The organism is Actinocatenispora sera, assembly GCF_018324685.1.
In the GTDB taxonomy this organism is placed as follows: Bacteria; Actinomycetota; Actinomycetes; order Mycobacteriales; family Micromonosporaceae; genus Actinocatenispora; species Actinocatenispora sera.
The window spans coordinates 227,844-285,514 of sequence record NZ_AP023354.1; the positions used below are offsets into that span (position 1 = coordinate 227,844).

Annotated in this window: 50 protein-coding genes and 1 tRNA gene (2 of these 51 cut by a window edge); 26 read left to right on the forward strand and 25 right to left on the reverse strand. The window is 73.0% G+C overall.

The window, feature by feature from the left end; genetic code table 11:
* Together mfd and Asera_RS01025 are read right to left on the reverse strand one after the other, a co-directional pair.
* On the reverse strand, positions 1-1,818 hold the beginning of the coding sequence (gene mfd / locus Asera_RS01020; RefSeq protein WP_030444848.1) for a transcription-repair coupling factor. It extends 1,833 nt beyond the left edge of the window; the window shows 1,818 of its 3,651 coding nt (coding positions 1-1,818); it begins with the start codon at positions 1,816-1,818; the stop codon falls past the left edge of the window.
* Between the two features lie 179 nt (positions 1,819-1,997).
* The gene (locus Asera_RS01025) at positions 1,998-2,867 is read right to left on the reverse strand and encodes a TetR/AcrR family transcriptional regulator (protein WP_084130975.1); all 870 of its coding nucleotides are present in this window, start codon (positions 2,865-2,867) and stop codon (positions 1,998-2,000) included.
* A gap of 65 nt (positions 2,868-2,932) precedes the next feature.
* On the opposite strand from Asera_RS01025, the gene Asera_RS01030 reads away from it, so the two are divergent.
* Complete coding sequence (locus tag Asera_RS01030; protein WP_212804475.1) at positions 2,933-4,882, forward strand: AMP-binding protein; 1,950 nt, start codon at positions 2,933-2,935, stop codon at positions 4,880-4,882.
* A 187-nt stretch (positions 4,883-5,069) separates the two neighbouring features.
* On the forward strand, positions 5,070-6,299 hold the full coding sequence (locus Asera_RS01035) for a hypothetical protein (protein WP_212804477.1): 1,230 nt from the start codon (positions 5,070-5,072) through the stop codon (positions 6,297-6,299).
* On the opposite strand, the gene Asera_RS01040 is transcribed toward Asera_RS01035, so the two are convergent.
* Complete coding sequence (locus tag Asera_RS01040) at positions 6,257-6,448, reverse strand: hypothetical protein (RefSeq protein ID WP_030444844.1); 192 nt, start codon at positions 6,446-6,448, stop codon at positions 6,257-6,259. The genes Asera_RS01035 and Asera_RS01040 overlap by 43 nt on opposite strands.
* A 243-nt stretch (positions 6,449-6,691) precedes the next feature.
* Between Asera_RS01040 and Asera_RS01045 the strand changes: the two genes are divergently transcribed.
* The gene (locus tag Asera_RS01045; protein WP_030444843.1) at positions 6,692-6,916 is read left to right on the forward strand and encodes a GntR family transcriptional regulator; all 225 of its coding nucleotides are present in this window, start codon (positions 6,692-6,694) and stop codon (positions 6,914-6,916) included.
* A 38-nt stretch (positions 6,917-6,954) separates the two neighbouring features.
* Entirely contained in the window at positions 6,955-7,179 is a 225-nt protein-coding gene (locus Asera_RS01050) for a GntR family transcriptional regulator (RefSeq protein ID WP_030444842.1), read from the forward strand.
* A gap of 104 nt (positions 7,180-7,283) precedes the next feature.
* Here Asera_RS01050 and Asera_RS01055 read toward each other — a convergent pair whose 3' ends face one another.
* The 4 genes from Asera_RS01055 to Asera_RS01070 form a co-directional block, all read right to left on the reverse strand.
* Positions 7,284-8,042 (reverse strand): ABC transporter permease, encoded by a 759-nt coding sequence (locus tag Asera_RS01055; RefSeq protein ID WP_244843679.1) that lies wholly within the window; start codon positions 8,040-8,042, stop codon positions 7,284-7,286.
* On the reverse strand, positions 8,039-9,028 hold the full coding sequence (locus Asera_RS01060; protein WP_030444840.1) for an ABC transporter ATP-binding protein: 990 nt from the start codon (positions 9,026-9,028) through the stop codon (positions 8,039-8,041). The genes Asera_RS01055 and Asera_RS01060 overlap by 4 nt, the downstream gene beginning before the upstream one ends.
* 76 nt (positions 9,029-9,104) lie before the next feature.
* Positions 9,105-9,968: an ABC transporter permease gene (locus Asera_RS01065; protein ID WP_030444839.1), complete on the reverse strand. Its 864-nt coding sequence runs from the start codon at positions 9,966-9,968 to the stop codon at positions 9,105-9,107.
* Positions 9,961-10,920 carry an ABC transporter ATP-binding protein gene (locus Asera_RS01070; RefSeq protein WP_051801830.1) on the reverse strand — a complete coding sequence of 320 codons (960 nt, stop codon included), beginning with the start codon at positions 10,918-10,920 and terminating at the stop codon, positions 9,961-9,963. The genes Asera_RS01065 and Asera_RS01070 overlap by 8 nt, the downstream gene beginning before the upstream one ends.
* Before the next feature lie 144 nt (positions 10,921-11,064).
* Between Asera_RS01070 and Asera_RS01075 the strand changes: the two genes are divergently transcribed.
* Together Asera_RS01075 and Asera_RS01080 are read left to right on the forward strand one after the other, a co-directional pair.
* Complete coding sequence (locus Asera_RS01075; protein ID WP_030444837.1) at positions 11,065-12,834, forward strand: HSP90 family protein; 1,770 nt, start codon at positions 11,065-11,067, stop codon at positions 12,832-12,834.
* Complete coding sequence (locus tag Asera_RS01080) at positions 12,831-15,968, forward strand: tetratricopeptide repeat protein (protein ID WP_157034650.1); 3,138 nt, start codon at positions 12,831-12,833, stop codon at positions 15,966-15,968. Before Asera_RS01075 ends, Asera_RS01080 begins: the two co-directional genes overlap by 4 nt.
* Positions 15,969-16,168: 200 nt before the next feature.
* On the opposite strand, the gene Asera_RS01085 is transcribed toward Asera_RS01080, so the two are convergent.
* Positions 16,169-16,618, reverse strand: a complete 450-nt coding sequence (locus tag Asera_RS01085; protein WP_030444835.1) for a MarR family winged helix-turn-helix transcriptional regulator — start codon at positions 16,616-16,618, stop codon at positions 16,169-16,171.
* A gap of 77 nt (positions 16,619-16,695) precedes the next feature.
* Between Asera_RS01085 and wrbA the strand changes: the two genes are divergently transcribed.
* The 5 genes from wrbA to Asera_RS01110 all read left to right on the forward strand — a co-directional run bounded on the left by wrbA (position 16,696) and on the right by Asera_RS01110 (position 24,496).
* Complete coding sequence (gene wrbA / locus Asera_RS01090; protein ID WP_030444834.1) at positions 16,696-17,337, forward strand: NAD(P)H:quinone oxidoreductase; 642 nt, start codon at positions 16,696-16,698, stop codon at positions 17,335-17,337.
* 23 nt (positions 17,338-17,360) lie between these two features.
* Positions 17,361-18,785 carry an MFS transporter gene (locus Asera_RS01095; protein WP_030444833.1) on the forward strand — a complete coding sequence of 475 codons (1,425 nt, stop codon included), beginning with the start codon at positions 17,361-17,363 and terminating at the stop codon, positions 18,783-18,785.
* Between the two features lie 234 nt (positions 18,786-19,019).
* Positions 19,020-21,764, forward strand: a complete 2,745-nt coding sequence (ppc, locus tag Asera_RS01100) for a phosphoenolpyruvate carboxylase (RefSeq protein ID WP_030444832.1) — start codon at positions 19,020-19,022, stop codon at positions 21,762-21,764.
* Positions 21,765-22,061: 297 nt separating this feature from the next.
* Complete coding sequence (gene cysC, locus Asera_RS01105; RefSeq protein WP_030444831.1) at positions 22,062-23,573, forward strand: adenylyl-sulfate kinase; 1,512 nt, start codon at positions 22,062-22,064, stop codon at positions 23,571-23,573.
* On the forward strand, positions 23,570-24,496 hold the full coding sequence (locus Asera_RS01110; RefSeq protein ID WP_157034649.1) for a sulfite exporter TauE/SafE family protein: 927 nt from the start codon (positions 23,570-23,572) through the stop codon (positions 24,494-24,496). Before cysC ends, Asera_RS01110 begins: the two co-directional genes overlap by 4 nt.
* 36 nt (positions 24,497-24,532) lie before the next feature.
* Here Asera_RS01110 and Asera_RS01115 read toward each other — a convergent pair whose 3' ends face one another.
* On the reverse strand, positions 24,533-25,759 hold the full coding sequence (locus Asera_RS01115) for a glycoside hydrolase family 26 protein (RefSeq protein WP_212804479.1): 1,227 nt from the start codon (positions 25,757-25,759) through the stop codon (positions 24,533-24,535).
* Positions 25,760-26,220: 461 nt separating this feature from the next.
* Between Asera_RS01115 and Asera_RS01120 the strand changes: the two genes are divergently transcribed.
* From Asera_RS01120 to Asera_RS01150, 7 genes are all read left to right on the forward strand, one after another.
* The gene (locus Asera_RS01120) at positions 26,221-27,747 is read left to right on the forward strand and encodes a Wzz/FepE/Etk N-terminal domain-containing protein (protein WP_051801824.1); all 1,527 of its coding nucleotides are present in this window, start codon (positions 26,221-26,223) and stop codon (positions 27,745-27,747) included.
* Positions 27,748-27,752: 5 nt separating this feature from the next.
* Positions 27,753-29,213, forward strand: a complete 1,461-nt coding sequence (locus Asera_RS01125) for a hypothetical protein (protein WP_051801823.1) — start codon at positions 27,753-27,755, stop codon at positions 29,211-29,213.
* Complete coding sequence (locus Asera_RS01130; RefSeq protein ID WP_051801821.1) at positions 29,210-30,466, forward strand: hypothetical protein; 1,257 nt, start codon at positions 29,210-29,212, stop codon at positions 30,464-30,466. The genes Asera_RS01125 and Asera_RS01130 overlap by 4 nt, the downstream gene beginning before the upstream one ends.
* Position 30,467: 1 nt before the next feature.
* Positions 30,468-31,340, forward strand: a complete 873-nt coding sequence (locus Asera_RS01135; protein WP_030444825.1) for a sulfotransferase domain-containing protein — start codon at positions 30,468-30,470, stop codon at positions 31,338-31,340.
* A gap of 1 nt (position 31,341) precedes the next feature.
* On the forward strand, positions 31,342-32,904 hold the full coding sequence (locus Asera_RS01140) for a lipopolysaccharide biosynthesis protein (protein ID WP_157034648.1): 1,563 nt from the start codon (positions 31,342-31,344) through the stop codon (positions 32,902-32,904).
* A complete protein-coding gene (locus Asera_RS01145) occupies positions 32,894-33,628 on the forward strand; it encodes a methyltransferase domain-containing protein (RefSeq protein WP_030444823.1) in 735 nt (244 codons plus the stop codon). The genes Asera_RS01140 and Asera_RS01145 overlap by 11 nt, the downstream gene beginning before the upstream one ends.
* A gap of 216 nt (positions 33,629-33,844) precedes the next feature.
* Positions 33,845-34,639 carry an SGNH/GDSL hydrolase family protein gene (locus Asera_RS01150; RefSeq protein ID WP_030444822.1) on the forward strand — a complete coding sequence of 265 codons (795 nt, stop codon included), beginning with the start codon at positions 33,845-33,847 and terminating at the stop codon, positions 34,637-34,639.
* Between the two features lie 227 nt (positions 34,640-34,866).
* Here the strand turns inward: Asera_RS01150 and Asera_RS01155 are convergent, their stop codons facing one another.
* Positions 34,867-35,430 carry a TetR/AcrR family transcriptional regulator gene (locus Asera_RS01155; protein ID WP_030444821.1) on the reverse strand — a complete coding sequence of 188 codons (564 nt, stop codon included), beginning with the start codon at positions 35,428-35,430 and terminating at the stop codon, positions 34,867-34,869.
* A 111-nt stretch (positions 35,431-35,541) separates the two neighbouring features.
* Between Asera_RS01155 and Asera_RS01160 the strand changes: the two genes are divergently transcribed.
* Both Asera_RS01160 and Asera_RS01165 read left to right on the forward strand, forming a co-directional pair.
* The gene (locus Asera_RS01160; protein ID WP_030444820.1) at positions 35,542-36,411 is read left to right on the forward strand and encodes an SDR family NAD(P)-dependent oxidoreductase; all 870 of its coding nucleotides are present in this window, start codon (positions 35,542-35,544) and stop codon (positions 36,409-36,411) included.
* A 209-nt stretch (positions 36,412-36,620) separates the two neighbouring features.
* Positions 36,621-38,015 carry a glycoside hydrolase family 16 protein gene (locus Asera_RS01165; protein WP_030444819.1) on the forward strand — a complete coding sequence of 465 codons (1,395 nt, stop codon included), beginning with the start codon at positions 36,621-36,623 and terminating at the stop codon, positions 38,013-38,015.
* A 145-nt stretch (positions 38,016-38,160) separates the two neighbouring features.
* Here the strand turns inward: Asera_RS01165 and Asera_RS01170 are convergent, their stop codons facing one another.
* Positions 38,161-38,985, reverse strand: a complete 825-nt coding sequence (locus Asera_RS01170) for a WecB/TagA/CpsF family glycosyltransferase (RefSeq protein WP_084130974.1) — start codon at positions 38,983-38,985, stop codon at positions 38,161-38,163.
* A 156-nt stretch (positions 38,986-39,141) separates the two neighbouring features.
* Here Asera_RS01170 and Asera_RS01175 point away from each other — a divergent pair, with 156 nt between their 5' ends.
* Complete coding sequence (locus Asera_RS01175) at positions 39,142-40,104, forward strand: sulfotransferase family protein (protein ID WP_030444817.1); 963 nt, start codon at positions 39,142-39,144, stop codon at positions 40,102-40,104.
* A gap of 83 nt (positions 40,105-40,187) precedes the next feature.
* Positions 40,188-41,084, forward strand: a complete 897-nt coding sequence (locus Asera_RS01180) for a glycosyltransferase family 2 protein (RefSeq protein WP_035295575.1) — start codon at positions 40,188-40,190, stop codon at positions 41,082-41,084.
* Positions 41,085-41,159: 75 nt separating this feature from the next.
* Here the strand turns inward: Asera_RS01180 and Asera_RS01185 are convergent, their stop codons facing one another.
* Positions 41,160-42,005 (reverse strand): NmrA/HSCARG family protein, encoded by an 846-nt coding sequence (locus tag Asera_RS01185; RefSeq protein WP_030444815.1) that lies wholly within the window; start codon positions 42,003-42,005, stop codon positions 41,160-41,162.
* Positions 42,006-42,114: 109 nt separating this feature from the next.
* Between Asera_RS01185 and Asera_RS01190 the strand changes: the two genes are divergently transcribed.
* Together Asera_RS01190 and Asera_RS01195 are read left to right on the forward strand one after the other, a co-directional pair.
* The gene (locus Asera_RS01190; protein ID WP_035295572.1) at positions 42,115-42,567 is read left to right on the forward strand and encodes a MarR family winged helix-turn-helix transcriptional regulator; all 453 of its coding nucleotides are present in this window, start codon (positions 42,115-42,117) and stop codon (positions 42,565-42,567) included.
* A 90-nt stretch (positions 42,568-42,657) separates the two neighbouring features.
* A complete protein-coding gene (locus tag Asera_RS01195; RefSeq protein WP_211255487.1) occupies positions 42,658-43,497 on the forward strand; it encodes a TNT domain-containing protein in 840 nt (279 codons plus the stop codon).
* Between the two features lie 79 nt (positions 43,498-43,576).
* On the opposite strand, the gene Asera_RS01200 is transcribed toward Asera_RS01195, so the two are convergent.
* Positions 43,577-44,566: a zinc-binding dehydrogenase gene (locus Asera_RS01200; RefSeq protein ID WP_030444812.1), complete on the reverse strand. Its 990-nt coding sequence runs from the start codon at positions 44,564-44,566 to the stop codon at positions 43,577-43,579.
* A gap of 93 nt (positions 44,567-44,659) precedes the next feature.
* On the opposite strand from Asera_RS01200, the gene Asera_RS01205 reads away from it, so the two are divergent.
* Positions 44,660-45,328 (forward strand): TetR/AcrR family transcriptional regulator, encoded by a 669-nt coding sequence (locus Asera_RS01205; RefSeq protein ID WP_244843680.1) that lies wholly within the window; start codon positions 44,660-44,662, stop codon positions 45,326-45,328.
* A 133-nt stretch (positions 45,329-45,461) separates the two neighbouring features.
* Here the strand turns inward: Asera_RS01205 and Asera_RS01210 are convergent, their stop codons facing one another.
* From Asera_RS01210 to Asera_RS01255, 10 genes are all read right to left on the reverse strand, one after another.
* Positions 45,462-46,757, reverse strand: a complete 1,296-nt coding sequence (locus tag Asera_RS01210; protein WP_030444810.1) for a sulfate adenylyltransferase subunit 1 — start codon at positions 46,755-46,757, stop codon at positions 45,462-45,464.
* 15 nt (positions 46,758-46,772) lie between these two features.
* Positions 46,773-47,681: a sulfate adenylyltransferase subunit CysD gene (cysD, locus tag Asera_RS01215; RefSeq protein WP_030444809.1), complete on the reverse strand. Its 909-nt coding sequence runs from the start codon at positions 47,679-47,681 to the stop codon at positions 46,773-46,775.
* 174 nt (positions 47,682-47,855) lie between these two features.
* Complete coding sequence (locus Asera_RS01220; protein ID WP_051801810.1) at positions 47,856-48,707, reverse strand: 3'(2'),5'-bisphosphate nucleotidase CysQ; 852 nt, start codon at positions 48,705-48,707, stop codon at positions 47,856-47,858.
* Between the two features lie 31 nt (positions 48,708-48,738).
* Complete coding sequence (locus Asera_RS01225) at positions 48,739-50,235, reverse strand: sugar transferase (protein WP_084130971.1); 1,497 nt, start codon at positions 50,233-50,235, stop codon at positions 48,739-48,741.
* 92 nt (positions 50,236-50,327) lie between these two features.
* Entirely contained in the window at positions 50,328-50,912 is a 585-nt protein-coding gene (gene pth, locus Asera_RS01230) for an aminoacyl-tRNA hydrolase (RefSeq protein WP_030444806.1), read from the reverse strand.
* Positions 50,913-51,017: 105 nt separating this feature from the next.
* On the reverse strand, positions 51,018-51,653 hold the full coding sequence (locus Asera_RS01235; RefSeq protein ID WP_030444805.1) for a 50S ribosomal protein L25/general stress protein Ctc: 636 nt from the start codon (positions 51,651-51,653) through the stop codon (positions 51,018-51,020).
* 381 nt (positions 51,654-52,034) lie between these two features.
* Entirely contained in the window at positions 52,035-53,018 is a 984-nt protein-coding gene (locus Asera_RS01240) for a ribose-phosphate diphosphokinase (protein ID WP_030444804.1), read from the reverse strand.
* A 27-nt stretch (positions 53,019-53,045) separates the two neighbouring features.
* The gene (gene glmU / locus Asera_RS01245) at positions 53,046-54,659 is read right to left on the reverse strand and encodes a bifunctional UDP-N-acetylglucosamine diphosphorylase/glucosamine-1-phosphate N-acetyltransferase GlmU (RefSeq protein WP_342344408.1); all 1,614 of its coding nucleotides are present in this window, start codon (positions 54,657-54,659) and stop codon (positions 53,046-53,048) included.
* A gap of 130 nt (positions 54,660-54,789) precedes the next feature.
* A tRNA-Gln gene (locus tag Asera_RS01250) sits at positions 54,790-54,861 on the reverse strand.
* A 41-nt stretch (positions 54,862-54,902) separates the two neighbouring features.
* A complete protein-coding gene (locus tag Asera_RS01255; RefSeq protein WP_051801805.1) occupies positions 54,903-55,838 on the reverse strand; it encodes a helix-turn-helix domain-containing protein in 936 nt (311 codons plus the stop codon).
* A 101-nt stretch (positions 55,839-55,939) separates the two neighbouring features.
* Between Asera_RS01255 and Asera_RS01260 the strand changes: the two genes are divergently transcribed.
* Positions 55,940-56,590, forward strand: a complete 651-nt coding sequence (locus tag Asera_RS01260) for a TetR/AcrR family transcriptional regulator (RefSeq protein WP_051801803.1) — start codon at positions 55,940-55,942, stop codon at positions 56,588-56,590.
* Positions 56,591-56,673: 83 nt separating this feature from the next.
* Here Asera_RS01260 and Asera_RS01265 read toward each other — a convergent pair whose 3' ends face one another.
* Entirely contained in the window at positions 56,674-57,126 is a 453-nt protein-coding gene (locus tag Asera_RS01265; protein ID WP_035295567.1) for a DUF4383 domain-containing protein, read from the reverse strand.
* Positions 57,127-57,371: 245 nt separating this feature from the next.
* On the reverse strand, positions 57,372-57,671 hold the 3' portion of the coding sequence (locus Asera_RS01270; protein WP_157034646.1) for a hypothetical protein. It continues 111 nt past the right edge of the window; 300 of the gene's 411 nt are visible here — the last part of the coding sequence; the start codon falls outside the window, past its right edge; its stop codon occupies positions 57,372-57,374.

Here is a 57,671-nt window from a genome sequence, read left to right on the forward strand (position 1 = left end):
CAGCGTCGGGTGCTCGCCGCCGACGTAGCGGGTGAGCTGGTCGAGCTGGTCGGTCGGCACGAACAGCTGGTCACCGGGCTGGTTGCGCTTGCTCGGCGCGTACTCCAGCACCAGGTATTCGCGCTCGGCGCCGTTGATCGTGCGGCGCACCATGTCCAGGTACTTCGCGATGCCGTGCTGCTCGTGCACCACGTAGTCGCCGGGCTTGAGCTCCAGCGGATCGATCGCGTTCTTCCGCCGGCGGCTCGGCATCCGGCGCATGTCCTTGGTGGACGCGCCCTTGCCGCCGGTGATGTCGTTACCGGTGATCACCACGATCTTGCCGGTCTCGTCGACGAAGCCGCGGTCCAGCCCGCCGCAGCCGACCAGGATCGACTGCGGTTCCGGCGGCTCGGCGATCGCCTCGACCAGCATGGCGCCCTGGTCGGCCTCGTGCAGCAGCTCGACCGTGCGCTGCGCCGGCCCGTGGCCCTCGAACACCAGCGCGACCGCGTACCCGTCGGCGGCCCAGCGGCGCACGTCGCCGAGCAACGCGGCACCGTCCCCGTGGTACAGCGGGGCGGGCTGCGCGCCGAGCGCGACCGCGTCGTCCGGCACCACGTCGTCCACGGCGGACGCCAGTTCGGGGTCGATCTCGGCGAGTTCGGCCTCGATCGAGGAGGGCGCCGACTCCGCCTCCACGGTGCCGAACGGGCTGAGGCTCCACCACGGCATGCCCAGCTCGTCGGCACGCCCGCGCACGTCGGCAAGGGAGTGGAAGGCGGCCGCGCCGAGGTCGATCGGCTCGGCGCCACCGGCCGCCGCGGCGGCCCAGCTGGCGGCGAGGAACTCCGCCGAGGTGGACACCAGATCGTGTGCCCGCGAGCGGATCCGCTCCGGATCGCAGGCGAGCACGACCGTACCGGTCGGCATGCCGTCGACCAGCAGCTCCAGGTTGTCGCCGCCGACCAGCGCCGGGGTCAGCGACTCCATGCCCTCCACCGGGATGCCCTCGGCGAGCTTCTCGCACATCTCCGCCAGGCCCGGGTGGTCGGCGGCCAGCGCCGCCGCTCGTGCCCGTACCTCCGGGGTGAGCAGCAGCTCGCGGCACGGCGGCGCGAGCACGACCGGCTTCTCCCCGGTCGGCTCGAACGAGCGCTGGTCGGCCACCGCGAACGGGCGGATCTCGTCCACCTCGTCGCCCCAGAACTCGACCCGCAGCGGGTGCTCCTCGGTCGGCGGGAACACGTCGAGAATCCCGCCGCGCACCGCGAACTCGCCGCGCCCGCCGACCATGTCGACCCGGCTGTACGCCAGGTCGGTCAGCCGCCGCGCGACCTGCTCCAGGTCCGCGGTGTCGCCGGAGGCGAGCCGCACCGGTTCCAGGTCGCCGAGCCCGCGCAACTGCGGCTGCAGCACGCTGCGCACCGCCGAGCAGACCACCCGGACCGGACCCTGCGCCGGCTCGCCGGCGACCGGGTGCGCCAGCCGGCGCAGGATGGACAGCCGCCGGGCCACCGTGTCCGAGCGCGGCGAGAGCCGCTCGTGCGGCAGCGTCTCCCAGGCCGGGTAGGACACGACCTCGTCCGGCGGCAACAGCGAGCGCAGCGCCTCGGCCAGGTCGTCGGCCTCCCGCTCGGTGGCGGTGACCGCGAGCACCGGGCGGCCGGCGCCGGCCGCCGCGTCGGCGGCGATCGCGGCGACCACGAACGGCCGCAGCGCCGGCGGTGCGGTCAGGTCCAACCGCTGCGCGGCCGCGCCGCCTTCGCGGGCGGTGTCGCGGGCGCGAGCGAGCGCCGGGTCGGCGAGGGCAGCGGTCAGCAGGCCGGCGAGCTTCATGTACGAGTCAACTCCAGGCACGCAGAATGGCCCCCGGGATCGCAGGCCCAGGGGTTGTGCGGCAAGCCTACGCCGGCCCACCGACAACCCGCTCCGCTCGCCGGCCGCCGCCGCTCCTCGCCGGCCGGACGCGGTGCCATACCGGCGGAAAGCGCTATCTCAGTCGGATACCACCACGGTCAACGGGGATCGGCAGTGGTGCGGAGGACGTCGATGCCGGCGAGCAGCCGCGCCAGCGCGAAGTCGAACCGGGCCGCGAGGTCCGGCGCGGTCAGCTCGCCGGCCAGCGCGACGACATGCGGGTACCGGTCGGGCGGCATCGCGCGCAGCCGGCCGGCGAGCCGGTCCAGGTACTCGCGGGGCGCCATCCCGGCGGCGACCTCGGCGGACAGCCGGTTCTGCTCCGCGGCGACGAAGCCGAACAGCCAGGTCACGTACGTGTACGTGGCGAACGCGGCGTCGTGGTCGGACAACCCGGCGCCGCGCAGCACCGCCAGCAGCGCCTCGATGTTGCGCAGCGCGTTCGGCCCGGTGGTGAACCGGCCGGCGATCAGCCGGGCGGAGTCGCGCCGGGCGAGCAGGTGCCGGCGCAGCGCGGCGGCCATCGCGGTCAGCGCGGCGCGCCAGTCGTCCTGCGCGTACCGGGTCAGGTCGATTCCGGCGAACAGTTCGTCGGCGAGCGCGTCGAGCAGTTCGTCCTTGTTCCGCACGTACCGGTAGAGCGACGCGGCACGCACCCCGAGCTCGGCCGCGAGGCCGCGCATGGTCACCGCGTCGAGTCCGTCGCGGACCATCAGCCGCACCCCGGCGTCGAGGACGACCCGCTCGGTCAGCGCCGGCTCGTCCTTGCGCGGCCGACCGCGCCGCCTCGCTCCGGCCCCGCCGCCGGGCACCCCCTCGGCCGGCGTCGCGTCGGCGGGCGTCCCGGGCCCGTGGGCGGGCGTCCCGTCGGAGCGGGCCCCGTCACTCGACGTGCCGTGCGCCGCTGCCGCGTCGGCGGGCCTTCCGTGGGCCGGTGTCCCGTGGGGCGGCGTCCGGTCGGTTGGCATGGCCCGCACGGTACCGGGCTATGCTGGTCGAGATTAAATGAACAGCGTTAGTTTTTGGAGGAACGATGCCCGCCCGGTACGTGACCGACCTGTTCGACGCGCTGCACGCGCACGGTGCGGCCACCGCGCTCGTCGCGGCCGGCCGCAGCTGGAGCTTCGCCGAACTGCGCGCCGACACGTACCGGACCGCACGGGCGCTGCGTGGCCTCGGCGTCGGGCGCGGCGACGGGCTGGTGCTGCTCGCGGCCAACACCCCGGACGCGCTGCTCGTTCGGCTCGCGGCGTACCTGCTGGGGTCGCGATTCACCCACGTGCACCTGGGGCCGACCACCCAGTCGGTGCCGCACATCGTCGCGGACGCCGACCCGACGCTCGTCGTCACCGCAGCCGCCGGCCTCGCGCTGCTCGACGGCAGCGGCCCGGCTGTCAGCGGCCCGGCGACCGGCCAGCCCGTGCCCGACAACCCGGCGACCGACGCCGCAGGAATCGACAGCCCGCTGACCGACGGTGCAGGGATCGAGGACCAGGTGACCGACGGCGCAGAGACGGTGACCGACGGCGCGGGAATCGAGGGCCCGCTGACCGACGGCGCAGGGATCGAGGACCAGGTGACCGACGGCGCAGAGTCGGTGACCGACGGCGCGGGAATCGAGGGCCCGCTGACCGACGGCGCAGGGATCGAGGACCAGGTGACCGACGGCGCAGAGTCGGTGACCGACGGCGCGGGAATCGAGGGCCCGGTGACCGACGGCGCAGGGATCGACAGCCTGCTGACCGACGGCCCGGTGATCAGCGGCGCGCGGATCGGCGGCGTGGCGCGGGGCGGCGACGTGCCGGTGGGCGCGGGGGCGTTCGGGGTGCGGGCGGTGACGGTCGAGCGGTTGGCGGGGTTGGCGGCCGGGGAGTCGGACGAGCCGCTGCCGGTCGCCGCGGCCGAGGACGACATCGCGCGGATCACGTACACCGGCGGTACCACCGGGCTGCCGAAGGGCGTGCCGACCACGTACGCCGCGCTGCACGCCGCGGCGCGGTCCGCGCTGGCCGGTGCCGCCGCCGCCCGGGACGAACTCGCGGCCCGTACCGGCAGTGCGCGGTTCCTGGCCGTGACGCCGATCGCCCACGTCGCCGGGGACATGGCGCTGATGATGCTGATGCTCGGTATCACCGTGGAGACGTACGACTTCGAGCCCGGCGCGATGCTCGCCTCGCTCGCCGCGCTGCGCGGTGGCGCGGTCCTCACGTACCTTTATCCGGCTCTGCTGGGCCAACTCCTGGACCATCCGGACCGCCGGCGCACCGACACCAGTGCGCTGTCGTTCGTGGTGTACGGCAGCGCGCCGATCGCGCCGGCCCGGCTGCGGGCCGCCATCGACGCGTTCGGCCCGGTCTTCCAGCAGGGGTACGCGTCGACCGAGGCGCCGGCGATCACCGCCCTCACCGTCGCCGACCACGTCCGCGGCCTGAACGACCGGCCCGAGCTGCTCGCTTCGGCCGGCCGGGTGCTGCCCGGCGTCGAGGTGACGATCCGGGACGCCGCCGGCGCCGTGCTGCCCGCCGGCGAGATCGCCGAGGTCTGCGTGCGCTCCGACTCGGTCATGCCGGGCTACTGGCGCCGCCCGGCCGAGACCGCCGCGGTGCTGCGGGACGGCTGGCTGCACACCGGCGATCTGGGCCGGTTCGACGACGACGGGTACCTGTACCTGGTCGGCCGGGCCCGCGAGATGATCATCGTCGGCGGCTGGAACTGTTACGCCGCACCGATCGAGGCGGCGTTGACCGAGCATCCGTTGGTACGAGCCGCATCCGTGGTCGGTGCACCGGACGGGACGACCGGCGAGGCGGTCGTCGCCTACCTGATCGCGGACGCACCGGTACCGGCGGACGAGCTGCGCGCGGTGGTGACCGCGCGGCTGCCGGAGATCAACGTACCGAGCCGGGTCGAGTACCTCGACGCGCTGCCGCTCACCCCGCTCGGCAAGCCCGACAAGAACGCCCTGCGCGCCCGGTCGCACTGAGCCGCACCGCTCCGCGGACGCACTGGACCGCACCACTCCCCAGTCGAGCGGAGCGGCACCGCTCCCCGGTCAAGCTGAGCCGCACCGCTCCCCGGTCGCGCCGAGCCGCACCGTTCCCTCGGCCGGGGGAGCCGGGCCGGTCTCGGTGGGGAGTCGCCGGACGGCGCATCGCCGGAACAGTACGGGCATGGCATCGACACCGCAGCACGACGCACACCGGCACCCCGACGTGGGCCGCCGCGCAGGGACTCCCGGTACCGCGGCGCCACCCGGTCGCGCAGCGCCGACCGACACCGAACCCCGCCCCGGTGGGCGCGCGTCCCGGGTCGTCGCCACCCGGCTGGCGCCGGCCGGGGCCGCCGCGATCGCGCTGGTACTGGCCGTGCTCGGGACCGGTTGGCTGGTCCGCGGCGACCGGAACCCGCTGGACCAGCCGACCGAACGGTTCGGCACCGCGCTGACCGACTTCCCGCCCGGGGCCGCCAACGCGGTGTTTCTCGGCAGTTGCCTCGCGGTGTGCGCCGCCGCCGTCTGGCTCGCGGCCAGCCCCCCGGCGCTCCGAGGCCAACGCCGGCCGGTCACCGTGGCCGTTGCCGCGGTGGGGATCGCGGCCGTACTCACGGTGCTGGACACCTCGATCCTCACCGTGCTCGGCTACCTGCCCGCCACGTTGATCGGTACCATGCTGCGGTCCGAGCTCAACGTGACGCTGCTCGCCTCGGTACCGCTGCTGCTCCAGGTGGCGCTGGCCGGGGCCGGGGTCGGTCTTGCGATCGGCCTCGCCGCGCGGATCCGGGGCCGCGGTGGCGCTCCGGCCCGGGTGCGGGCGAGTTGCCGGCGGTGGACGCACCTGGCGATGGAGGCGCCGCTGGTCTACGCCCTGACCCGGGTCCTGATGTTCTTCCGGGTACCGGGCTTCGACCTGGCACCGTTCGGCTCGCCGATCCTGTGGGCCGGGCTCGGACTCGCGGTCTCCGCCTCGCTCGGCGCGCTGCTCACCTGGGGACTGATCCGCCCCTGGGGCGAGGTGTTTCCCCGCTGGATGCCCGGCCTGCGGGGCCGCCGGGTACCGGTGCTGCTCGCGGTGCTGCCCGGCCTGCTCGTGGCCGGCCTCGTCGCCACCACGTCGAAGTCGGTGGTACTGAGCCTGGCGACCAACCCGGACGCGCTGGCGAACCTGCGGGAGTGGCCACTGGTGATGCTGCCCTCGCTGCTCTGGCCGCTGTGGTCGGTGGCCCTCGCCGTCGCCACCCTCCGCTACCGCCAACGCCGCCACCTGACCGGGCCCTGCCTACCGGTCGCGGTGGGCGTGGGCGGCGCCGAGCACGAACGCCAGTACCAGACTGAACAGCCAACCCAGCGCGATCGGCACGCTCACGGCATCCGCCGCACCAGCAGCCCCGACAGCCGCGCGTAGAACGTCGTCACCTGCGGGTCGTCCCCGATTTTGTCGACTGGCACCACCCGCAGGTAGACCGCCCCGTTCACCAGCGCCGGCATCCGCGACACCACCATCCCCCACCAACAGCCGTGCCCGTGCACCCCGGCCGCCGGCGAGATGAACACCTGATCACCCGCCCGGATATCGTCCGCGGACAACACGTATGTCGCAGTTGGTTTACGCTTCCCCACAGCCGGTACCTCCAATACCGGTCAGACCCCCGGTTTGCTCTAGCCAGCAGCCGGGGGTCGCTCCGTATCGACGCCTTCACGGTACGGCACATGTCAACTGATGTCTACTGTTGTCATGTGAGTTGAAATGATGTTGCGGGAGGCCAAACGATGCCTGGCAACTTCTACCGTGCAGGTGTGGCTGTCGACCCGGAATCGCCAGAGCTGATCTACGCGCAGGTCGCGCGCATCCTTCGGGACCGCGTGCAGGACGGGACGTACACGAACCGGCTGCCCGGCGAGCTCGACCTCGCCAACGAGCTTGGCGTCAGTCGCCCGAGTCTGCGCCGCGGCGTCGCCATCCTGGTGGACGAAGGTGTGCTCGTCGTCGTCCGCGGCAAGGGCATGTACGTCAACAGGTGATCGCGCCGGGTGTTGCGGTCGCCGTCGAAGATGGACCGATGACGGTCGATCCGGACAGCACCGAGTTGGTGTGGGAGCAGGTGTTGCGGATCCTGCGGGAGCGCATCGCCGACGGGACCTACCCGGTACGGCTGCCCGGCGAGCTGGCGCTGGCACAGGAGCTCGGCGTGGCCCGGCAGACGCTCCGCCGCGCGATCGCGGTCCTGGTCGACGAGGGTGTCGTCACCGTCGTGCGGAACAAGGGCGTCTACGTCAAGAAGTGACCGCGCCGGCGGTCCGCACGAGCCCCGCCCGACGGCGCAAGCAGGTACCGACACGCGAAGAGGGGCGCCACCATTGCGGTGGCGCCCCTCTTCGCGTCGGTTGGTCAGCTGGTTTCGCCGGCCATGGAGAAGGAGCGGAGCCGGTCGACGGCGAGGGCCAGGGCCCCGACCGTGAGGACGGCGGACATCACGATCGCCAGGATCAGCGACATCGGGCCGTGCACCAGCGAACTGCCGGAGAACGTGGCGGCGAACTCGGAGACGTACTTCTGCACCGAGAGGACCTTGGTGCCGTCCAGCACGTTGCCGAGCAGCCCCTCCCACAACAGGATGTACGCGAGGCCGACCAGCACCGCGCGCCGGATCACCAGGCTCGTCAACACGAACAGCGCCGAGTAGACGAAGGCGCCGATCAGGCCGGCGATGCCGAACCCGATGCCGACCGACACCGACGCGACGATGGTGCCGGCGATCAGCAGCGACACGCCGGCCACCAGGCCGGAGACCACCGCCGCGACCAGGTACTTCGTCAGCACGATCTCGCGCCGGGCGACCGGCTTGGCGAGGATGTGCACGATCGTGCCGTCGTCGATCTCCGAGCCGAGCACGCTGGTCCCGATGATCAGCGCGGTCAGCGGCAGGATCACCGCGACACCGAGGCCGGTCACCACCACCTGCAACGCGTCCCTGGTGGTCACGTCGCCGGTGCGGACCAGCAGCGACAGCGCGATCAGCACCAGCGGCAGCGGGATCAGCAGCAGCGACCGGCGCCGACCGAGCAGGCCGCGCAGCGTGATGCCGGCGATCGTCGGGTTGAACAGGCGCGGCCCGCTGGCCGGCGCCACCGTCGTGCGTGCGCTCACTTGGCACCTACCAGGTAGGAGAAGACGCTTTCCAGAGACTCGTCGGCCGGAACCACCGCGGACAACCGGATGCCGCGTTCCTTGGCGATTCGCGGCAGTGCGCGGGTGAACCGGCCGTAGTCGCTGGCCCGGACCTTGATGCCGCCCTCGGGCACGCCGCGGGCGGCGTAGCCGCCGGTCAGCTCGACACCGGCGACCGAGTCCTCGGCCATCAGCGCGACCGCGAGGGCCCGGTCGTCGGAACTGGCCAGCACGAACTCGTGCGGCCGGCTCGTCATCAGCCGCCGGATCTTCCGGTAGTCACCGGACGCGGCGAGCCGGCCGGCCACGATCACCTGGACGGTGCCGGACAGCTGCTCGACCTCCTCCAGGATGTGCGAGGAGAACAGCACGGTGCGGCCGGCGGAGGCCATCCGGTGCAGCAGGTCCATCATGTGCATCCGCTGCCGCGGATCCATTCCGTTGAACGGCTCGTCCAGCAGCAGCACCTGCGGGTCGTGCACCAGCGCGGCGGCGACGCGGGCACGCTGCCGCATGCCCTTGGAGTACGTCTCGATCCGGCGGTCCGCCGCGTCGACCAGGTCGACCATCTCCAGCGCCCGCTGGGTCGCGGCGGACACGTCGGGCAGCCGCTGCAGCTTCGCCGAGGCGTGGATGAACTCGCGCGCGGTCAGGAACCCGTGCACGTTCTCCCGCTCGGTGACCAGGCCGAGGAAGCGGTACACGTCGGGGTTGCGCCAGGCCGGCTGCCCCGCGATGTGGACGGTGCCGCGGGACGGCGCGAGCATGCCGGCCATCATGTGCAGCAGCGTGGTCTTGCCGGCGCCGTTGGGGCCGAGCAGGCCGGTCACCCCGGGGCCGAGCCGCATAGAGACGTCGTTGATCGCGACGACGTTGCCGTACCACTTGGAGACGGTGGACAGTTCCAGGGTGGCGGCATCGGTCGGGGCGACCGGCTTCGTCGCCGGTTCAGTGCCGATACTCATCGACCTTCCTCCTTCGTCGGAAGCCCGATGAGGCACGATGGGCGGTCCTCATGGTTCACTCGCTGACGCTCGCTCATCAGGACGCCACCTTCCGGTACCGGGTGATCAGCAGTGCGGTGCACAGGCCGACGAGGACGACGGCGGCGGCCGCGTAGATCGGGCCGTACGGACCGATGTCGAGCTCGGAGCCCGAGAACAGCCAGGCGCGCAGGCCGGCCAGGATGCCGGTGATGCTGGTCAGACCGGCCAGCTCGCGGGTCGCGCCGGTACCGACGACGCTCAGCACCCCGTTGATCGGCGAGGTGACAAGGAACAGCGCCACCACCGCGCCGGCCGCGATCGCCCGCCGCGAGGACAGCGACGCCACCAGCAACGCGACCGCCGACAGCACCAGCGCGAAGATCGCCGAGACGACCAGGCCCGGTACCAGAGCGGTGAACTGGCTCCAGACGCCGCTCGCCGAGCCGGCGGAGAACGCGCCGCCGAGGAACATCACCAGCTCCGGCACCGCGAGGGTCAGGAACACGCCGGTGACGAGCGCGGCGAGCTTCGCCAGCACGTAGTCGTCCCGGCCGATCGGGCGGGAGAAGTACAGCGGGAGCACCTTGTTGCGCAGGTCGCGGGAGGCCAGCTCGGGTGCGGCGGTCGCGACGAACAGCATCAGCAGGAAGCTCAGCGTGCCGGGGAAGTTCGCGTAGTCCAGCGGCGGGATCGCCACGTTGAACCGCGCCTTGACCGCCGCCACCACCACCACGATCACCAGCAGGATGCCGGCCAGCGAGAACGGGAAGATCTTCGACTTCGGCCCACGCCCCAGCCCGAACACCGTGCGCAGGCTGTACGCGTAGAGCGAGCGCACCGAGTAGCTGCGACCCAGCCGCGGACCGGTGTACCGCTGGTAGCCGATGTCGTGGATGGTGCCGGTCGCCGACTCACTCATCGCCGCTCCTCCCCTCGTCCGTACCGGCAGATGCGGGCGCCGCGGCGTGTGCGGCCGGTGAGCCGAACAGCTCGGCGACCCGGTGCCGCCGCTCCTCCAGCCGGTGCAGCGGAAGGCCGAGATCGACGATCACGTCGCGCACCAGGTCGTACGTCGCCGGCGACTCGACCGGCGTCATCAGCGCCGCGCCGTCGTGACCGATCCGCACCCCTCGAGCGGACAGGGCCGCGGCCAGCTCGTCGGTGCCCTCGTCGACCTCGACGGCGAGCACCGCGGTGCGCGCGGTCATGCTGGACACCCGGTCGGCCCGCAGCAGCCGGCCGGCCTCGATCGCGACCAGCCCGTCGGCGATCTGCTCGACCTCGCCGAGCAGGTGCGAGCACACCACCACGGAGATGCCGAACTCGGTGCCGATCCGGTGCACCAGGTCGAGCATGGCGTCCCGGCCGGCCGGGTCAAGGCCGTTGGTCGGCTCGTCGAGCAGCAGCAGCTCGGGGTCGTGCACCAGCGACTGGGCCAGCTTGACCCGCTGCTTCATCCCGGTGGAGTAGCCGCCGATCTGGCGGTACCGCTCCTCGTAGAGCCCGACGTGCCGCAGCACCTCGGACGCGCGCTCCCGGGCGGCCGCGCGCGGCAGCCCGGACATGCGCCCCATGTGGGTGACGAACTCGGCTGCCGACACGTCCGGCGGCAGGCTGTCGTTCTCCGGCATGTACCCGACCCGGGCGCGCACCTGCTCGCCCTGACGGGTCGGGTCCAGGCCCAGCACCCGTAGCTGCCCGCCGGTGGGCGCGAGCAGCCCCAACATCGTCTTGATCAGCGTCGACTTGCCCGCGCCGTTCGCGCCGACCAGTCCAGTGATGCCCGGCTCGATCTGCACGGTGAGATCGGCGAGGGCGGTGACCGCCGTGCCGTATCTCTTCGTGAGCGCCTGGGTCGTGATGATGGCCACGTATCGAACCGTACGTGTCCGGCGGGCGGGTGTCGTCCGGCGAGCGTCGTACATCGACCCTGACTTTCGACATAAGGGGAACCCCGAGGGCCCCGCGTTGTCGCTCCCGGTGGCTACCCTGCTTCGGCGAGACAGGGGAGGAACGTGGACCGGACTTTCCAGGTCGACCTGCGTGGCGTGGTCGATCTGCTCAGCAATCACCTTTATGCCAGCCCTCGGGTGTATCTGCGGGAGTTGCTGCAGAATGCCGTCGACGCGCTGACCGCCCGGACCGGCGGGCCGCCGCCGGCGGTGTCGGTGCGCACCGGTGCCGGCACCCTGTCGGTGTCCGACAACGGGATCGGGCTGACCGAGGCGCAGGTGCACGAGCTGCTCGCCACGATCGGCCGCAGCGGCAAGCGGGACGAGCTGGGCTTCGCCCGGCAGGAGTTCCTCGGCCAGTTCGGCATCGGCCTGCTGTCGGCGTTCCTGGTCGCCGACGAGGTGCGGGTGGTGACCCGCTCGGCCGCCGGCGGCCCGGCGCTGGGCTGGGTCGGCCGCGCCGACGGCACCTACCGGGTCGAGCCGGCCGACCGGGACGAGCCCGGCAGCACCGTCACGCTCACCGCGCGGCACGGCTGCGGGCAGTGGTTCGCCCCGACGACCGTGACCGAGCTGGCCCGGCTGTACGGGTCGATGCTGCCGGTCCCGGTGACCGTCGACGGCACGCCGGTCACCGACGCCGGCCCGCCCTGGCGCGACGACGACCGGCCGGCCGGCACCCGCCGCGCCGACCTCGTCGGGTACGCGCAGGACGTGCTCGGGTTCACCCCGTTCGACGTGATCGAGCTGTCCGTGCCGGCGGCCGGGCTGACCGGCGTGGCCTACGTGCTGCCGTTCTCCGCGAACCCGGCCGAGCGCACCCGCCACCGGGTCTACCTGAAGCGGATGCTTTTGGCCGAGTCGGTCGACGGGCTGCTGCCGGAGTGGGCGTTCTTCGTGCGCTGCGTGGTCGACGCGACCGAGCTGCGACCCACCGCGAGCCGCGAGGCGCTGTACGCCGACGACGCGCTCGCCGCCACCCAGGAGGCGATCGGCGCGCAGCTGCGCGGCTGGCTGGTGCGGCTGGCCGACACCGACCCCGACCGGTTGGCCCGCTTCCTCGCCGTGCACCACCTCGGCGTCAAGGCGCTCGCGGTGCACGACGACGAGATGTTGCGACTGGTCGCGCAGTGGTGGCCGATGGAGACCAACGTCGGCCGGATCACCCTCGCCGAGTTCGCGGCGCGGTACGGGCAGGTGCGGTACACCCAGACCGCGGACGAGTTCCGGGCGCTCGCGGCGGTGGCTGCCGCGCAGGACGTGCCGGTGCTCAACGGCGGGTACACCTACGACGCGGAGATCGTGGCCCGGTTCGGTGCGCTGCCCGGCGGGCCGGCGGTGCGCCGGCTGGACCCGAGCGAGCTCGCCACCCGGTTCGACCCGCTGCCGGCCGAGGTGGAGCTGCCGCTGCAGGAGTTCCGCCGGACCGCCCAGCGCGCGGTGGACGAGCTGGGCTGCGAGGTGGTGCTGCGCAGCTTCGAGCCGGCCACCGTCCCCGCGCTGTACCTGGTGGATCGCTCCGCCGCGCACGCCGCCGAGCTGCAAGCGACCAGGGCGCAGGCCGACGAGGTGTGGGCGGGCGTGCTGGACGCGTTCGTGAAGCCGGCCCAGCAGCGCCCGCAGCTGGTCCTCAACCACCGCAACGACCTGGTCCGGCGGGTGTGCGGGCTGCGCGACGAGCGGCTGGCGCACACCGCGACCCAGGCGCTGTACGGGCAGGCGCTGCTGCTCGGCCACCACCCGGTGCGGCCCGCGGACGTGGTGCTGATCAACCGGTCCTTCCTCGGCCTGCTGGACGCGGCCGTGCCACCCGAGCGCGACGAGAGGGCATGACGATGGCACACGGCGAAGACGAGGCGTGGGCCGCACTGTCCACGGCGTGGGACCTGCCGTACGGCCCGCCGCAGGTCGCCGCGATCGAGGCGGTGGTGGCCGAAGCGGACGCAGCCGAGTGGAACGACCTGCAGTTCGCGGCCCGCGCGCTCGCGGTCTCGGCCTACCAGTACGCCGGCGAGACCAGCAAGATGTTCGTGCCGTTCGCCTGGTGCCTCGCCGCGCTCGACCGGGGCGCGGCCGACGACCGGTTCGTGCACCAGGTGATGTGGTCGTTCAAGCACATCGTGGCGCACCTGCCGCTGTTCCCGGAGGTGCCGCTGGCGCGCACCGAGGCCGTGCTCGACGACATGGAGCGCCGCTACCGTGCCGGCGGGCACAGCATGCACGCCGTGCACCAGTACCGGTGGCTCGTCGCCCGCCACCTGGGCGACACGGCGGCCGCGGCCGAACAGTACCGGCTGTGGTGTGCCGCGCCGCGCGACGACCTGTCCGACTGCGCCGGCTGCGAGCCGACCGCGCGGATCGAGCACCTTGCGGACATCGGCGCCGACGAGGAGGCGATCGAGCTGTCGGTGCCGGTGCTCGCCGGCAACCTGACCTGCATCGAGCAGCCGCAGATGATCCTCACCGCGCTGCTGCTGCCGTACCTGCGCACCGGCCGGTACGAGCAGGCCGCCGACGCGCACCGCCGCGCCTACCGGTCACTGCGTTCGTCCCACTCCGACCTCGCGTCGATCGCGCAACACGTCGAGTTCTGCGCCCGTACCGGCAACGAGCCGCGCGGGTTGGAGCTGGTGCAGCGGCACCTGGGCTGGCTCGCCGCGCCGCCCGACCCGTACGCGGAGATGCGGTTCGCCGGCGCCACCGCGCTGCTGCTGCGCCGGCTGGCCGCGTCCGGGCACGGCGACACCGAGCTCGACCGGCCGCCGCTGACCGCCGACGAGACCACCGCGGACGGTGCCGCCCGGACCACGACGGTGGCGGCGCTGGGTGCCGAGCTGGCGGCGCGGGCGACGGCGATCGCGGCCCGGTTCGACGAGCGCAACGGCACCGGCCAGCAGGGCGCCGAGATCGCCGCGCTGCTGACCGCCGAGCCGCTGGTCGACCGGCTGCCGCTGGCGCGGGCCGGCTGGGGCAGCGCGGCGCCGGCCCCGGCGGTACCGGTCGAGCCGGTCGCGATGCCACCGCTGCCGACCGAGCCCGCGGCGCTGGCCGACGCGGCCGAGCGGTACGGGTCCCAGTTCGACGAGGCGGCGGAGCGGGCGGCCTGGGCCCGGTTCGACGAGGTGTGCCCGAGCCCGGTCGGTGCGCTTGCCGGCCGGCGGCTGATGTCCCGCGGGCTGGCCGAGTCGGACACCGACGTCGCGTCCGCCGAGGGGCACTGGCGCGCCGCGGCCGACCTGTTTCCGGACTCGCCGGTGCGCCGGCACACCGCGCTGAGCCTGGCCGGGCTGGCGCGCTGCCGGCAGGACGACCCGGAAACCGGGCTGGCCGAGCTGACCGCCGCGCGCGACGCGCTGGCCGAGTTGGCCGCCGCGGCACCGGCCGAGGAGGCGTCCGCCCAAGAGGCGCCCGCCGGGAAGGCGCCGGTCGAGGACGCGCCGGTCGAGGCGGCGCCGGTTGGAGACGCTCCGGTCGGGGAGGATCCGGTCGGGGAGGATCCGGTGGCCGCGGCCCGGACGGCGCAGGAACGGCTGGCGATGGGGCTGGACGCGGCCGGCCGGCAGCCGGCGGCGGTCGCGGCCGCACGGCAGGCCCTCGATCGTCCGGCCGACGACCGGCACACCGGCCGCACCCACGCGCTGCTGGCGTTCATGCACGCCAACTCGGGCGAAGCGGCGAGCGCGCTGTCCCACGCCGCCGAGGCGATCCGGCTGCTGGCCGGCCGCCCGGCCGAGATGGTGACGCAGGTACGGCTGCTCACCGGCCGACTGCATGCGCAGGCCGGCGACTTCGCCGCCGCGATCGGCGAGTTCCGGGCCGCCGCGGTCGGCGCCGAGGCGAACACCCGGGCCGAGGCTCTCCGGCTGTACGGGCACGCCACGCTCGACGCCGACCGGCCGGACGAGGCGATCGAGCCGCTCACCGAGGCCATCGGCCTGTGGTCCGGCCTCGGCCAACTGCGGCCGGTCGCGCACCTGCGCGCGGCGCTGGCCGACGCGCTGGGCCGGACCGGCCGGTACGACGAGGCGGCGAGTGTCGGGGAGGACGCGCTCGACGGGTTGACCGACCCGGACGACCTGCCGGTCCGGATCGACACGCTGTTGCTGCTGGGCGTCGCGTACCGGGAACTGCACGCCACCGAGGCGGCCATCGAAGCGCTCGACGAGGTCGCGCGGCACTGCGGCGCGGCCGACAACGCCGCCGGCGTCGGTGAGGCGAACGCGCGCATCGCCGAGATCCTGGACGGTGTCGACCGGGACGCCGAGGCGGCCCAGCGCTGGGCGGACGGCGCCGCCGCCTTCCGCACCGCCCGGCTCGCCGCGTCCGGTGACGCCGCCGAGCCCAGCGAGACCGGTGACGCCACCGAACTCAGCGGTGCCGGCGCGGCCAACGACGGGGGTGGGCCCGACTCGGCGGACGCGGCTGGCGCGGCCGACGACGGGGGCAGGACCGGCGCAGCCGGCGCGGCCGGCGACGGCGCCGGGGGCGGGCCCGACGCGGCGGAGCGGGTGGCGCGGTTGGCGGTGGACGAGCTGCGGGCGGCACGCAACGCGGCGCTGTCCTGGCAGTGGGCCGACCAACCGGAGCGGGCGCTCGCCGCGCTGCCGGCCGCGGACGCGGCGGCGCAGGTCGCGGGTACCGAAACGCCGCGGGCCTGCTGGGAGGTGGCCGTGCTCGGGTACGACGCGGGCCGCATCCTCGCCAACGCGGAGCGGCTCGACGAGGCGCTGGCGCGAACCGGCAGGGCCACGACGCTGTTCGCCGGGTTGCGGGCGGGCGGTGACCTCGATCCGGCGCCGACCCCGGTGGAGATCGCGGTACGCACGCTGCACGCCCGGCTGCTGATCGGGCTGGACCGGCGGGCCGACGCCCGCAGCACGCTGACCGCGCTGCTGGACGAGCTGCCGCCGGCGGCCGAGGAGCACCGGGCCGACATCACCGCACTGCTCGCCGACACCGAACGCTGAGCCCCGGTACGGCGCGGGTCGGCGGCAACGCCCCGACCCGCGCGGCACCGAACACCCGCCCGGCGCCGAGCACCCACCGGCGCCGGCCATCTGTCACGGCACCGGACACCCGCACGACGCCGGGCAGCTGGCACGGCACCGGACACCGCCCGGCACCCGGGCCCCCGCGGCGCCGGTCAGCTGTCACGGCGCCGGCGGGGTCACTGTGCGGCTGGTCGGTCGGCGCGTTGGACGTTGCCGGCCAGGGTGTTCAGCAACGCGGGCAGCTGCGTCACGCTGGTCTCGGCGACGCCGGCCACCGTCTCCTCGGCGAGATCGCGCCAGAGCCGCCGGATCTGCTCGACCAGGGCGGCACCGCTGTCGGTGAGTTCGACGACGCTGGCGCGCTTGTCGCCCCGGGCGGGTCGACGGCGAACGTAGCCGGACGCCTCCAGCTTGCGACTCATCTGCGTCACGCTGGGTGGCTCGCAGCCGAGCGCGGCGCCGAGCGCCGCCTGGATCATCGGCCCGCTCCGCGCCAGCTCCAGCAGCAGCGCCTCCTGGCCCGGGTACAGACCGAGCGGTGCCAGCAACTCGCCCACCCGGGCCCGGTGGCGCAGGCTCAGCCGGCGGATGGCCTGGTTGATCGCGTCGGCCTGGTCGAAGTCCATGGAAACCCCTTGGCGCCAGTTAGTTATGCGGATAATGTTATCCGCATAACTAACTCTACACGACCCTGGGGACGGGCATGACTGTCAAGATCGCCGTCATCTACTACAGCGCCACGGGCGCGGTCCACGCACTCGCCGAGGCGGTCGCGGGCGGCGCGGCCGCGGCCGGCGCCGAGATCCGGTTGCGGCCGGTCGCCGAACTGGCGCGGGACCACGAGATCGACCGGGACCCCCGGTGGCGGGAGCACGTCGACGCCACCGCGGCGACGCCCGAGGCGTCGCCGGCCGACCTGGTGTGGGCCGACGCGCTGGCGTTCGGCACGCCGACCCGGTTCGGCACCCCGGCCGCGCCACTCAAGCAGTTCATCGACCAGACCACCGAGCTGTGGCGGGACGGTCTGCTCGCCGACAAACCGATGACCGCCTTCACCTCGGCGTGGAACACGCACGGCGGCACGGAGGCGACCATCCTCTCGCTGGCCAACGTCTTCTACCACTGGGGCGGGCTGATCGTCCCGCCCGGCTACACCGACCCGGCCGTGTACGCCGCGGGCGGAAACCCGTACGGCACCTCGTTCGCGGCGAGTGCCGGGGGCGGCGGCGCACCGGACCCCGCGACGCTCGACGCGGCCCGGTACCAGGGTCGGCGGCTGGCCCGGACCACCGCCGTACTGCTGGCCGGGCGACGCGCCGCCGACCCGGCCCTCGAAACCGTCTGAGCGCCCGACGCGGGAGGGAAATCATGACAAGCACCCGAACCGGGCCGGCCAGGACCGACCGCACCACCGGTGGCGCCCGGCTCGTCCTCGCGCTGATCTGTGCCTGCCAGTTCATGGTGATCCTCGACTCGGCGATCGTGAACGTCGCGCTGCCCTCGGTCGGGACGGAGCTGCGCTTCACCCCGACCGGTCTCACCTGGGTGGTGAACGGGTACCTGCTCACGTTCGCCGGTCTGATGCTGATCGGCGGTCGCGCCGCCGACGTCTTCGGACCGCGCCGGGTCCTCCTCGCCGGGCTGGCGCTGTTCTCCGTGGCCAGCCTCGTGGGCGGGCTGGCACCGGTCCCCGGCGTACTGGTGGCGGCGCGCGGGGCGCAGGGCGTGGGAGCTGCGCTGCTGGCGCCCGCCACGCTCGCCGTGATCAACACGGGTTTCACCGAGGCGGGCAGCCGGGCCAGGGCGTTCGGCGCCTGGTCGGCCGCCGGTGGCATCGGCGGCACGGCCGGTGCCCTGGCCGGCGGGGTGATCACCACCGGGCTGTCCTGGCGATGGATCTTCCTGATCAACGTGCCGATCGGCGCACTGCTGATCGCCGTCGCGGCGACGGCGTTGCCCGCGGTGCGCCCGCACGGCCGGCCCTCGCTCGATCTCGTCGGCGCGATCACCGGTACCGCCGGGCTCGCCGCCCTGGTCTACGGGGTGATGGGGGCCGCCGACCACGGCTGGCGGTCGGCATGGGTGCTCGGACCGGGCGGCGCCGGACTGGTGCTGCTCGTGGTGTTCACCGTCGTCCAGGCGCGCATCGCCCGCCGGCCGCTGCTGCCGCTGCGGATCTTCGCCGTACGAGGGACCGCGGTGGGCACCGGCATGCTGGTGTTGTTCGGCGGTGTCGTCATGGCGATGTGGTACTTCACCTCGCTGTTGCTGCAGAACGTGCTGGGCTACAGCGCCTTGCGGGCCGGGCTCGGCCAGACACCGGCCGCGGTGGCGTTCCTGCTGGTCGCGCGGGCCACGTCCGGGTTGTTGCCGCGGATCGGCGCGCGGCGGTCGATCCTGGCCGGCGCCGGGCTGCTCCTGGTCGGCTTCGGCTGGCTCGCCCGGGCCGATGCCGGCACCGGGTACCTCACCGGCGTGCTCGGGCCGACCCTGCTCGTCGCCGTCGGGATCGGCCTGGTGTTTCCCACCGTGATGGCCGTGGCGACCGCGGACGCGCCGGAGCGGGACGCCGGCGTGGCCGGCGGCGTGGCCACCACGGCCAACCAGGTGGGTTCCTCGATCGGCCTCGCCGTACTTGCCACTGCCGCGAGCGCCGTGTCGGCCGCCGACCGGCACCCGGGTTCCCCGGCCGCCCTCGCCGGCGGCTACGACCGGGTCTTCCTCGCCGCGGCCGGACTCGCGGTGGGCATCGCGGTACTGAGCGTCCTGCTGCCACGACGAGCACGCCGCTGACGGGGGCCCGTCACCGTCCGCGCAGGGGGCGGCCTCTGACGGGGCCGTCACCGTCCGTGCGGGGCGGGCGAACCGCTCCGCACGGTCGAGGTACCCCCTTGCCGGACGGCCGGTCGGTGAGTGGACGATCTCACACCGTCGCGGGCAGGTCGGCGGGGCTCGTTAGGATCGCTGCGACAAACGATCTCCCGACAGCGTCGTCGGAGGCACCCTGGACATCGGGAGGGAGCTTCCATGACCGATCAGTCGAACACCGACGCGCCGGACGCGGCGTTGCGGGCGGACATCCGGCGGCTGGGCACGCTGCTCGGCGAGGCGCTGGTTCGCCAGGAGGGCAGCGAGCTGCTCGCCGAGGTCGAGGAGGTTCGCGCCCTGGTGCGCACCGACTCGGCCACCGCGGCGCAGCGGCTCGCCGCGCTGGACGTGGCGACCGGTACCAAGTTGGGTCGCGCGTTCTCGACCTACTTCCACCTGGCGAACGTGACCGAGCAGGTGCATCGGGCCCGCGAGCTGCGCGCGGCCCGCGCGGTCACCGGCGGCTGGCTGCGGGAGACCGCGGAGCTGATCCGCAAGGCCGGCACCTCGGCCGCCGACATCGATGCGGCGGTCCGGCGGCTCGCGATCCGGCCGGTGTTCACCGCGCACCCGACCGAGGCGGCCCGCCGGTCGATCCTGGTCAAGCAGCGCGCGCTGGCCGACACGCTGGACGCGGAGGCGGCCGAGCGGGCGCTCGGCGGCGGCGCGGACACGGCCGCGTACGACCGGCGGTTGGCGGAGCTGATCGACCTGCTGTGGCAGACCGACGAGCTGCGACTGACCCGGCCGGAGCCGACCGACGAGGCCCGCAACGCGATCTACTACCTGACCGAGCTGTACGCGAACGCCGCGCCGCGGGTGCTCGCCGACCTGCACGACACGCTGGCCGACCTGGGCGCCGAGGTGCCGGTGACGGCGCAGCCGTTCACGTTCGGTACCTGGATCGGCGGCGACCGGGACGGCAACCCGTACGTGACGCCCGAGGTCACCGCGAACGTGCTGCGGTTGCAGCACGAGTACGGCATCCGGGCGGCCGAGCACGCGATGGACGGGCTGGTCAGCGACCTGTCGCTGTCCGCGCGGCACGCGCACCTGTCGGAGCCGCTGGCGGCCAGCCTGGACGCCGACCTGGCCGCGCTGCCGGAGCTGCCGGCCCGGTTCCGCCGGGTCAACGCGGAGGAGCCGTACCGGCTGAAGGCGCGGTGCATCAAGCAGAAGCTGGCGAACACCCGGGCCCGGCTGGCCGCCCGGCGGCCGCACGAGCCGGGTCGCGACTACCTGGGTACCGCGGAGTACGTCGCGGACCTGGAGCTGATCCGCACCTCGCTGGCCGAGCACGACGGGGCGCTGATCGCCGACGGCCGGGTGGCCGACGCGATCCGGGCGGCCCAGGCGTTCGGCCTGCAGCTGGCGACGATGGACGTACGGGAGCATTCGGAGAAGCACCACGCCGTGCTGGCGCAGCTGTACCGGGCGGTCGGTGAGGTCGACTACGCGAGCCTGGACCGGCCGGCCCGTACCGAGCTGCTGGTGGCCGAGCTCGCCGGGAGGCGGCCACTGTCCACTCCGGACGTGGCGCTGGACGAGGCGGAGCGGCGCACCTACGACGTGTTCGCGACGATCCGCGAGATGCAGGACACGTTCGGGCCGAAGGTGATCGAGAGCTACATCGTCTCGATGACGCACGGCGTCGACGACCTGCTGGCCGCGGTGGTGCTGGCCCGGGAGAACGGCCTGGTCAATGTCCACAGTGGACACTCTCGGCTGGATTTCGTGCCGCTGCTGGAGACGGTGCACGAGCTCAAGCCCGCCGGCGAGCTGCTCGACGCGTGGCTCAGCATCCCGGCGTACCGCAAGATCGTGGCCGCCCGCGGCGACGTGCAGGAGATCATGCTCGGCTACTCGGACTCCAACAAGGAGGCCGGGATCGCGTCCAGCCAGTGGTCGATCCACCAGGCCCAGCGGGCGATGCGGGACGCGGCCGCGAAGCACGGCGTCACGTTGCGGCTGTTCCACGGCCGCGGCGGTACGGTCGGGCGCGGTGGCGGCCCGACGCACGAGGCGATCCTGGCCCAGCCGTACGGCACCCTGGACGGCTCGATCAAGGTCACCGAGCAGGGCGAGGTCATCTCCGACAAGTACACGCTGCCGGCGCTGGCCCGGGAGAACCTGGAGCTGACCGTGTCCGCGGTGCTGCAGGCGACGCTGCTGCACACCGAGCCGCGGCAGCCCGCCACCGAACTCGCGGTCTGGGACTCGGTGATGGACACCGTCGCCGGCGCCGCCGAGAGCGCCTACCGCAACCTGGTGGAGCACCCCCGGCTGCCCGACTACTTCTGGGCCTGCACACCCACCGCGCTGCTCGGCTCGCTCAACATCGGCTCCCGGCCGTCGAAGCGACCCAACACCGACGCCGGCCTGGACGGGCTGCGCGCGATCCCGTGGGTCTTCGGCTGGACCCAGACCCGCCAGATCGTCCCCGGCTGGTACGGGGTGGGCAGCGGCCTGGCCGCCGCCAACGCGGCCGGGTTGACCGACACGCTGCGCGCGATGTACCAGCGATGGCAGTTCTTCCGCACGTTCATCTCGAACGTGGAGATGATGCTCGCGAAGACCGATCTGTCCATCGCCCGGCGCTACGTCGACGCGCTGGTGCCGGACGAGCTGCGGCACTTCGCCGACCAGATCGAGACCGAGTACGCCTCGACCGTGCGCGAGGTGCTCGCCATCACCGGCGAGGCGCACCTGCTCGACGCCCAGCCGGTACTGCGGCGCACCCTGGAGGTGCGCGACACGTACCTGGAGCCGCTGCACCACCTGCAGGTCTCGCTGCTCTCGAAGTACGCGGCGGCGGGTGGGGCGGACGCCGGCGACGAGGCGCTCCAGCGGGCGCTGCTGAGCACCGTCAACGGCATCGCCGCCGGCCTCCGCAACACCGGCTGACCCACCCGGCCGCCCCCGCCCGGGCAGTTGCCACCCGGGCAGTTGCCACCCGGGCAGTTGCCACCCGGGCAGTTGATCAAGGGAATGCGCCCCGTCGCCCCAGGACGAGGTGTACCGATCCCTTGATCAACGCTACGGTCCCTTGATCAACACCGCGGTCCCTTGATCAACACCGCGGGCGCGTGATCGGCGCCGCGGGCGCCGTGATCGACGTGCCGGACGGGTGGCTGGGCGGGGGCGGTCGGTGTTACTCAGGATGGGCTGCGAGACTGTGCAGACCTGCCGATTGGGGGTGCGATGACCGACTGGGTCCTGCCCGACGGGGTGCTGCGCGACGCGCCGTCCCACACCCCGCGGCCCGCCGAGCTGGCCGACCTCGAGCTCCTGCTCTCCGGGGCGTACGCGCCGCTCACCGGGTTCCTGGCCGGTGCCGACGCGGCGAGCGTGGCCCGCCGCGGCACCCTGGCCGACGGCACCCCGTGGCCGGTGCCGGTCACCCTGGTCGTCCCGGTCGAGGTGGCCGAGCGGCTCGATCCGGGTCAGCCGGTGCACCGGCTGCTGATCCTGACCGATCCGGAGGGCGCCCCGGTCGCCGCCGTCGAGGCGATGGAACTCACCGAGGTCCGGGCCGGGTGGTTCCGGGTCGGCGGGCCGGTGCGCCGGGTCGGCGCCCCCGAACACGGCGCGTTCCGCCGGCTGCGCCGCACCCCCGACCAGGTGCGCGCCGGGCTGCCGGACGGCCGGGTGCTCGGCGTGATCGCCACCCGCCCGCTGCACCGCCCGCAGCTGGCGCAGATCGGCAACGCCGCGCGCACCATCGGCGCGCACGTGCTGATCTTCGTACCGGTGGCCGGGCCGACCCCGGAGGGTCTGGCTCCGGAGGTGCTGGTGCGCTCGATCCTCGCCGCGAGCGACCGGATCCCGCCGGCCACGATCGTGGCGGTACCGCTCGCCTCGCACGGCGACGAGGTGCGCGACGGGCTGCTGCGGGCCCGGGTGGCGGGCAACTACGGCGCCACCCACCTGCTGTCCACCGGTGTCGCGGTCGGCGGCGGCATCCGCGTCGTGGTGCCGCGCGACTTCGCGTACGACAACCGGGACGGCCAGTGGCGCCCGATGGACGACGTGCCGCCGCGGCAGCGGCGTACCGCGATGTCCGTCGACGACATCAACGACCTGCTCGACCGCGGTTCGCCGCTGCCGGAGTGGCACACCCCGCCGGCGGTGGCCCGGGAGTTGCGCAAGGCCCGGCCGCCGCGGCACCAGCGCGGCCTGGTGCTGCTGTTCACCGGGCTGTCCGGGGCCGGCAAGTCGACCGTGGCCCGCGGGGTCGGTGACGCGCTGGCCGAGTCCGGCGAGCGGCGCGCGACGACGCTGGACGGCGACGTGGTGCGCCGGATGCTGTCCGCCGGGCTGGGCTTCTCGGCCGAGGACCGGGACCGCAACATCCGCCGGATCGGCTTCGTCGCCGCGGAGGTGGCCCGGCACGGCGGGATCGCCCTGTGCGCGCCGATCGCCCCGTACGCCCGGACCCGGGCCGAGGTGCGCGAGATGGTGCACGCGGTCGGCGCCGACTTCGTGCTGGTGCACGTCGCGACACCGCTCGCGGTCTGCGAGGAACGCGACCGCAAGGGGCTGTACGCGAAGGCCCGTGCCGGCATGGTCCCGTCGTTCACCGGCGTGACCGACCCGTACGAGGAGCCGACCGACGCCGACCTGACCCTCGACACGAGCAAGCTGAGCGTCGAGGAAGCGGTCGAGGAGGTTCTCGACTTCCTCGTCTCCGGCGGCTGGCTGGACCCGCTGTGACCACCGACCTGCTGCTGATCGTCGCCGGCCTCGGGGTCGGCGTCGTCGTCGGGCTGACCGGGATGGGTGGCGGCGCGTTGATGACGCCGCTGCTGGTGCTGTTCTTCGGGGTGCCGCCGCTCGCGGCGGTGTCCAGCGACCTGATGGCGAGCCTGGTGATGAAGCCGGTCGGCGGGCTGGTGCACCTGCGCCGCGGCACGGTGGACAAGCGGCTGGTGGGGTGGCTGTGCGTGGGCAGCGTGCCGTGCGCGTTCGGCGGCGTGCTGGTGGCCAGGTCGTTCGGCGACGGCGAACGCATGCAGCAGGTGGTGCAGCTGGCACTGGGCGCGGCGCTGCTGCTGGCGGTGGCCGGACTGGCCGCGAAGGCGTTCGTCGGCGTCCGCGACCGGGGCCGCGGCACGCCCGTCGAGCCGCCCCGGCCGGTACGCGCCCGGCCGGTGCCGACGGTGCTGGTGGGCGCGGTCGGCGGGCTGATCGTGGGGATGACCTCGGTCGGTTCCGGCTCGCTGATCATCGTCGCGCTGCTGGTGCTGTACCCGATGCTGTCCGCGCGTGATTTGGTCGGTACCGACCTGGTGCAGGCGGTGCCGCTGGTCGCTGCGGCCACCCTGGCGCACCTCGCGTTCGGCGACTTCCGGCTGTCACTCACGGCGTTCCTGCTGGTCGGCGCGTTGCCCGGGGTGTACGTCGGCGCGAAGCTGTCGTCGCGGGCGCCGGGGTCGGTGGTCCGCCGGGCGCTCGGGCTGGTGTTGCTCGCGAGCGGGCTGAAGATGCTCGGGGTGGGCAACCTGGCGCTGCTGGTCGCGGTGGCCGGCGGCCTGCTGGTGTGCGTGCCGGGCTGGCTGCTGCTGCGGCCGGTGCTCGCGGCCCGGCTCGCCGCACGTACCGCGCCGGCGACCGGTGCCGATGGCCGTACCCAATAAACCCACTAATTCGGTCGGAACAGTTCCTTCGGTGCGTCAACGCGGCGGCTTCAGCGGCCGTACCGAGCCGTCGCTCGACAGCCGCGGTGGCACGGTGGGCAACACCGGCGGGCTCGCCGCCGGCACGATGACCTGGAAGATCGGCAACGCGCCGAGCCTGCGGTAGGCGGGCAGCGCATCCGCCGGATGGTCCACCCGCGAGTCGTGCCCGTTGTCGTCCGGCGTCTCGAAGTAGATCAGCGCCTTGATCCGCGGGAACCGGGCGATCTCGGTACCGACGTTGTCGAAGAACCACGCCTTGTGCTTGGCGTCGCTACCGGACCACACACCCCACTCGCCGATCATCAGCGGTTTGTCCGGGAAGCGGGCGGCCGCCCAGTTGTAGAACCCGGACCAGCCCTCGCGCCGCTTCGCACCGGTCAGCAACGGGCTCGCGGATGGCAGCCCGGACGATGCGGTACCCGACGGCGACGGCGCCGCGTTCGACGGCGACGGGGAGGCCGGTGACGGCGACGCGGACGGGCTCGGTGCGCCGGACGTGGGCGACGGGGACGCGGACGGGGAGCCGGACGGCGGGGACAGCGAGCCGGACGGCGGCGACGGACTGGCCGGCGGCGCCGACGGTGACGGGCTGGCCGGCGGTGGGGACGAACCGTCGCCGCCGCGGTTGATCATCTCGTCGAAGTCGCCGTACCCGTAGCCGGGCGTGCTGTAGGCGTAGACGTCCAGCGCGATCCAGTCGACCACGTCGTCGCCCGGGTACAGCTGGTCGAACCACGGCTGCGCCGGCCACTTCGCGTACCCCATGTAGGTCATCACGGTGACCACGTTGGTCGCGCCGTGGTCGCGCAGCCGCTGCACGACGTGCCGGTACATCGCGGCGTAGTCGGCCGCCGTGTAGCCGGAGCCCTCAGCCGGATCGACGTCGTTCTCCGGCTCGTGGTGGATGGTGAGGAAGAACGGCCCCGGGAACCGTTTGTGGACGTACGTGGCGAGCCGGTCGATGAAGTCGTCCACCTTCGGATCGCCGGCGGCGATGTCCGCCCAGCTCGCGACGGCCGGCTTCCAGTTGATGAACGGGATCCGCGGGTGGCCCGCCTCGTTGGCGGTGGCGATCTCCTCCGCGGTCGGGAACAGCGTCCCGAGCCCCCGGTGGTAGGCGTGGAAGACGGCCTGGGTGCGCCGGGTCTGGTGCTCGAACTCGCGCAGCGAGGCGGTCAGCGAGCTGCCGGTGTGGCCGCCGGTGGCGGCGCCCCACAGCACGTTGCAGGTCGGTACGAGCTTCGCTCCGACGGTGCAGTTCGACGGGCCGCTGTCGGTGGGTGTCGGCTCGCTCGCGACCGGGACGGGCCGGACCGCGTTGCCCGCTACCGGGCTGAGCAGTCCGTAACCCCGAGGCCGATCGCGAGGACCGCGCCGACCGCCACCACGATCAGTGCGGTGGCCCTTCGGCGTCGCATCCCTCGGCCTCCCTCCCCACCGACGGTGGATGTTTCCACTGGTAGCAGCGATGCGAAGCCGCCGACCGGACATTTACCTTTTGTCTTACTTTTGAGTGATGCCCTGCGAGTGGGATCGAGACCGAGCCAGCCCGCCACAATAAGTATCCGACCGATCACTTATGGTGTGAGGCTATCCGTGGTGTCCTCATCGTCATCACCCGGCCACTCACCGCGAGAGGCGCCACGGCGAGACGAAGTGCTCCCGGCGAAAGGCACCGCTCGATGGACGTCACCACCCCCGCGCCCGGCGACCTCGCCGACCACCTGTCCGCGCTCCGGCGCGGCTGGCTGGTCCTCGCCTGCGCGGCGCTGCTCGGGCTGATCGCCGCCGGCGTGGTCACCACCCTGCTCCCGCACCGGTACCGGGCGACCACCGCGGTGCTGGTGCTGCCCACCGGCGCGCAGGACGCCAACGCCGCCGGCGGGCGTACCAAGGAGTCGATCAACCTCGACACCGAGGCACAGCTGGTGCGCTCCACCGCGGTGGCGGCACGGGCCCGTACCCTGCTGCACGTCACGACGCCGCCGGCACAGCTGGCGGGGGCCGTCGACGTGTCGGTACCGCCGAACAGCACGGTGCTGCAGATCGCCTACTCGGCCACCGACCCGGCCGCCGCGCGGGCCGGCTCGCACGCGTTCGCCACCGCGTACCTGGCCAACCGTGCGGACAGCGCGCAGGCCGCCACGAACGCGACCGTACGGGCGCTGCGCGAGCAGGCCAACCGGGTCAACGCCGAACTGCGCAGCACCACCGGCAAGCTCGCCAACGCCGAACCCAACTCGTCCACGCACGCGCTGCTGGACGCCCAGCGGCGCAACCTCACCGGGCAGCTCGGCACCCTCGGCAACCGGATCAACGACGCCACCACCAGGGCCACCTCGGCCGGGCGGATCATCACCGACGCCGCCGCGCCCACCCGCCCGACCAGCCCGTCGGTGCCGGTCAACCTCGCCGCCGGGCTGCTCGTGGGGCTGTTCGCCGGCGCCGTCGCCGCGCTCGCCGCGGCGCGGTTCGGCCGCCGGGTGGCCACCGCCGCCGACCTGACCCGCCGTACCGGGGTGCCGGTGCTGTCCGACGTACCCGCCGGACCGGCCGCGGCCCGCTGCCTCGGCCGGCTGCGCAACGAGCTGAGCGCCGGCGACGGCGGCCCGGCGGTACTGGCCGTGGTCGGGGCCGGCGGCTCCGGCGCGGCGGTGGCCGCCCGGCTCGCCGCGGCGTTCGCCCGGGCCGGCCAGGACACGGTACTGATCGCCGCGGCCGGCGACGGCTGCCCGCCCGTACCGGACCGGCCCGGCCTGACCGACGTGCTCGCCGGCACCATCGGGCTGCCGACCGCGCTGCATCCGGCGGACGGCGAGCCGGGCCTCGCCGTACTGCCGGCGGGCAGCCCGACCGGGGCGTTGCCGATCCCCGCCGTCGGTGCGGTGCTCGACCGGCTGCGGGACCAGCGGACCACGGTGCTGCTGGCCACCCCGGACGCGGCCGACGGGCCGGAGGCGCAGGCGCTCGCCGCGCTGGCCGACGCCGCGATCCTCGCCGTACCGCGGCGCACCGCCCGGTACGCCGCGGTCCGCGACGCCGCCGAGCAGCTGCACCGGGTCGGCACCACGCTGCTGGGCGCGGTGCTGACCGCGCCGACCGGGATCGACACCGAGACCGGCGCGCATCGGGCGCCCGCCGCGAACGAGGTCGAGGGCGCCGCGGACGAGCCCGAGGGCGCGCCGGTCGGCGCCTCGGCCCGGGCGTAACACCGGTGTCGACGGCAGGCACGCCGACCGCACACCGTCTACTTCGGACGGACGAGCCGGTACGGCGGCGCGGCCCACTGCGCCCGCTGCTGCCCCGGCTCACCGCGGCCTGGCCGCTCACCTGGCTGCTCGGCGGGTACCCGATCTGGTGGGCGCTCGGCCTCGGCGTGCTGATCTTCCCCCTGGTCGCGGTGGTGATGGCGGTCGCGCTGGTACGCCGCCCGCCCCGCCGGCTGCCGCCGGAACTGGTGCTGTGGTTCGGGTTCCTCGCCACGACCCTGGCCGGGATCGCCGCGCTGGGCATCGACCCGGTCGGTACGATCCCCGGCGATCCGGTCGGCCGGCTACCCGGCGTCGCGTTCCGGTTGGTCGAGTACGGCTCGCTGACCGTACTGCTGCTGTACGCGCTGAGCCGGAGCCGGCGCGAGCTGCCGCAGCGGCGGCTGGTGGCGCTGCTCGGCTGGCTGTTCGTGCTGACCGTTGCCGGCGGGCTGCTCGGGACGTTCGCCGGGCACCTGCAGTTCACCTCGCCGGTCGAGCTGCTGCTGCCACAGCACCTGCGGCACAACAACTTCGTGGCCTCGCTGGTACACCCGGCCGCCGCGCAGCTGATGGACGTGCTCGGCTACCCGGCCCCGCGGCCGGCCGCGCCCTGGGGCTACACGAACACCTGGGGCAACAACCTGGCGTTGCTGATCGGCTGGTTCGTGGTCGCGGCGCTCGCCGTGCGCGGGCGGCCCGCCGGCGTGCCGACCGGGCCCCGGAGTCTCCTGACCAGGCGGCGGATCGCGGCGGTCGCGGTGCTGGTACTCGCGGTCGTGCCGGTGGTGACCTCGCTCAACCGCGGGCTGTGGATCGACCTGGCGCTGCTCGCCGGCTACCTGACCGTACGGCTCGCGCTGCGCGGCCGGTTGCTCGCGCTCGGCGCCGGGATCGCCGGTGCCGCGGTGCTCGGCGTACTGCTGCTCGCCACGCCGCTGGGCGACGTGGTGCAGGGCCGGTTGGAGAACGGCAAGAGCAACAACGTCCGGATGTTCGTGACCGAGAAGGCGATCGAGGGAGTCACCGCCTCGCCCCTGATCGGCCTCGGCACCACGCGCAACACGCAGGGCAGCGACCAGTCGATCGCGGTCGGCGGGACCCCGGACTGCCAGCGCTGCGGCGGCCACACCATCGGCGGCAACGGCCAGCTGTGGCAGGTGCTGTACCTGCACGGCGGGCTCGGCACGCTGCTGTATCTCGGCTTCTTCGGCGCGATCCTGTGGCGGCACCGTCGCGACGCCAGCCCGATCGGGCTGGCCGGCAGCGGCGCGATCGTCGTGTCGCTCGCCTCGATGTTCTACTACAACGCTCTCGTCACGCCCCTCGCCTTCACCTTCCTGTCGTACGCGCTGCTGTGGCGCAACACGGCGGCCCGCCCCCTGTCGGGCCGCAGGATCACGAACCCAGTCGAGGAGCCCGCATGAACGCGCCGGCCGAACTGACCGCCGACACGGCGGCGAGACGGACCGCCTACCTGACCGAGGTACTGCCGCTGCTGTACCCGCAGCCGTGCCGGATCGCGTTGCCCCACACCAGATCGGCACCGCAGCCGATGCGCAGCTTCCTGGTGTTGCCGGACCTGCGTCGGGCCCGGCTGCTCGCCCCACTGGGCAGTACCCGGGTAACCGTCGGCGCGGTCCGGCGGTACTCCGAGCCGCAGTCGCTGGCCTCGCGGATGAAGCGGTCCGCGGTGACCGCCGCGCTGCGTACCGGCGCGAGCGCGATCCTGTTGCGGGACCGGATCCGGGTGTCGGCGCCGGACGACGCCGACCACATCGAGTCGTACCTGGCCGGGCTGCTCGGCGTCCGCCTCACCCCGTCCGTCCACATCGGACCCGCCCGGGCCAACCGGAAACCGGTACTGCAGCTGCTCGACGACGCCGGTCGCTCCATCGCGTTCGTCAAGATCGGGGTGAACGAGCTGACCCACGGCCTGGTCCGGGCCGAGGCGCGGGCGATGCTCACGCTCGCCCAGGCGGGGCTGCGGCACCTGCGGATTCCGGCCGTACTCGGTACCGGGCAGTGGCACGGCAACGAGCTGGTCGCGGCGTCGGCGCTGCCGATCGACGCCCCGCGGGTACCGCTGCGGCACGAGACGCTGGCCGCGGCGATGCGCGAGGTGTGCGGGGTGGCCGGCGTCCGGCGGCAACCGCTGGACGAATCCGAGTACTGGTCCCGGCTGCGGGCCCGGCTCGGCGGGCTCACCGTCGTCGAGGACGGTCGTACCCTCGCGGCGGCGGCGCGCGATCTGGTCGGCCGGACCGGCGCGCAGCGCATCGACTTCGGTTGCTGGCACGGCGACTGGACGCCGTGGAACATGACCAGCACCACCGAGGGGCTGCTGGTGTGGGACTGGGAACGGTTCGGCACCGAGGTACCGGTGGGCTTCGACCCGCTGCACTACCGGCTGCAGGCGGCCATCGTCCGGGACGGCAGGGATCCGCGCGACGCGGTCGCCGACCTGCTGACCATGTGCGGCCCGCTGCTGTACGGCTTCGGGGTGCCGGGCGGATCGGCCCGTACCACCACCCTGCTGTACCTGATCGACCTCGCCGCCCGCTACCTCACCGACCGGCAGGCGGAAGCCGGCGCGCGACTCGGTGTACTGGGTAGTTGGTTGCTGCCGGAACTGGTCGCCGCCGTCGCCGCGGTACCGGACGTGGAAGGGTGTCGGTGAGATGCTGGGATCGACCCTGCCGACCGGAGTGAAGCGGTTGGCGCACACCGGATCGGTGAACTTCGGGCGGCTCACCGCGGCGCACCGGATGCTGCCCTCGTTCCTGATCGCGGGTGGCCAGCGCTGCGGCACCACCTCGCTGTACCGGGCGCTGTCGGCGCACCCGGCCGTGATGAAAGCGGTGTGGCACAAGGGCGTGCACTACTTCGACGTCGGCTACCAGCGCGGGCCGGACTGGTATCGCGGGCACTTCCCGCTGTGCCGCACCGCCGGCCGCCGCGAGCGGCGGATCGGCGCCCGGGTGCAGACGTTCGAGTCCAGCCCCTACTACATGTACCACCCGCTGGCCGCGGAGCGGATCGCCGCCGCGCTCCCGGACGTCAAGCTGATCGTGCTGATCCGCGACCCGGTCGAACGGGCGTACTCGCAGCACGCGCACGAGGTCGCGCGCGGCTTCGAGACCGAACGCGACTTCGCGCTGGCGCTGGCCCGGGAACCCGGCCGGCTGGCCGGCGAGGCCGCCCGGCTGCGCGACGACCCGGCCTACCACAGCCACGCGCACCAGCACCACGCCTACACCGAGCGCGGCCAGTACGTCGATCACCTGGTACGGCTGGAGAAGGTGTTCGGCCGTGACCGCATCCACGTGGTCGACTCGGAACTGTTCTTCACCGATCCGGCCCCGGTCTACGACTCGGTACTGGACTTCCTCGGCCTGCCGGACCTCGGTCACCCGCCGTTCGAGCGGCACAACGCGCGAGCCCGGGGCCCGATGCCGGACCGGATCCGGCGACGGCTGGCGGCGCACTTCGCGCCCTACGACGAGCGGTTGGCCGACTGGCTGGGCTACCGGCCGTCCTATCTGGAGCGCTGAGGTGGCGCTCACCCGGGCCACCCCGGAACACGGCGCGGTGCTGGGCGGTACCGCCCGGTCCGGCGCGCTGAACCTGGTCGCCGCCGGGTTCTCCGGTACCGCCGGGCTCGCCGTCACGATGCTCGTCGCCCGCGGGCTCGGGCACACCCAGGCCGGCGTGTTCTTCGCGGCGACCTCGGCGTTCCTGCTGGCCCAGATGATCGCCAAGCTCGGCACCGACACCGGCCTGGTGTACTGGCTGGCCCGGTTGCGCGCGCTGCGCCGGTTCGACCTGCTGCACCGGTGCCTGCGCTCGATGCTGCTGCCGGTACTGGTCGCCTCGGTGGCGATGGCCGGGCTGCTGATGCTCGCCGCGCCGCGGCTCGCGACCACCGGCTGGTTCGGCGCGGACGCCGCCCACGCCCCGCAGTTCGCCCGCCAGCTGCGGTTGCTGGCGCTGTTCCTGCCGCTCGCCGCGCTGTCCGACGCGCTGCTGTCGGCGACCCGCGGCTACCGGACGATGCGGCCGACCGCGCTGACCGAGAAGGTGCTGCGGCCGAGCCTGCAGCTGGCCGGCCTGCTGGTGGTGCTGCTGGCCGGCAGCCTCACCGCGGACGTCGCCACCTGGGCCGCACCGTACGCGGTGAGCATGCTGGTCGCCGCCTGGTTCCTGTCTACTGTGGATCGTCGAGCCAGGTCGCGGCCGAGCGGCGAGCAGGTCGCCGACCACCGGTTGCCGGCGAACCTGACCCGGGCGGTGTGGCAGTTCACCGCACCGCGGGCGCTGTCCTCGATCGCGCAGGTCGGGTTGCAGCGGCTGGATGTGCTGCTGGTCGCCGCGATGCTCGGCTTCCGGGCCGCCGCGGTGTACACGGTGGCGACCCGGTTCATCGTCGTCGGTCAGCTGGCGAACCAGGCGATCGGCGCCGCGGTGCAGCCCCGGCTGGCCGAGCTGCTGGCGCGCGGCGACACCGCGGCCGTGCGCAGCCTGTACCAGACCTCGACCGGCTGGGTGGTCGCGCTGACCTGGCCGCTGTACCTGCTCGTCGCGGTGTTCGCGCCGACCTACCTGCGGGCGTTCGGCGCCGGGTACCGGCAGGGCTCCGCCGCGCTCGTGGTGGCGCTGCTGTGCGCCGCGATGCTCGTCGCCGCCGCCTGCGGGATGGTCGACATGGTGCTCACCATGGGCGGCCGTACCACCTGGAACCTCGCCAACGTGGCACTCGCGTTCGGCGTGAACCTCGCCGTGGATCTGGTGGCGATCCCCCGGCTCGGCATCCTCGGTGCGGCGCTCGGCTGGGCGCTCGCGCTGCTGGCGAAGAACCTGGTACCGCTGGGCCAGATCTCCGCCGCCCTCCGGCTGCACCCGTTCGGGCCCGGGACGATCCGGGCGGCCCTGCTCGCGGCCGGTTGCGTCGGCGTGCCGGCGATCGCGGCCCGGCTGCTGTTCGGCGCCGGCCCGGCCGGTCTGGGCGCCGCACTCGCCGTCGCCGTCCCCGCCTACGCCGCCGGCTGCCTCGCCTGCCGGCACCAGCTCCGCCTGTCCCCTACCGCCCTGTTGGGAAGGTTGTCCCGTGCGCACTGACTACCCGAACCTGTTCCTCGACGACACCGTGGTCGACCGGTACCGCGACGTGGTGTACGCGAAGGGCGGCTACGCCGCGGCGATCAGCGCCCGGCAACGCGCGTTCATGCGCGAGCTGGTCGTCCGCGAGTTCACCGCGCCGCCGGTGCACCACGACTTCGCCTGCGGTACCGGCCGGGCACTGCTGATGCTCGGCGACCTGGTCTCGTCCGCGCACGGGTACGACGTGTCCCCGGCGATGCTGCGCGCCGCGCGGGACGCCGGCAGTACCGCCGAGCTGCACCGGGTGGCGATCGAGGGCCCGGCACCGGCGCCGGCTCCCACCGCGGGCCCGGCGCTGGTGACGATGTTCCGGCTGCTGCTCAACGCCGCCCCGGCGGTACGCGACCGCGCGCTCGCGTTCGCCGCGGCCGCGCTGCCGACCGCCGAGTCCGGCCTGCTGGTACTGGAGAACCACGGCCGGTCGCCGTCGCTTCGGCACCTGAGCGCCCGCCGCCGGCGCGGCGAGGCGTGGTTCGCCGAGCTGACCGACACCGAGGTCACCGACCTGCTGGCCCGGCACGGGTTCCGGCTGGTCGGGCGGCGCGGGTGCGCGCTGACCTCCCGCGGCTGGTACCGGCGGCGGGCGTTGCGCGGCCCCGCCCGGCTGCTGGACGACCGGCTGGCGCACCGGCTGCCCGCCGTCGCCACCAACGTCCTCTACCTGGCCCGCCGCACCGCCTGACCCCGGCGCTCCTTGATCATGCCGCCCGGCGCGCGGTGAGCGATCGCCACGCGATCCGACGCCATGATCACCCGCGCCGATCGGGCGTGCGTGGCGACGGAAATTACCGTCATCAAGGCAAGTACTTAGAAAATTCTTGTCTCGGGGTCTTTCGGATTACTTGCCGGTAATGCTGTGATACGAGACACGACCCGGATCCCCTACCCGGAGGTAAACATGCGCAGATCCCGCCTCGTCGCGGCGCTGGCCGGCCTGCTGTCGGCTGCCGGCGCCACCCTGGCATTCGCCGCCCCGGCGCAGGCCGCCACCATCAACTACGTCGCGCTCGGCGACTCGTACTCGTCCGGTGTCGGCGCCGGGTCGTACATCGACTCCAGCGGCTCGTGCGACCGCAGCACGAAGGCCTACTCGGCGCTGTGGGCCGCGGCGCACTCGCCCAGCTCGTACAGCTCGGTCGCCTGCTCCGGCGCGACCACCAGTGACGTCAACTCGTCCCAGCTGTCCGCGCTGAACAGCAGCACCTCCCTGGTCAGCCTCACCATCGGCGGCAACGACATCGGCTTCTCCAACATCATGACCACCTGCGCACTGCAGGGCACCGACGCGTGCGTGGCCGCGGTGCAGAGCGCCGAGGACGCCGTGCAGAGCACCCTGCCCGGCAAGCTCGACACCACGTACAACGGCATCCACCAGCACGCGCCCAACGCCCGCGTCGTGGTGCTCAGCTACCCGGTCTTCTACCAGCTCGGTACGTTCTGCGTCGGGCTCAGCGCCAAGTCGCACGCCAAGATCGACGAGGGCATCAACCTGCTCGACGACACGATCAGGGCGGCGGCGCAGCGGCACGGCTTCGTCTTCGCCGACGTCCGCGACATCTTCGTCGGCCACCAGCTGTGCAGCGGTGACAAGTGGCTGCACGCGCTGAACTTCGCCGACATCACCGAGTCGTACCATCCGACCGCGACCGGCCAGTCCAGCGGCTACCTGCCGGTCTTCACCAGCAACGCCTGACCCACCGCGTACGAACGCAAGCGGCCCGCCGACCCCCTGGCGGGCCGCTTGCGCGCGCCGGGGCCGCGCGCCGCCGCGCGCGTACCGAGGTGTGATCCGCGCGGCTCCGGCCGACCGGACACTGCCTGCAGACCAAGGCGGCGACCCGCGGCCCCGCGGACCGGACACTGCCGGCAAACCAAGCCGGTGACCCGCGACGCCGGCGGGCCGGCGTTCGGCGGGGGCGATCAGTCGAGCAGGGCGGCGACCGCGTCGACGACGACCTTGCGCCGCGCCTCGACGGTGTCGACCTCCACCACCGCGTCGAACTCGGGCACGTTGGCGTCCCAGAAACCCGACAGGTGCAGGATGAGGCCGAGCAGCACGTCGGGCGCGAACCGGGTCGGCACCGTACCGGCGGCCTGCGCCGCGGCCACCGCCTCGATCTTGGCCCGGTTGCTGGCCAGGACGCCCTGCGCCAGGTCGCCGCTGCCGGCCCGTTCCAGCCGGTACCAGCTCGCGATGCGCTGCACCCAGGGGCGTCGTCGGTAGGAGTCGAACAGTCGGCCGGCGTATTCGGGCAAGTCCGTCGCGTCGATCGGGACGGCGTCGACGATCTGCCGGCACATGTCGTCGAAGACCGCGTCGAACAGCTCGTCCTTGCTGCCGAAGTAGTGGTAGATCTGCGCCTTGTTGCTGCGGGCCGCGTCGGCGATCCGGTCCACCCGGCTGCCGGCGATGCCCCGGGCGGCGAACTCGTCGCGCGCCGCGGCGAGCAGTCGCTGCCGGGTCGCCGCTGCGTCTCTGGTCACACCGGCAGCTTATCAACTGACCATTTAGTTGACGACGCGCCCGGCAGGCGCTTCACTGGAGCCAGCTAATCAACTGGTTAGTTAGAATCTCCTCGAGGGGAAGTGGGCTCCATGTCGTCCCTGGTTTTCCTGGTCAGTGGCGCGTCGCGCGGCCTGGGCCGCGAGATCGTCCGTACCGCGCTGGCCGACGGCCACCGCGTCGTCGCCGGTGCCCGCAGCACGTCGACGCTCGACGACCTCACCACCGCGTACCCGGACCGGATTGTCGCCGTGCCGCTGGACGTCACCGACGACGACGCCGCACGCGCCGCGGTGCGTACCGCCGTCGACCGGTTCGGCCGGCTCGACGTGCTGGTCAACAACGCCGGCTACGCCAACTTCGCATCGATCGAGGACGTCGAGGCGGCCGACTTCCGCGCGCAGGTCGAGACCAACCTGTTCGGCGTGGTCCGGCTGACCCAGGCGGCCCTGCCGGTCATGCGCGAGCAACGCGCCGGCCGCATCATCCAGATCTCGTCGGTCGGTGGCCGGCTCGCCACCCCCGGCCTCGGCGCGTACCAGACCGCGAAGTGGGCGGTCGGCGGCTTCTCGTCGGTACTGGCAGCCGAGGTCGCCCCGCTCGGCATCGCGGTCACCGTGCTCGAACCCGGCGGCATGCGGACCGACTGGGCCGGCTCGTCGATGCGGGTCGCCGACATCCGCCCCGAGTACGCGGAGACCGTCGGCCGGGCCGCGGCCATGCACGGCGCCGGCGGGGCCACCGCCGCCAGCGATCCGGCGAAGGTGGCCCGGCTGGTACTCGACGTCGTGGCGCTGCCCGAGCCGCCGCTGCGGTTGCTCGCCGGCGCCGACGCGTTCCGGTACGCGACCGCCGCCGGCCGCGCCCTGCTCGCCGCCGACGAACGGTGGCAGGCACTGAGCGAGTCCACCACCGCCACCGACGCGACCGCGGCCGACCTCGATCCACTCGCCCAGCCCTGATCCCTGCACACCACCGCGGCGGCGCTCGGTCGCCGTGGAGCGGCAGGCGGAACTGTGAAGTTACTTGACAGATAACCCGGTTCGGCGGTGTACTCCTCCGTAAGCGCTTCCGTCCGCATTCACCCCGATGTGTACGGACGTGTTCCCCTGCGGGCGGTGCCCCTCGGCGACCCGCCCGCGCTCGCCTCGGATGCACCGCGGAGGTCACCGTGAGCAGATCGATCAGGCACCGAATCCGGCTGGCACTCGTCGCGGGGGCGGCACTCGCCCTCGCCGCGCTCGGCACTGCCGTACCGTCCGACGCCGCGCCGTCGCGGGACGCCGCCCCCCGCGCGGTACCCGCGCCGCCGACCGGGTGGAGCACGGTGTTCAGCGACGACTTCGGCGGAGCCGCCGGCACCGGGGTGAACCGGTCCGACTGGCTCTACGACACCGGTACCGGCTATCCCGGCGGCGCCGGCAACTGGGGCACCGGCGAGGTCGAGACGATGACCGACAGCACGACCAACGTCTACCAGGACGGCTCCGGCCACCTGGTGATCAAGCCCGTCAACAGCAACGGAAGCTGGACCTCCGGCCGGATCGAGACGCAACGTACCGACCTCGCCGCGCCGGCCGGTGGCCAGCTGCAGGTGACCGCCTCGATCAAGCAGCCGAACCCGGCGAACGGTCTCGGGTACTGGCCGGCGTTCTGGATGCTCGGTGCCGCGGCGCGGCCGGTCGGCGCGACGAACTGGCCGAGCATCGGCGAGATCGACGTGATGGAGGACGTCAACGCGCTCAGCGAGGAGGCCGGAACGCTGCACTGCGGCGTGAACCCGGGCGGTCCGTGCAACGAGACGAACGGGCTGGGCAGCGGGCTGCGCGGCTGTTCCGGCTGCCAGACCGGCTACCACACGTACTCGGTGGTCATCGACCGGCGGAACACCTCGGCCGAGCAGATCCGCTGGTACCTGGACGGGACCAACTTCTTCACCGTGAACGAGAGCCAGGTGGGCACGAGCACCTGGCAGGCGGCGGTCGACCACGGGTTCTTCGTCATCCTGAACGTGGCGATGGGCGGCGGCTTCCCGAACGGGGTGTGCGGTTGCGGCACGCCGATCGGGTCGACCAGCTCCGGCGCCGGGATGAGCGTCGACTACGTGGCCGCCTACGCGACCTCGTCCTCGACCCCGCCGCCCACCGGTGGCGGTACCGACGCGTACTCGACGATCCAGGCCGAGGGGTACTCGGCGGCGTCCGGCGTGACCACCGAGACGACCACCGACACCGGCGGCGGGCAGGATGTCGGGTGGATCGCCAACGGCGACTGGGCCGAGTACGACGGGGTCGACTTCGGATCCAGCGCGGCCACCCAGTTCCGGGCCCGGGTCGCGTCCGGTGCCGGTGCCGGCATCAGCGGGCTCGTGCAGGTACGGCTGGACTCCCGGTCGGCCGCGCCGATCGGCAGCTTCGCGGTCGGCAACACCGGCGGCTGGCAGAGCTGGCAGACGATCCCGGCGAACATCAGCGGGGTGACCGGCACGCACACGGTCTTCCTGACGTTCAGCAGCGGCCAGCCGGCCGACTTCGTGAACCTCAACTGGTTCACCTTCGGCCACTGACCGACCCGACCGCACCCCGGCGAACCCCGACCGGCTCGCTTTCGGACACCGACCGGCTCGCCTTCGGTTGCCGACCGGCCCGCCGAGCCGGCCGGATCACCGTCGACGTCGATCGGCATTCAGCGCTGCGAGTACCGCGGGCAGGTCAGGTTCGGGGGTCGGCGGGGGTGGCATCAGGCGCCGGTAGGGTTGTGCCGGCCCACGGCACCCGGTGCGCGGCGGCGGCCAGCAGCAGCCCGGCCGCGAACGGCAGATCGTGCACCAGGTACCGCCGGGCCAGCCGGGTCGGCTCGGATGCCAACCGGTGCAGCCATTCCAGCCCGGTACGTTGCATCCACGCCGGCGCCCGGCGCTGCTCGCCGGCGACGAAGCCGATCGCGGCGCCGCAGCCGACGAACCAGCAGCGCGGCAGGTCCGGTACCAGCCGGGCGATCAGCCGTTCCTGCTTGGGGAAGCCGAGTCCGACGAACACCAGATCCGGCCGGGCGGCGACGACCGCGGCGCACACCGCGTCGAGCTCGGCCGGATCGTCGAAGAACCCGTACGACGGGGATGCCGCCCCGGCCACCACCAGCCCCGGGTACCGCTGCGCGAGCACCGTGCCGGCCCGGTCGGCGACGCCCGGCGGGCCGCCCAGCAGGTACACCGAGCCGGTCCGGGCGGCGAGGGCGGCGGACAGCGACCAGATCAGGTTCGAGCCGGCCACCCGTTCCGGCAGCGCCGCGCCGGCCAGCCGGCTCGCCCAGACCAGCGGGGTACCGTCCGCGACCACGTAACTGGCCGCCGTCACGTGCCCGCGCGCCTCGCTGTCGCGCCTGGTCAGCCGCAGGATGTCGACGTTGGGGGTGACGATCGTGCCGCCCCGCCCGGCGGCGGAGTCGGCGGCGACGGCGGCGACCAGTTCGGCCTCGGTGTACGGGTGGAACGCGACGTCGGCGAGCACGACGCGATCGGTGACGGGGACGGGCATGAGCCGAGACCCTAGCCGAGAGACTACACATCGTTCCCAAGCACATACCGATGGTGACCATATTCGCGAACCGTCGTTGTACCCGGGGGCGCTGTACCCGGGTCTGCCGATCCGGTGCCCCACGGCCGTACACCGAGCGCGGGAAGCGAGGCATCCGTGGTACGTGTGCTGTTCCTGGGCGGGCTCGGCCGCAGCGGCACCACGCTGATCGAGCGAATCCTCGGCGAGTTGCCCGGCGTGTGCGGCCTCGGCGAGGTCGTCCACCTGTGGCGCCGCGACGTGCTCGACGACGAGCGGTGCGGCTGCGGCGAACGGTTCTCCCGCTGCGCGTTCTGGCGCGAGGTCGGTACCGAGGCGTTCGGTGGTTGGAACGCCGACCTGGCGCTGCGGGTGATCGGGCTGCGCGACGCGATCGAACGCACCCGGTACCTGCCGGAACTCGCCGCGCCCCGGCTGCGCACCGTGCGGGCCCGGCTGGTCGCCGAGTACACCGAGGCGTACCTGCGGATCTACCGCGCCGCGGCGACGATCGCGGGCGCGTCCGTGGTGGTCGACTCGTCCAAGCACGCGTCGCTCGCGTTCTGCCTGCGCTGGCAGCGCGACGTCGATCTGCGCGTGGTGCACGTGGTGCGCGACCCGCGCGGCGTCGCGTACTCCTGGACCCGGACCCGGCTGCGGCCGGAGGCGGACGGCAACGCCGAGATGACGCGCTACCCGCCGGCCCGCTCGGCGTTGCTGTGGAACGCGCACAACGCGGCGTTCGGCGTACTGGAACGGCTCGGCACACCGGTGCACCGGGTGCGGTACGAGCAGTTCGTCGCGGCACCCGCCGCCGCGGTGGAGGAGATCCGCCGGTTCGCCGACCTACCGCCCCAGCCGCGCCCGCCGGAGTTCCTGACCGAACGCGGCGCCCGGCTCGGCCGCTGCCACAGCGCCGCCGGCAACCCGATGCGGTTCCTCACCGGCGACATCGAACTGCGCTGCGACGACGCCTGGCGGGCCGAGCTGCCGGCACCGAGCCGGCGGCTGGTCGGTGCGCTCACCGCACCGCTGCTCGGCGCGTACGGCTACCCGCTGGGCACCGACCGCCGTCCTGCTCCCGCCGGAGCGGAGCGATGACCGACCACATCGGACGGTCCATAGTGGAGCACTCTGAGCTTCCCGGGCCGCAGGCAGCGGGCGGGGATCAGGAGCCCCCCGCGGTGGGGGTGGTGATCGCCACGCACGACCGGCCGGTGCAGGTGCGCGAGGCCATCGCGTCGGTGCTCGAGCAGCGCTACCGCGGTGCGGTGCGGGTGGTCGTGGTGTTCGACCGGGCCGAGCCGGACGCGGATCTCGCCGGCGACCGGGTCACGGTGCTGCGCAACGACCGTACCGCCGGGCTGGCCGGGGCCCGCAACACCGGCATCGCCGCACTGTCCACGATGGACGTACCGCTGGTCGCGTTCTGCGACGACGACGACACGTGGCGGCCGGGCAAGCTCGCGGCGCAGGTCGCCGCGCTCGCCGCCCATCCCGGCGCCGAGTTCGCCACCTGCGGCATCGAGGTCGAGTACGACGGGGCAGTGCGGCCCCGGCTCGCCGGCACCGACGTGGTCGACCTGGCCGACCTGACCAGGTCCCGGATGTCGATGCTGCACGCGTCGACGTTCCTGATCCGCGCCGACGCGTTCGCCACCGACCGGCTCGGGCTGGTCGCCGAGGACGCCCCCGGCAGCCAGAACGAGGACTACGATCTGCTGCTGCGGGCCGCCCGGCGGCGTCCGATCGTGCACGTCGACCGGCCGCTGACCCGGGTGCGCTGGGGCGGCTCGTTCTTCACCCACCAGTACCGGACGAAGATCGACTCGCTGCACTGGATGCTGGACCGGCATCCCGAGCTGTCCGCCTGCCGCCCCGGCGCCGCCCGGCTCTACGGGCAGCTCGCCTGCTGGCACGCCGCGGCCGGCGAACGGCGCGCGGCGGTGCGGTACGCGGGCCGGTCGCTGCGCCGCAACCCCCGCGAGCCGCGCGCCGCGATCGCGCTGGCCGCCGCGGCCCGCCTGGTGCGGGTCGAGTCGGTCCTGTCCACCCTGCACCGCCGCGGCCGGGGCATCTGACCCGCCACCGGGGTCGATCACGGCGCCCGGTGGCCGGGAATCATGGGCGCGGCCGGACGACGCCGTGGAGGCGGCTCAGTTGGTACGGGCGCGGAGCCACTCGGCGAGGGTCGTCAGGTTCGGGTGGGTCCGGCGCAGTGCGGGCAGGTCGGCCCGGAAACCGGCGGCGGCGAACCAGGCGAACATGGTCGCCATCTCGGTCGAGATCGCCCGCAGCTGTTCGATCGGCTGTTCCCGGAACGTCGTTGGCACGCCGGTGACCTCGGTGTACACCGTGGCGATCTGGGTGGGCGTCAGCACCTCACCGGCGATCTCCAGGGCGCTGCCGAGGTAGGTCTCCGGCTGCTCGAACGCATCGGCGGCGAACACGCCGATGTCGCGCGTGGCGATCATCTGCAGCGGAAGGTCCGGCGGCAGCGCGAGCGTCAGCACCTGCCCGCTGTCGGTCGGCTGCGGGCCCATCCCGGCGAAGTTGTCCAGGAAGAACACCGGCCGCAGCATCGTCGCGGGCAACCCGAGCTCGGCGATGTGCCGTTCCACCTCGTTCTTGCTCTCGAAGTGCGGGATGCCGCTGTTGCGCTCGACACCGGCGACCGAGGAGTACACCAGGTGCTTGATGCCGGCGCGGGCAGCGGCGTCGGCGACCGCGCGACCCTGCCGTACCTCGCCGGCCAGGCCGTCCGGGCCGGTGAACGACTGCACGCTGAACACCCCGTACGCGCCGGCGAGCGCGGCGTCGAGCGACGCCGGGTCGTCCAGGTCGCCGCGGACCAGGTCGGCACCCGCGTCGGCGAGCGGCTGCGCCTTCGCCAGGTCACGGACCATCGCCCGGACCGGGTGGCCGCGCCGTAGCAGTTCGCGGGCGACCGCGCCGCCCTGCTGGCCGGTACCGCCGAAGACCACGATCACATCGTCAGCCATGACTACCTCCATCGGATTTCATTGGCATGCCATTGATAATAGGTGGCATACCACGTATTCCCACAGAGAGGATTCTCATACCTGTCACAGAGCCGGGTTATCGTGTGGTGTGCCCATCAATCCACAGCCGACCCCGGCCGGCCCGGTCAGCGCGATGGTGCCGCGGCTGGCCCGGGCGCACTGGCTGGTCGCCGGCGAGCTGCTACAGCGGGTCGGTCTCTACCCGGGCCAGGAACTGCTGCTGATGCAGCTGTGGGAGCACGACCACCGGTCCCAGTCCGAGCTGGCCCGCGCGCTCGGACTCGACCCGTCCACCGTCGCCCGCACCGTCCGCAGCCTCGAACAGCAGGGCCTGCTCACCCGTGCCGGATCACCCAGCGACCGGCGCGCCCGGGTGGTGTCGCTGACCCGGGCCGGCCGCGACCTGCGGCCCGCGGTAGAACAGGTCTGGGCCGACCTGGAGACCATCACCACCCGGGACATGACCCCGCGCCAGCGCGCCGACGCGGTGCGCCTGATGCGGCGGATGGAGGCGACCCTGCAGGCCGCCCACGGCGACTGACCTCGCCACTTTTCGGATGAATGGCCGTCATTCGCCGGCCAAATCGGGAAGATGAGGCGGACACCGTCGTCGTCCGCCGGAGGTTCGGTCGTGAGGATCCGTCACCTGGTCGTGGCCGCCGCCGCGAGCGCCGCACTCGTCGCCATCCCCGCCGTCCCGGCGGCCGCGCACCCAGCGGGTCCCGCCGCCGCCCGTCCCGGGACCGGCTCCGCGAGGCCGGCCAGTTCCGCCATCACCCGTCCCACGACCGGATCCACGAGCCCGGCGGGGTCCGCCATCGCCCGTCCCGCGACCAACTCCGCGCGCTCACCAGGGTCCGGCACGGCGCGTCCCGCCGGCGAGACGCGCCCGGCGAGCGGCTGCCATGCCGGTACGCCGGCGAACGCCGAGCCGACCCGGCGGTACTTCCGGGACAAGGCGTACCTCGGCCCGCAGCCGCTGCCGCACCACCGGCCGGTCGGCGCGCTGCTGCACGGGTACCGGCGGCTCGGCGGGATGACCGAGGCGACGTTCGAGACGCGCTATCGCGACGGCGACCGGTGGGTGTACCCGCCGAACGACGGGTTCGTGGTCCGCGACGGCCGGCCGGTCGAGCACCGCGAGACGCTGCTGCCCGGCGAGCGCATCGACCGGTTCGGCTATCCGGGCGGCGCGTACCTCGCCCCGACCGGTACGCCGTTCGCGCAGCGGGCGCTGCCGCCGCAGAACCTCGACACCCCGGACGGCACGCCGGGCAGCAACTACCACGAGTACTGCGTGGTCCGGCCGTTCGCCGTGGACGCCGGGCCGATCGCGGCCTGGTTCGGCCAGCCCGGGCACGGCCGCCAGTTCAAGCTCGACCCGGCCTACGTCCCGGCCGCCGGCACCGCCCTCACCGTCGCCTGGCTGCTCACCCACCACTACCTGACCGAACAGAACCCGGCCGCCTGAACCCGCCCCGGCTCGACCGCGGGGCCGACGCGGCGGGCGATCCGGCGGTCGGGAACCTCAAGGGCCGCCACGGCACCCGTCAGCCGCCGGTGGGAGTCAGCACGATGCGGCCGAAGACCTCGCCGGCGTCCATGCTGCGGTGCGCCGACGCCGCCTGCGCCAGCGGAAGCAACGCGTGTACCACGGTGCGCAACTCGCCGCGGGCGGCGGCGGCGAACTGCTCGGTCCGTACCGCCTGGCGGTCGGTCACCGGAACCGTGTCGGCGCTGAACGTGGCGAACGACCACGACCGCTGGAACGCCGCGAACAGTGTCATGCCGAAGTCCACGGGCGGCGGACCGGCGATCGCGCCCACCGCGACCAGCCGACCGTTGCGGGCGAGCCGGGTGAGGAACGCCGGCAGGTCCGGGCCCGCCACGATGTCGAGTACCACGTCGTAGTGGTCCGGCGCATCGGCGCCGGCAGGGCCCACGCTGCCGGCACGGCCGGCGCGGTCGAGTACGTGGGTGGCGCCGAGCTCGCGCAGCCGCTCGCCGCGGCGGGCCGAGGCGGTGGTGACCGCCACCGCGCCGGCGCCGGCGGAGGCCGCGACCTGCACCGCGGTGATCCCGATGCTGCCGGCGGCGCCCCGCACCAGTACCGACTCGCCGGCGGCGAAGTGCGCGTGCGCCAGCGCGAAGTGGGCGACGACGCCGGAGCTGCCCAGCGTCACCGCCGTGGCGGCGGACAGCCCGCCGGGCAGCGGGAGGATCTCCTCGACCGGGGCGAGCGCCAGCTCGGCGTACCCGCCGCCCAGGCCGGTGAACGCCCACACCCGGCGACCCAGCCAGGAACCGTCGACGCCATCGCCGACCGCGGTCACCACGCCCGCGACCTCGCTGCCGGGCACGTGGCCCGGACGGAAGCCGTACCCGTCCAGCGTGCCGCGGCGGATCATCGCGTCGGCGCCGGAGACCCCGATCGCCTCGACGGCGATCAGTACCTGACCGGCCGCCGGCACCGGCGCCGGGAGATCGACGACGGCCAGGCCGGCCGGATCGCCGAACGTCTGGATCGTGACTGCCTGCACCGGCGTCTCCTCGTACTCGTGGATCGGGGTGGCTCCCGACCGGCGGCCTCGAACGTAACGGACGCCAGCGTCCACTTGGCTAAAGTGAGAGTCGTGACCGATGGTTTGCCTCAGCCGGGCACCCGCGCGCGGGCCGGGACGCGCCGCGACGCACCGGGTACCGCGCTGCGCTCGGACGCCCGGGACAACCGGGACCGGATCCTCGATGCAGCCCGCGCGCTGTTCGCCACCGAAGGGCTGGACGTACCGATGCGCGAGGTCGCCCGGCGCGCCGGGGTCGGTCCGGCGACCCTCTACCGGCGCTTCCCGACCAAGGAAAGGCTCGTCACCGAGGCGTTCACCGACCAGCTGCACACCTGCCGCGGCATCGTCGACGAGGGCCTGGCCGATCCGGATCCGTGGCACGGCTTCTGCCAGGTACTGGAGCGGATCTGCGTGCTGCACGCCGGTGACCGGGGATTCACCGAGGCCTTCATCGCGACGTACCCGAGGGCGGTGGACTTCGCCGCGGAACGCAGCCGCACGATGACCGCGATGCACACGCTGGCCGCCCGGGCCCAACGGGCCGGGCAGCTGCGTGCCGACTTCGTCCTGGACGACCTGATCCTGATGATCATGGCCAACCGCGGCATCCGGGGCACCTCGACCGCCGCCCGGGTCGCCGCGTCGCGACGCTTCGTCGCACTCGCCGTCGAGGCGTTCCGGGCCGCACCGGGCCACCCGCCGCTGCCCCCGGTCGGCCGGCTGGCCTTCGGCGCCTGACGGCGGCGGTGCGCCGCCCACGCACGGCCAGCGGGCCATCCGCGCGGGCCGGGGAGGCGGGCATGCGGCCCGACCCGCCGCCGGTCGGCGTGGTGCCGGGCCGGCGGTGGCCCGAGCCGGAAGCGGCCGCGGATCAGTCGGTGGCGACGATCATGCCGGCGGCGACGGTGCGGTTGGTCTGCTCGTCGATGAGCACGAACCCGCCGGTGGTGCGGTTGCGCCGGTACTCGTCGGCGAGCAGCGGCCGGGTGGTGCGCAGCTTGATCCGGCCGATCTCGTTCAGCGACAGCGAATCCGCCGACTCGTCCCGGTGCAGCGTGTTGACGTCGAGCCGGTAGTGCAGGTCGCGCACCATCGCCCGGGCCGAGTGCGTGGTGTGCTTGATGGCGTACTTGCCGCGCGGCCGCAGCGGCCGCTGCTCGTCCATCCAGCAGATCATCGCCTCGATGTCCTGCGCCTGCGCCGGAGCGTTGTTCGGCCGGCAGATCAGGTCGCCGCGGGAGACGTCGAGCTCGTCGTCGAGCCGGATCGTCACCGACATCGGCGCGAACGCCTCGGCCACCGGGCCGTCCGCGGTGTCGATGCCGGCGATGCGGGTGGTGAACCCGGACGGCAGCACCATCACCTCGTCGCCCGGCTTGAACACACCGGATGCGATCTGCCCGGCGTACCCCCGGTAGTCGGGGTGGGCGGACGACTGCGGCCGGATCACGTACTGCACCGGGAACCGCGCGTCGACCAGGTTGCGGTCCGACGCGATGTGCACGTTCTCCAGGTGGTGCAGCAGCGAGGACCCCTCGTACCAGGGCATCTTCGCCGACCGGGACACCACGTTGTCGCCGTGCAGCGCCGAGATCGGGATGACCGTCAGGTCGGGCGCGTCGAGCTTGGTGGCGAACGCGGTGAACTCGGCGTGAATGTCATCGAAGACCTGCTGCGAGTAGTCGACCAGGTCCATCTTGTTCACGCACAGCACCAGGTGTGGCACCCGCAGCAGCGAGCACAGGAACGCGTGCCGGCGGGACTGCTCGACCAGCCCCTTGCGCGCGTCGACCAGGATCAGCGCCAGGTCGGCGGTGGACGCACCGGTGACCATGTTCCGGGTGTACTGGATGTGTCCCGGGGTGTCGGCGATGATGAACTTGCGCCGCGGCGTGGCGAAGTAGCGGTACGCCACGTCGATCGTGATGCCCTGCTCCCGCTCGGCCCGCAGCCCGTCGGTCAGCAGCGCCAGGTTGGTGTACTCGTCGCCGCGCGCCGCCGACGTCGACTCGACCGCCGCCAGCTGGTCGGTGAAGATCGACTTCGAGTCGTACAGCAGCCGGCCGATCAGCGTCGACTTCCCGTCGTCGACGCTGCCGGCGGTGGCGAACCGCAGCAGGTCGACCGACTCGTGCTCGGCGTCGGGACGCCCCGTCTCGTCGCTCACGTGGTCGCTGCCCATTTAGAAGTAGCCCTCCCGCTTGCGGTCCTCCATCGCGGACTCGCTGAGCTTGTCGTCGCCGCGGGTCGCACCGCGCTCGGTGATCCGCGTCGCGGCCACCTCGTCGATCACCTTCGCCACCGTGTCGGCCTCGGACGGCACCGCCGCGGTGCAGGTCGCGTCGCCGACGGTGCGGTACCGGACCCGCTCGGTGCGGACCGTCTCGCCGTCGGCGAGCACGATGAACTCGTTCACCGCGTACAGCATGCCGTCGCGCTCGACCACGTCGCGATCGGCCGCGAAGTACACGTCGGGCAGGCCGATGCGCTCGGCCGCGATGTAGTGCCAGATGTCGAGTTCGGTCCAGTTCGACAGCGGGAACACCCGGATCGACTCGCCCGGCTGCACCCGCGCGTTGTACAACGACCACAGCTCGGGCCGCTGGTTCTTCGGATCCCACTGGCCGAACTCGTCCCGGAAGCTGAACATCCGCTCCTTGGCCCGGGCCTTCTCCTCGTCCCGCCGGGCGCCGCCGAACAGCGCGTCGAACCGGTACTTCTCCACCGCCTCCAGCAGCACCGGGGTCTGGATCCGGTTGCGCATCCCGTTCGCCGGGTCGACCACCAGGCCGGTCTCGATCGCCTCCGGCACGCTCGCCACGATCAACTGGACGCCGAGCTCCTCCACCCGGCGGTCCCGGAACGCGAGCACCTCGGCGAAGTTCTGCCCGGTGTCGACGTGCATCACCGGAAACGGGATCGGCGCCGGCCAGAACGCCTTCTGCGCCAGGTGCAGCATCACGATCGAGTCCTTGCCACCGGAGAACAGCAGACAGGGACGTTCGAACTCGGCGGCCACCTCGCGGAACACGAAGATGCTCTCCGCCTCCAGCGCGTCCAGCTGGCTGAAGCGGTAGTCGGTGGAACCCATCGTCCACTCCTGTCCGGTATCGACGTCGATCAGAGGTCTGCGGCCAGCCGGCCCGGCGACGCACGAACGACCCGTGGCACGTCGGCCGTCTCCGGGGCCACCGCGGCGAGGCGGGCGCGGGTCATCGATCCACCCATGCTGCCGGATCGCCGGGTCAGGCGTCCACGGCGAAACTCACATCACATCATCTTCCAGGCCGACACCTAGCTCGGCCAACACTTCCAGCAGCCGCGGTGCCAGGTCGCGCCGGCAGACCAGCACGTCCGGCAGCCACGGATCGGGCCGGTTGTACTGCAGCGGCGAGCCGTCCACCCGGGACGCGTGCAGCCCGGTCGCGAGGGCCACCGCCACCGGTGCCGCCGAGTCCCACTCGTACTGCCCGCCGGCGTGCACGTAGGCGTCGACCCGGCCCTGCACCACGGCGGCCATCTTCGCGCCGGCCGACCCCATCGGTACCACCTCGCCGTCCACCCGTTCGCACAGGTCGGCGAGGAACCCCGGTGGCCGGGTGCGGCTCGCGGCGAGCCGGATCGGGCCGGCGTGCATCGGCGGGTACGTCGGTGGGGCGTCGGTGCCGAGCACCGTCCCACCGGCCTGCGCCGGCAACGCCACCGCACCGGCGACCAGCCGGCCCGCGTCCGCCGGCCGGTCGCCGCCGGCGGCGCCGCGCTGCCAGAGCGCGACGTGTACCGCCCAGTCGGATCGGCCCGCCTCGGCGAACTCGCGGGTGCCGTCCAGCGGGTCGACGATCCAGACCCGCTCGGCGGCGAGCCGGGCATGGTCGTACCGCTCGCCCTCCTCGGACAGCACCGCGTCGCCGGGCCGCCACCGGGCCAGCTCGTCGACCAGCAACTCGTGCGCCCGCCGGTCGCCGGCGGCGCGCAACGCCGCCGGATCGCCGAACCCCAGCTCGGCACGCAACTCGGCCAGCGCGGTGCCGGCCCGGTCGGCCAGCCAGCGGGCGAACGCGGCATCGCTGGCCGGCGCCACCACGCCGCTGCCGGCGAGCGCCGACTGCTCCTCCATGACGCCACTCCTGCCACAGTCGTTCGGGAACTCAGTAGGCTCCGGACGTTCGTACCACGGCCGTAACGGTACGCAGCAGGATCACCAGGTCCAACGACAGGGACCAGGTCTCGACGTACCGCAGGTCGAGGCGGATCGCCTCCTCCCACGGCAGGTCGGATCGTCCCGACACCTGCCACAACCCGGTCAGGCCAGGCTTGACCACCAGCCTGCGCAGCATGTCCGCGGGGTAGCGGGCCACCTCGGCCGGCAGCGGGGGCCGCGGCCCGACCAGCGACATCTGCCCGACCAGGACGTTCACCAGTTGGGGGAGCTCGTCCACGGAAAACCGGCGCAGGTACCGGCCGATCCGGGTGACCCGCGGATCGTCCCGGATCTTGAACAACACCCCGGCGCCCTCGTCCAGCCGGGCCAGCTCGGCGAGCCGGGCGTCCGCGTCGACGTACATGCTGCGGAACTTCCAGATCGCAAACACCGCGCCGTCCCGGCCGACCCGGCCCTGCCGGTACAGCACCGGGCCCGGCGAGTCCAGCTTGATCGCCACCGCCACCGCGGCCAGCAGCGGCGCCAGCACCAGCAGCAACAACGCCGCACCGCACCGGTCCACCAGCGCCTTCGCCGCCCGCGCCGACCCGCGCAGCCGGGCATGATCGACATGCAGCATCGGCAGCCCGTCCACCGGTCGGATCGTGGTCCGCCCCGCCACGTCGATCAGCGCGCTCGCCACGATCAGGTCCACGTCCACCCGCTCCAGCCGCCAGGCCAGCCGGCGCAGCGCCACCCCGTCCAGTTCCGGGCAGGACAGCACCATCACCGTGTCCGCCTCCGCCGCCGCCACCGCCGCACCCGCGTCGGCGAAGGTACCCAGCACCGGCACCCCCAGGTCGGGCACCGGGCCCAGGGTCGGCCGGGGCCGCCGCCGCGGCACGCACGCGCCCACCACCTGCAACCCGTGGTGGCGCTCGCGGTGCAGCTGCCGGCACACCTGCGCCACCGCCCGCCGGTGCCCCAGCACCACCACCCGCCGCAGGTGCCGTCCCGCCGCCCGCCGCCGGTGCAGCCACTGCCGCAACGCGAACCGAACCAGTACCGTCGCCACCACCGCCAGCGGCAACACGATCACCACGTACCCGCGGGACAGCCGCACCTCCGCCAGGTACGACCCGACCGTCACCACCGCGGCCAGCGTCACGCCGGCCCGCAACACCCGCTCGTACTCCGCCGTACCGACGAACAACCGGCGCTTCTCGTACGCGTGATTGGCCGCCAGCGCCGCCACCCAGCCCACCGGCAACAGCGCCACGACCAGCAGGTACACCCTGTTGTAGGCGGTCACATCGGGACCGAACCGGGCCGAGAAGCCGATCGCGCCGGCCAGCAGCCCGACCGCCAGGTCACCGGCCAGCATCGCCAGCAGGTACCGGGACTCCCACGGCCGGCGCCGCACCCGGGTCCGCGCCGGCCCGACGGCCACCGGCAGATCCACCGCAGGCAACGGACGCGCCGCGGGCGCCGCCACGTCCACCATCGGCCATGCCTCCGCCGCCACACACCGGTCATTCAGCGAAGACAACGCCGGGACGGATCACTTCGTCACGGCAACAACACGTAACGTTGCTATTACGTTGCGTGGAACGAGTTCTGGGCCCACTCCACCCCATGCTCCACGACCGCCTCCGCCGCATCTGCCGCCTGCTCCACCAGCACGTCGAGCTCCTTGCGCTCCACCGAGGAGAACGGCTTCAACACGAAGTCGGCCGGATCCTGACGGCCCGGCGGCCGGCCGATCCCGAACCTGACCCGCGCGTACTCCTTGCTGCCCAGCGACCGCGAGATCGACCGCAGGCCGTTGTGACCACCCTCGCCGCCACCGCGCTTGAGCCGGACCGACCCGTACGGCAGATCCAGCTCGTCGTGCACCACGACCAGCCGATCCACCCCGACCGAGTAGAACGCCGCGACCGCCGCCACCGGCCCACCCGCCAGATTCATGAACGACTGCGGCTTCACCACCACCAGCTTGGAACCGCCCGGGCCACCCAACCAGCCCTCCGCGACCTGCGCCTTCGCCCGGCCATGCCGCTTGAACGCCGCACCCAACCGGCCCGCCAACACATCCGCCACCAGGAACCCGGCATTGTGCCGGTGCGTCGCGTACTCCGGGCCCGGATTGCCCAACCCGACCACCACGAACGGTCCGGACACCAGCCCTCCCACGCACACGAAACGGGGGCGTGCCATTCGCACGCCCCCGTCGAGACTACGAGACCCTGCTGCCGGGTCCGCTCAGGCCTGTCGCCGAACCCCGGCTCAGGCCTCGACCTTCTCGGCCTCCTCGGCCGCCGACGCCTCCGCACCGCCCTCCGTCGAGGTCTCCGCCTCGACCTGCGCGGCGCTCGGCGCCGCCACGATCGACACCACGGTCGCCTCCGGGTCACCGGTCAGCTCGGCGCCCTCCGGCAGCGGCACCTGCCCCGCCAGCACCCGGTCACCGACACCCAGACCCTCGATCGACACCTCGAACTGCTCCGGCACGTGCGTCGCCTCGACGTTCACCGCCAGCGTGTCCAGATCCTGCACCACCAGGCCGTCGGACTCCTTGGCCATCTCGCCGGTGATGTGCACCGCCACCTCGACCGCGACCTTCTCGCCGCGCCGCACGATCAGCAGATCGACGTGGTCGATGGTGTCCTTGATCGGGTCGCGCTGCAGCGCCTTCGGCAGCGCCAGGGTGCGCGCGCCGTCCGCCAACTCGATCGTGAACAGCTGGTTCGCCCCACCGTGACGCAACGCGTTGGTGAACTCGTGCGCCGGCAGTGCGACATGCTTCGGCTTCTCGCCGTGGCCGTACAGCACGGCGGGAATCTTCCCTGCCCGACGAGTACGGCGGGCACCACCCTTGCCGAACTCTGTGCGGGGCTCGGCGCTGATACGGACCTCGGACACGGGAGTACTCCTGTAAACGATGCTGCGGCCTGATTGCGAACTGGCTCGGCAGGGCGCCGAGCGCTGCGGTGCCGGGCGGGAGCGCGCGCGACCCGGGTCAACCGTGCTGGCTCAACACCGTGTCGATAACGACGGCCACAAGGCCGATCACGCCGACCGAAACAGTGGCTCTCGAAGAACCAGACCGATCAGGATCGAAACCGGACCGTGGCCACCCTCGCCATGGCAACCCACCCAGTCTAGCCCCGGCCCTCTCGCACGTGTCCCCGGGTCCGACGATGAGACGCGGCACGCACCCGAACGTCGGTCACGGCAACCCCGATCACGCCGACGTGACCGCGCCGTACACCCGCCGCGACGAACCCTGGGCGCCGAAGCGCGCTAGCCGGACAAACCGCCGAACAGCGTCGTGACCGAGCCGTCCGCGAAGACCTCCCGGATCGCCCGCGCGATCAACGGCGCGATCGACAACTGGGTGATCTTGTCCAACCGCTTCTCCGGCGGGATCGGCAGCGTGTTGGTCATGATCACCTCCGAGATCTGCGAGTTCTTCAACCGCTCGGTCGCCGGATCCGACAACACCCCGTGCGTCGCCGCGACGATCACGTCCGCCGCGCCCGCGGCGAACAGCGCGTCCGCCGCCTTGCAGATCGTGCCGCCCGAATCGATGATGTCGTCGATCGCCACACACACCCGGCCCTCGACCTCACCGACCACCCGGTTCGCCGACACCTCGTTCGGCCGGGTGATGTCCCGGGTCTTGTGAATGAACGCCAGCGGGCAACCACCCAGCCGCTCCGTCCAACGCTCCGCCAGCCGCACCCGACCCGAATCCGGCGACACCACCGTCATGTCCCGGCCGTCGTACTTGTTCCGCACGTAGTCGGCCAGCAGATCCAGCGCGAACAGGTGATCCACCGGGCCGTCGAAGAACCCCTGGATCTGCGCGGTGTGCAGATCCACCGTCAGGATCCGGTCCGCGCCGGCGGTCCGGAACAGGTCGGCCACCAGCCGGGCCGAGATCGGCTCCCGGCCGCGATGCTTCTTGTCCTGCCGCGCGTACGGGTAGAACGGCACCACGATCGTGATCCGCTTCGCCGAACCCCGCTTCAACGCGTCGATCATCAGCAGGGTCTCCATCACCCACTGGTTGATCGGCTCCGTCATGCTCTGCACCACGAAGGCATCCGAGCCGCGCACCGACTCGTTGTAACGCACGTAGATCTCGCCGTTGGCGAAGTCGTACGCATCGGTCGGCGTCGGCGAAACCCCCAACGCCTGCCCGATCTCCTCCGCCAGGGCGGGGTACGCCCGGCCCGAGAAGAGCATCAACGACTTGTGGTTCTCCGCGACGATGCTGCCCATGACGGCCGCCCCCCTAGCGATGGAAAATCAACACTCACCGGCAGAGCCGGAGGAACCGGCCCCGTCGGCAGAGCCGGTGGAACCGGAGTCGGCGCCGCCGGATTCGGAGCTGCCGGGAACGGCGAGCCCCGGCCGGGGCGAAGTCTGCCCCGCCGCCGCTGCCGCATCCTCGACAGCATCCCGCTCGGTGGCCTTGATCGCAGCCGCGGCCGCCGGTGTGTCCGGACGATGCCCCACCGTCCAGTCCGGCACCACCCGCTGCGGCGCCGCCGAGTACGACAGCGCGCCCGGCGGCACGTCCCGCCGGATCACCGCACCCGCCCCGGTGTATGCGCCGTCGCCGACCTCCACCGGCGCCACGAACATGTTGTCCGCACCGGTCCGGGCGAAGCTGCCGATCCGGCTGCGGTGCTTGTGCACCCCGTCGTAGTTGACGAACACCGTGGCGGCGCCGATGTTGGTCTGCTCGCCGATCGTCGCGTCACCCACGTACGACAGGTGCGGCACCTTGCTGCCCGCACCGATCTCCGCGTTCTTCGTCTCCACGTACGTGCCGACCTTCGCACCGGCGTGCAGCCGCGAACCCGGCCGCAGGTAGGCGAACGGGCCGACCGAACAGTCCGGCCCGACCACCGCACCGCTCGCCTGCGCGCGGACCACCGACGCCCCGGCGCCCACCTCGGTGTCCACCAGCGTGGTGTCCGGGCCGACGGTCGCGCCGGCCCCCACCGACGTCGCACCGCGCAACTGCACCTGCGGCTCCAGCAGCACGTCCGGCGCCAGCGTCACCGTCACGTCCAGCCACACGCTCGCCGGGTCGACCATCGTCACGCCGGCCCGCATCCAGGCCGCGTTGATCCGGTCCCGCAGCAGCGCACCCAGCGCGGCCAGCTGCGCCCGGTCGTTGACACCCATCGTCTCGGTGGCGTCGGCCGCCACGTACGCACCGACCGGCTCCCCCGCCTTGACCAGCAGGCCGACCGTGTCGGTCAGGTACTCCTCGCCCTGGTCGTTGTCGCTGCGCAGTTCCGCCAGCGTGGCCCGCAACGCATCCGCGCGGAACGCGATGATGCCCGAGTTGATCTCCCGGATCCGGCGCTGCTCCGGCGTCGCGTCCCGCTCCTCGACGATGCCGACGACCGCACCGTGCTCGTCCCGTACGATCCGGCCCAGCCCGGTCACGTCCGGCGGCGCCGCGGTCAGCACCGTCGCCGCCGCGCCGGCCCGCTCGTGCGCCGCGACCAGCTCGGCCAGCGTCTCGGCCCGCAGCAGCGGCACGTCGCCGGTGAGCACCACGACCGTGCCGGCCGCCGCCGGCGCCTGCTCGATGGCGACCCGGGTGGCGTGCCCCGTCCCGCGCTGCTCGGCCTGGCGCACCGGCTCGGCGCCCGGCGCGATCTCGGCCAGGTGGGCGGAGACCTGGTCGGCGCCGGCGCCGACGACCACCAGGGTGCGCTGCGCGGCCAGCGGTTCGGCGGCGGCGAGCACGTGCCCGAGCAGGGATCGCCCCAGCAGGGTGTGCAGAACCTTGGGCTTCGCCGACTTCATCCGGGTGCCGAGACCCGCGGCCAGCACGATGACGGTGCGCCCGCCACCATCCGCGTCGTACGCAGGGTCGGGGCGACTGGTTGGCTCGCTCACGCTGCGGGCTCCCTTTCGGCGCCGAGTCATCGGACCGGAGCCCATGCTAACCGCCGTTCAGCCCCTCAGCCCCCGCGGGTGAACCTCTCGCTGGATACGCCACACGCTCCACCGATGCATCCTCTCAATGCTGGGGTGCCCGGATTCGAACCGGGAGCTCAAGACTCCAAAGGTCTGCGGGTTGCCGTTACCCCACACCCCATCACGAACCGCTCTCCGTGGCCGGGGCCGAGCGATCGACGGTCATCTTCCCACGATCACGCTACCGTCACTGCGGTCAGGGTCGCATGGAGCGGAAGGGAGGCCTGCTGCACGCACCACCCCGATCACCAAGCCCTCGACCATGTCGTAGATCGCGCGACTTCGCCGCACGGAGACGATCAGACAGCCGTGATAGTCCGCTCCGGTGTTGTGGCGAACCGTTTTGGGATTGTGGCGTTTGAGCGAGGTCCGCCGGAAAGTCTCCGGCTCGACACCGACGCTCGCCGCCCACCATTGGACGGCCGCCTCAGCATCGGCCGTCTCGTGGATCTGGACGCGAAAGTCGATGTTGGCCTGTTCCACCCCGATGGCACGCAGGAAGGCAAGGAAGACCGAGATCAAACCGGCGTCGCTGTTCACGAAGGTGATGCGCCGGGTGGAGTTCCAGGGCTTGGCTTTGGTGCCTTCACACCAGTACATCATCGCGCCGATCCGGATGAGTTCATCGCGGGTCATACAGCTCACCGATTCTGCAGCGTTGTTCACACGCTCGACTTGGCGGGCGTCCCGCTCGGCTCGGTATTCGGACCAGCGGGTCTCGGCCATCATCTGGCCGTGGCCGGTAGTGGATGAGTGTTCCCGGGCGAACAGCGCCTTGCGGGCATCGGCGTCGAGCGGGATGTCGCGGACCCACTGGTACGCGGTGGACTTCACGATGCCGAGTTCGGTCGCGATCTCCGGCACCGAGCGGTGCTGCCGGCGCAGCTCGCGGGCGCGTTCGCGGAGGTCGTCCTTGGCGTTGGGGCGCTTGGTCCAGGCAGGCGGGTCGACGCCCTGCAGCCACTTCGAGAGCAGGCCGGTGGAGACGCCGAGTCGCTCGGCGATCTGGCTCTTGGACAGGCCGTCCTCGGCGCGGAGCCTTCTGGCCTCGGCGATACGGGCCTGTCGGGCGGTGGCGTCCCCCGTGTCTGCTGTCATGCCGTCCGCGTCCCTTCCTGGTTGCCGTCCGGTATCGAGGTGACGCTACGGCGGGGGTACGACGACCGCGGGTGAGCTGCGGACTCTGCGAGGATGGGCGGATGGCTGAGGTGGGCGGCGAACGTCGCCGGGTACGGATGACGGCCGCGCAGCGCCGCGAGCAGGTACTGGGGGTGGGGCGGGCGCTGTTCGCCGAGCGCGGGTACGACGGGGCCAGCATGGAGGAGGTCGCGGCCCGCGCCGGCGTGTCGAAGCCGGTGGTGTACGAGCACTTCGGCGACAAGGAGAAGCTGTACCACGCGGTGGTGGACCGGGAGGTCCGGGCGCTGCTGGAGCAGATCACGGCGGCGTTGACGGCGGGGCATCCGCGGCGGTTGCTGGAGCAGGCGACGCTGGCGCTGCTGCGCTACATCGAGGAGGACACCGACGGGTTCCGGGTGCTGATGCGCGACTCGCCGATGATGTCCGACGGCGGCAGCTTCGCCGGGCTGCTCAACGAGGTGGCGCACCGGGTGCAGCACCATGTGGCGGCCGGGTTCGCGGCGCGCGGGTACGACCGGGGGTTGGCGGAGCTGTACGCGCAGGCGTTGACCGGGCTGGTGGCGTTCACCGGGCGGTGGTGGCTGGATGTGCGGCAGCCGCCGCGCGAGGTGGTGGCGACGCACCTGGTGAACCTGGTGTGGAACGGTCTGGCGCACCTGGAGCACGAGCCGCACCCGAACGTCGCGCCGGCGTCCGACCCGGACGCCTGACGGGGGCGACCCGGGCGCTGACCGGACGACCCGGACGCCTGGCCGGGTGAGTGGCCCGGGCCGGGTGAGCGGCGGGGTGCGCCTCAGGCGGCGGCGTGCTGGCCGGCGCGGGTGGGCGCGGTGCGGCGGACCCGGCCGTACAGCGACGAGACGCCGACGATCCCGCCCAACACGTACGAGACGATGCAGTTGGTGACGGAGAAGGCGAAGTAGTTCAGGTCCGTGCGCAGGAACGCGAGGCTGAACAGTCCGGCCAGCACGAAGAGGCAGCCGAAGATCAGGTTGACCACGACGTCGATGTTGCGGCCGATCACCGAGGCCAGGAAGATCACCGCGCCGACCACGATGGAGATGGCGGAGAAGCCCGGGTTGGTGGTGAGTCCGAGGACCCGCTCGCCCTCGGTGGCGAACGTGGCCATGCCGCTGGTCTGGATGACGCCGACGATGCCGAAGATCAGGATGTAGAGCCCGGCCAGCGCGGAGAGCACCCGCCAGAAGCCGCGCATGTGGTGGTTGACGGGCAGGTGGCTGGCCATGACGGTCCCCTCGAATGCTGGTCACCGGTGCTCCGGGTTGGCGCCGGACGACCTCGTTCGCCGGGCAAACCCGTTCCAGCACGGATTGTTCACCATGGGGTTCCGGCGGTGCCGATACCCCGGCAACTCGTGGTGTGTTCGGCGCCGGTGCCGGGTTGGCCGGTCGGCGTACCGGTGGCGCGGGCGCATACCGAACCGGTACGCACCCGCGCGCCGGCTGGCGAGCGGTCGCGGGGTCCGCGTGGCTAGGCGTGGCTGACGATCACGGAGTGGCAGGTGTCGTAGAGGATCGTCTGGGAGCCGTACTCGCCGAGGCAGACGTTCCAGTCGACCTCGACGCCCTCGGCGATGTCCATGTTGTGGTCGACCGGCACCGAGTTCGCGCCGTTGTGGTTCCAGGCGAGGTTGACCTGGCACCTGCCGCTGATCGGGCTGCAGACGTCGTGCCGCACGTAGCGCACGACGACGGAGTGGCCGTCCGCCTTGAGGTCTGCGATGTAGAAGTGCTCGCCCACCGGTTCGAACTTGGCTTCGCCGGCACAGCC

Coding starts and splice junctions, on each gene's coding strand:
- Asera_RS01025 (WP_084130975.1), bottom strand. CDS start 2,867: ATGCCAACCGACCGGACGCCGCCCCACGGGACACCGGCCCACGGAAGG.
- Asera_RS01030 (WP_212804475.1), top strand. CDS start 2,933: ATGCCCGCCCGGTACGTGACCGACCTGTTCGACGCGCTGCACGCGCAC.
- Asera_RS01035 (WP_212804477.1), top strand. CDS start 5,070: ATGGCATCGACACCGCAGCACGACGCACACCGGCACCCCGACGTGGGC.
- Asera_RS01050 (WP_030444842.1), top strand. CDS start 6,955: ATGACGGTCGATCCGGACAGCACCGAGTTGGTGTGGGAGCAGGTGTTG.
- Asera_RS01060 (WP_030444840.1), bottom strand. CDS start 9,028: ATGAGTATCGGCACTGAACCGGCGACGAAGCCGGTCGCCCCGACCGAT.
- Asera_RS01065 (WP_030444839.1), bottom strand. CDS start 9,968: ATGAGTGAGTCGGCGACCGGCACCATCCACGACATCGGCTACCAGCGG.
- Asera_RS01080 (WP_157034650.1), top strand. CDS start 12,831: ATGACGATGGCACACGGCGAAGACGAGGCGTGGGCCGCACTGTCCACG.
- Asera_RS01085 (WP_030444835.1), bottom strand. CDS start 16,618: ATGGACTTCGACCAGGCCGACGCGATCAACCAGGCCATCCGCCGGCTG.
- wrbA (WP_030444834.1), top strand. CDS start 16,696: ATGACTGTCAAGATCGCCGTCATCTACTACAGCGCCACGGGCGCGGTC.
- Asera_RS01095 (WP_030444833.1), top strand. CDS start 17,361: ATGACAAGCACCCGAACCGGGCCGGCCAGGACCGACCGCACCACCGGT.
- ppc (WP_030444832.1), top strand. CDS start 19,020: ATGACCGATCAGTCGAACACCGACGCGCCGGACGCGGCGTTGCGGGCG.
- cysC (WP_030444831.1), top strand. CDS start 22,062: ATGACCGACTGGGTCCTGCCCGACGGGGTGCTGCGCGACGCGCCGTCC.
- Asera_RS01120 (WP_051801824.1), top strand. CDS start 26,221: ATGGACGTCACCACCCCCGCGCCCGGCGACCTCGCCGACCACCTGTCC.
- Asera_RS01130 (WP_051801821.1), top strand. CDS start 29,210: ATGAACGCGCCGGCCGAACTGACCGCCGACACGGCGGCGAGACGGACC.
- Asera_RS01135 (WP_030444825.1), top strand. CDS start 30,468: ATGCTGGGATCGACCCTGCCGACCGGAGTGAAGCGGTTGGCGCACACC.
- Asera_RS01150 (WP_030444822.1), top strand. CDS start 33,845: ATGCGCAGATCCCGCCTCGTCGCGGCGCTGGCCGGCCTGCTGTCGGCT.
- Asera_RS01160 (WP_030444820.1), top strand. CDS start 35,542: ATGTCGTCCCTGGTTTTCCTGGTCAGTGGCGCGTCGCGCGGCCTGGGC.
- Asera_RS01170 (WP_084130974.1), bottom strand. CDS start 38,985: ATGCCCGTCCCCGTCACCGATCGCGTCGTGCTCGCCGACGTCGCGTTC.
- Asera_RS01185 (WP_030444815.1), bottom strand. CDS start 42,005: ATGGCTGACGATGTGATCGTGGTCTTCGGCGGTACCGGCCAGCAGGGC.
- cysD (WP_030444809.1), bottom strand. CDS start 47,681: ATGGGTTCCACCGACTACCGCTTCAGCCAGCTGGACGCGCTGGAGGCG.
- Asera_RS01220 (WP_051801810.1), bottom strand. CDS start 48,707: ATGGAGGAGCAGTCGGCGCTCGCCGGCAGCGGCGTGGTGGCGCCGGCC.
- Asera_RS01225 (WP_084130971.1), bottom strand. CDS start 50,235: ATGGTGGACGTGGCGGCGCCCGCGGCGCGTCCGTTGCCTGCGGTGGAT.
- Asera_RS01240 (WP_030444804.1), bottom strand. CDS start 53,018: ATGGGCAGCATCGTCGCGGAGAACCACAAGTCGTTGATGCTCTTCTCG.
- Asera_RS01255 (WP_051801805.1), bottom strand. CDS start 55,838: ATGACAGCAGACACGGGGGACGCCACCGCCCGACAGGCCCGTATCGCC.
- Asera_RS01260 (WP_051801803.1), top strand. CDS start 55,940: ATGGCTGAGGTGGGCGGCGAACGTCGCCGGGTACGGATGACGGCCGCG.
- Asera_RS01265 (WP_035295567.1), bottom strand. CDS start 57,126: ATGGCCAGCCACCTGCCCGTCAACCACCACATGCGCGGCTTCTGGCGG.